The following is a 53048-nucleotide window of genomic DNA, read 5'->3' as shown; positions in this document are numbered from 1 at the left end:
ATGAGATTCTGCATTTCTCGGAGCTGGGCGTGGTTTTCCTGATGTTCATTATTGGCCTGGAGCTGAACCCGGCAAAGCTGTGGGCGCTGCGCCGCTCCATTTTTGGTGTCGGTGCGGCGCAGGTCATCTTCTCTGCGGCGATTCTGGGCGGCCTGCTGTGGCTGACCGACTTTAGCTGGCAGGCGGCGGTCATCGGCGGCATCGGTCTGGCGATGTCCTCAACCGCGATGGCGCTGCAGCTGATGATGGATAAAGGCATGAACCGCAGCGAGGCGGGGCAGCTGGGCTTTTCGGTGCTGCTGTTTCAGGATATCGCGGTGATCCCGGCCCTGGCGCTGATTCCGCTGCTGGCGGGCACCGACAGCGGCCATATTGACTGGATGAAAGTCGGCATGAAGGTGCTGGCGTTCGCAGGCATGCTGGTGGGGGGACGCTATCTGCTGCGGCCTATCTTCCGCTATATCGCCGCATCAGGTGTCCGTGAGGTCTTTACCGCCGCCTCGCTGCTGCTGGTGCTGGGCTCCGCGCTGTTTATGGATGCGCTGGGTCTGTCGATGGCGCTGGGCACCTTTATCGCGGGGATCCTGCTGGCAGAGAGTGAATACCAGCATGAGCTGGAGGTGGCGATTGACCCTTTCAAAGGGTTGCTGCTGGGCCTGTTCTTTATTTCCGTTGGCATGGCGCTCAACCTCGGTGTGCTCTATACCCATATTGTGACCATCCTGCTGGGCGTGGTGACGCTGGTGGCGGTGAAAACGCTGGTGCTCTATCTGCTGGCGCGTATTTATGGCTTACGCAGTTCCGAGCGGCAGCAGTTTGCCGGCGTGCTGAGTCAGGGGGGCGAGTTCGCCTTTGTGCTCTTCTCCGCGGCCTCTTCGGCGAAGCTCTTCTCCGGCGATCAGCTGCCGATGCTGCTGGTGACCGTCACCCTGTCGATGATGACCACGCCTCTGCTGATGCAGGGCATTGATCGTCTGCTGGCGCATCGCTTCAATGAGTCCGATGAAGAAGCAGAGAAGCACTTTGTTGAGGACGATCAGCCACAGGTGATTGTGGTGGGCTTTGGTCGCTTCGGCCAGGTGGTCGGCCGCTTGCTGATGGCGAACAACAAACGCATCACCGTGCTGGAGCGCGACATCAGTGCGGTAAGCCTGATGCGCAAATATGGCTACAAGGTCTATTACGGCGACGCCACCGAGCTGGAGTTATTGCGCGCGGCGGGCGCAGCCAGCGCGCAGGCGATTGTGATCACCTGTAATGAACCGGAAGATGTGATGACCATCGTGCACTTATGTCAGCAGCACTTCCCGCAATTACAGATTCAGGCGCGCGCCCGGGGCCGTGTCGAGGCACACGAACTGCTGCAGGCTGGCGTGACGCAGTTCTCACGTGAAACCTTCTCCAGTGCGCTGGAGCTGGGACGCAAGACGCTGATGTCACTGGGGATGCATCCGCATCAGGCGCATCGCGCCCAGCAGCATTTCCGCCGGCTCGATATGCGGATGCTGCGTGAACTGATGCCCAGCCTCTCTGAAAGTGCGCAGGCGTCGCGCGTGCGTGAAGCACGGCGGGAACTGGAAGATATCTTCCAGCGCGAAATGCAGCGCGAAAAGCGGCAGATCGATGGCTGGGACGACGATCAATAACCTTTTAAAACAGGCTGAAGCTCATGCGTAAACGTTTTATTGCTGGTGCGACATGCCCGCACTGCCAGGAGAAGGACACGCTGGCGATGTGGCGTGAAAATAGTGTCGATGTCGTGGAGTGCGTGAAGTGTGGACATCAGATGCGCGAGGCGGATAAACAGGCGCGCGATCAGGTTCGCACTAACGAGCAGGTTATCGGGATTTTCCATCCCGAGTAGCGAAGTGACGCAGCTTTTTTTACGCTTAAACTTACAGCGGGATTGAATTCCGTTACAATTGACGCCATTAACGCTGTGGTCGCAAGAGAAAGTGAAACCCCTCTTGCACTCAGCCCCGAACCTTTCTGGTTGGTGTTATTGCACGCAAGAATAGACCAATGAGACGGGATCTTAGTTCTCAACGGTTAGGAGATATCATGAAAGTAGCAAAAGACCTGGTGGTAAGCCTGGCCTATCAGGTACGTACAGAAGACGGCGTGTTAGTTGACGAGTCACCGGTGAGCGCACCGTTAGACTATCTGCACGGTCATGGTTCCCTGATTTCTGGTCTGGAAAATGCGCTGGAAAACCACGTTGCCGGCGACAAATTTGACGTGCATATCCCGGCAAACGACGCTTACGGTCAGTATGACGATAACCTGGTGCAGCGTGTTCCTAAAGATGTCTTCATGGGCGTCGACGAACTGCAGGTTGGCATGCGCTTCCTGGCAGAAACCGATCAGGGTCCGGTTCCGGTTGAAATCACCGAAGTGGAAGACGATCACGTCGTGGTTGATGGTAACCACATGCTGGCGGGTCAGAACCTGAACTTTAACGTTGAAGTGGTTGCGATTCGTGAAGCGACGCCGGAAGAACTGGCTCACGGCCATGTTCACGGTGCAGACGGTCATCATCATGACCACGATCACGGCCATGATCACGACCACGATCACGGTAAAGGCGGTTGTGGCACTGGCGGTTGCGGCTGCAGCCACTAAGTCTGACAATCGGTTAAGGCCACCTTCGGGTGGCCTTTCTTTTGGCGGCTATCCGGCGCTGGCCCGGACGGACAGCGCGCGATCAGTAGTGTGGCGGCGGCGTCTCTTCAGACTGTGAGGCCACCAGTGAGGTTGCGTTCGCTTTGAGCTTGTCGGTTAAGAGGCGTATCTGCTCACGCATTTTACTCATCTCCAGCTCGTGCTGAACAACGGCGCTGTTCAGCTGCTCAATGGTCATCTCCTGAAAGGCCAGTTTGCTCTCTAACGTCTCCAGACGCTGTTCCCACTCAGATTGTTGCATGACCTGTTCCTCTGTTAAGGTGCGACTCAGGGCGTGATTCTACGACCTGAACGCCAGGAATCACCTGTTTTTTTCATGCCCGAAGGCGTTGCGCTTGAAAAAAGGTGGCGCGGCATCATCTCTGATGAAACTTCCCGCTGTTATAAAGGTCGGAGGTTAACCGGGTAATTACATTGTGGGAGTGTTCGACACTGCCACGTAAAGTTATAGTGTGGACCCTGAAGTCCGCAATGTTTCCCGAGGTTAGACGCTTCGGTTTTGGAGAATGGATGAAATCACTGTTTAAAGTCACATTGTTAGCTACCACCATGGCTGTTGCGCTGAATGCTCCGCTGGCTATGGCGGCTGAAACCGCTGCGGCTCCTCAGGCTGCCCCGGCTACTGCGCCACAGTCTGCGCCTCAGGCACCGAAAAATGCGGCTTTCAAAGATGAAGACCAGCAGTCAGCCTATGCACTGGGTGCTTCACTGGGTCGCTACATGGACAACTCCCTGAAGGAGCAGGAAAAACTGGGCATCAAACTGGATAAGCAGCAGCTGATCGCGGGCGTCCAGGATGCATTCGGTGGCAAGAGCAAACTCTCTGATGAAGAGATTGAGCAGACACTGCAGGCGTTCGAAGGCCGCGTAAAAGGCGCTGCCTCTGCGAAAATGGAAAAAGATGCGAAAGAGAATGCTGAAAAGGGCACGGCTTACGCGACCAAATTCGCCAAAGAGAGCGGCGTGAAGAAAACGGAAACCGGCCTGCTCTATAAAGTTGAGAAAGAGGGCAGCGGCGACGCACCAAAAGATAGCGACACTGTGGTGGTTAACTACAAAGGTACCCTGATTGATGGTACTGAGTTTGACAACTCTTACACCCGTGGCGAGCCTCTCTCTTTCCGTCTGGATGGCGTCATCCCGGGCTGGACCGAAGGTCTGAAGCACGTGAAGAAAGGGGGCAAGATCAAGCTGGTCATCCCACCACAGCTGGCTTACGGTAAAAACGGCGTTCCGGGTATTCCGGCTAACTCCACGCTGGTGTTTGATGTTGAGCTGCTTGACATCAAACCGGCCCCAAAAGCCGATGAAAAAGCACAGGCGCCTGCGCCTGCAGCCGCAGAAAAAGCGCAGTAATCTGCTGACCGCCGCCTCCGGGCGGCGGTTTCATTTCGCCTTCACGACAAACCTCTGGCATAAGCCGACGACATTTGCCAGACTAATGCCTGCCTAATTATCCCAACATTGAGTCTGCCCATAAGCCGCTGTGACAGGCTCCAGCCATTCAGGGTGATACTCTTCAATGTCTAATCCATTCAATCCGGGTGAACTGAGCGACTTCGATCTTCTGGAGCAGCGCCCGTTCGAACAAACTGATTACGATATTCTGAAATCGTACGAGGCTGTCGTGGATGGCCTGGCGATGTTGATCGGTTCGCATTGTGAAATCGTCCTGCATTCACTGGAAGATCTTAAGTGTTCAGCCGTTCGCATCGCCAATGGAGAGCACACGGGCCGTAAGGTCGGTTCGCCTATCACCGATCTGGCGCTGCGGATGCTGCATGATATGCATGGCGCGGACAGTAATGTTTCCCGTGCCTACTTCACGCGCGCCAAAAGCGGCGTGCTGATGAAGTCCGTGACCATCGCGATTCGTAACCGTCAGCAGCGGGTTATCGGCCTGCTCTGTATCAACATGAATCTTGATGTGCCGTTCTCGCAGATTATGTCGACCTTTATGCCGCCCGAGATGCAGCAGGTTGACTCCAGCGTTAACTTCGCCAGTTCGGTCGATGACCTGGTTATGCAGACCCTGGAGTTTACGATTGAAGAGGTCAGCGCTGACCGCAATGTCTCTAATAACGCCAAGAACCGTCAGATTGTGCTCAACCTGTATGAGAAGGGGATCTTCGACATTAAGGATGCCATCAACCAGGTCGCTGACCGGCTGAACATCTCGAAGCACACCGTCTATCTCTACATCCGCCAGTTTAAAAATGGCGATTTTCAGGGACAGGATCGCTGATGCGTTACACCCTGCTGGTGACCGGCCCGGCCTACGGCACGCAACAGGCAACCAGTGCCTGGCTGTTTGCCCGGGCACTGCTGGCGGCGGGTCATCAGCTTGAAAGCGTTTTCTTCTATCGTGAAGGGGTGCTCAACGCTAACCAGCTGACGGCACCAGCCAGCGACGAGTTTGATCTGGTGCGGGCATGGCAGGCATTGCATCAGGAGCAGGGGGTCGTATTGAATATTTGTGTGGCGGCCGCACTGCGGCGTGGAATCAGCGACCCGCAGGAGGCCGCTCGTCTGCACCTGGCGGCCAGTAACCTGCAGCCGGGATTTACCCTGAGCGGACTGGGTGCGCTGGCAGAAGCGGCGCTGAGCTGTGAACGCATGGTGCAGTTCTGATGAATCGGGTTGCCTTTGTCTTTACCCGTGCGCCCCATGGCAGCAGCGCAGGGCGTGAGGGGCTGGATGCCGCACTGGCAACGGGCGCACTCAGTGACGATATCGGCCTGTTCTTTATCGGCGATGGAGTGCTGCAGCTTAATCTGCATCAGCAACCTGAACGCATAAAAAGCCGTCACTATGCCGCGACGTTTGGCGTGCTGGCACTCTATGACATTGAGCAGTGCTATCTCTGCCGGACATCACTGATTGCGCGCGGACTGGACGCTGACGCCGGGCGGCTGCTGGACGTGACGCTACTGGACGCGCCGGAACTGCGCCAGCAGCTGGCCAGCTTCGATCGCATTCTGACTTTTTAAGAGGCGCAAATGCTGCATACTCTGATGCACTCTCCGTCGCACAGCGACCTCGACACGCTGTTATTAATGGCGGAAGCCGGTGATGATCTGCTGCTGCTACAGGATGGTGTGCTGGCTGCCGTGGCTGGCAGTCGGGCATGGGTTCAGCTGTCAGCCTGCAAAGCGACGCTGTGGGTTCTGGACGAAGATGTCCAGGCGCGCGGGCTGGCTGGACAAATTTCGACCACTGTGCGGTCCGTAGACTATAATGGCTTTGTCACGCTAACGATCAGGCATCCGCAACAAATGGTCTGGTAATCGGCTAAAACCTGGTTATTTCTTGACACCCTTTTGACGCAGCCCTAAAATTCTGCCTCCTCGTAATTCTACGAGGCGATTTATTACGTGTTTACGAAGCAAAAGCAAATCCAGGAGCTATTTAATGGCAACAGTTAACCAGCTGGTTCGCAAACCACGCGTCCGCAAAGTTGCAAAGAGCAACGTGCCGGCGCTGGAAGCTTGCCCGCAAAAACGTGGCGTTTGTACTCGTGTGTACACCACCACTCCTAAAAAACCTAACTCCGCACTGCGTAAAGTTTGCCGTGTGCGTCTGACCAACGGTTTTGAAGTGACTTCCTACATCGGTGGTGAAGGTCACAACCTGCAGGAGCACTCCGTGATCCTGATCCGTGGCGGTCGTGTAAAAGACCTGCCAGGTGTGCGTTACCACACCGTTCGTGGCGCGCTGGACTGCTCAGGTGTTAAAGACCGTAAGCAGGCTCGCTCCAAGTACGGCGTGAAGAAGCCAAAGGCTTAATGGTTCTCCGTTAAGTAAGGCCAAACGTTTTAAATTAAATGTCAAAATAAACTCATAGAGTTTTGGACAATCCTGAATTAACAACGGAGTATTTCCATGCCACGTCGTCGCGTCATTGGTCAGCGTAAAATTCTGCCAGATCCTAAGTTCGGATCAGAGCTGCTGGCCAAATTTGTAAATATCCTGATGGTAGATGGTAAAAAATCTACTGCAGAATCTATCGTTTATACCGCGCTTGAGACCCTGGCTCAGCGTTCAGGTAAAAACTCCCTGGAAGCCTTTGAAGTAGCACTGGAAAACGTGCGCCCGACTGTCGAAGTTAAGTCACGTCGCGTTGGTGGTTCTACCTATCAGGTACCAGTTGAAGTCCGTCCGGTTCGTCGTAATGCCCTGGCAATGCGCTGGATCGTAGATGCTGCTCGTAAACGTGGTGATAAATCAATGGCTCTTCGCCTGGCGAACGAACTTTCTGATGCTGCAGAGAACAAAGGTACTGCAGTTAAGAAACGTGAAGACGTTCACCGCATGGCAGAAGCCAACAAGGCGTTCGCACACTACCGCTGGTAACAGTCGCGTAGTTATTGTTAAACCAGCGGGCGCCCAAACGGCCAACCCGCTGGGGTTGACTAATTTTGAACGTCCGAAAAACCGAGGAATAAAATGGCTCGTAAAACACCCATTGCTCGCTACCGTAACATCGGTATCAGTGCGCACATCGACGCCGGTAAAACTACCACTACCGAACGTGTTCTGTTCTACACCGGTGTAAACCACAAAATCGGTGAAGTACACGACGGCGCAGCAACCATGGACTGGATGGAGCAGGAACAGGAACGTGGTATTACTATCACCTCCGCTGCGACCACCTGTTACTGGTCTGGTATGGCTAAGCAGTTCGAACCACACCACATCAATATCATCGACACCCCAGGACACGTTGACTTCACCATCGAAGTAGAACGTTCTATGCGTGTTCTTGATGGCGCGGTAATGGTTTACTGTGCAGTTGGTGGCGTTCAGCCACAGTCTGAGACCGTATGGCGTCAGGCTAACAAATACAAAGTTCCACGCATTGCGTTCGTTAACAAAATGGACCGCATGGGTGCAAACTTCCTGAAAGTTGTTAACCAGATGGAAGTTCGTCTGGGTGCAACTCCAGTTCCTCTGCAGCTGGCTATCGGCGCAGAAGAGAAATTCACCGGTGTTGTTGACCTGGTGAAAATGAAAGCAATCAACTGGAACGACGAAGACCAGGGTGTAACCTTTGTTTACGAAGATATCCCGGCTGATATGCAGGAACTGGCTGAAGAATGGCGCGGCAAGCTGATCGAAGCAGCAGCAGAAGCCTCTGAAGAGCTGATGGAGAAATTCTTCAGCGGTGAAGAGCTGAGCGAAGAAGAGATCAAAACTGCTCTGCGTAAGCGCGTTCTGAACAACGAAATTATCCTGGTAACCTGTGGTTCTGCATTTAAGAACAAAGGTGTTCAGGCGATGCTGGATGCCGTTGTTGAATATCTGCCAGCACCGACTGACGTTACCGCGATCAACGGTATGCTGGACGACGGTAAAGACACGCCGGCTGTTCGTCACTCAGATGACAACGAGCCGTTTGCTGCACTGGCGTTCAAAATCGCTACCGACCCGTTTGTAGGTAACCTGACCTTCTTCCGCGTTTACTCTGGTGTTGTTAACACTGGTGACACCGTGTTCAACCCGGTTAAGTCAAACCGTGAGCGTCTGGGCCGTATCGTCCAGATGCACGCTAACAAGCGTGAAGAAATCAAAGAAGTCCGTGCGGGTGATATCGCCGCTGCGATCGGCCTGAAAGATGTGACCACTGGTGATACCCTGTGTGACCCGGATAACGTCATCATCCTTGAGCGCATGGAGTTCCCAGAGCCAGTAATCTCAATCGCTGTTGAGCCGAAAACCAAAGCTGACCAGGAAAAAATGGGTCTGGCTCTGGGCCGTCTGGCGAAAGAAGACCCATCATTCCGCGTATGGACTGATGAAGAATCTAACCAGACCATCATCGCCGGTATGGGTGAGCTGCACCTCGACATCATCGTTGACCGTATGAAGCGTGAATTCAACGTGGAAGCAAACGTGGGTAAACCACAGGTTGCTTACCGTGAAGCGATCCGCACTAAAGTTACCGACGTTGAAGGTAAACACGCCAAGCAGTCTGGTGGTCGTGGTCAGTACGGTCATGTTGTTATCGACATGTACCCACTGGAGCCAGGTTCGAACCCGAAAGGCTACGAATTTGTCAACGACATCAAAGGTGGTGTGATTCCTGGTGAATACATCCCTGCGGTTGATAAAGGTATCCAGGAGCAGCTGAAATCAGGCCCACTGGCTGGTTATCCGGTTGTGGATCTGGGCGTGCGTCTGCACTTCGGTTCTTACCATGATGTCGACTCCTCTGAGCTGGCGTTTAAACTGGCCGCGTCTATCGCCTTCAAACAAGGCTTTAAACAAGCGCAGCCGGTTCTGCTTGAGCCTATCATGAAGGTTGAAGTAGAGACTCCGGAAGAGAACACGGGTGATGTCATCGGTGACCTTAGCCGTCGTCGTGGTATGCTTAAAGGGCAGGAATCTAACGCTACTGGCGTTCAGATTCACGCTGAAGTTCCGCTGTCTGAAATGTTCGGATACGCAACTCAGCTGCGTTCTCTGACCAAAGGTCGTGCTTCTTACTCCATGGAGTTCCTGAAGTATGACGATGCGCCGAACAACGTAGCGCAGGCCGTTATTGAAGCTCGTAGCAAATAAGCTACGGTTTAAATTTGAACTGATGCCTTCACCCACGTGGTGAAGGCACAACGTAAGGAATTATCGCCATGGCGAAAGAGCAATTTCAGCGTAACAAACTGCACGTAAACGTGGGCACCATCGGTCACGTCGACCACGGTAAAACCACCCTGACCGCAGCTATCACCACCGTACTGTCTAAGACTTACGGCGGCCAGGCGCGTGCATTCGATCAGATCGATAACGCACCAGAAGAGAAAGCACGTGGTATCACCATCAACACTTCACACGTTGAGTATGAAACCCCGACTCGTCACTATGCACACGTTGACTGCCCAGGCCACGCCGACTATGTGAAAAACATGATCACCGGTGCTGCGCAGATGGACGGCGCGATCCTGGTTGTTGCTGCGACTGATGGCCCGATGCCACAGACCCGTGAGCACATCCTGCTGGGTCGTCAGGTTGGCGTTCCTTACATCATCGTGTTCCTGAACAAGTGTGACATGGTTGATGATGAAGAGCTGCTGGAACTGGTTGAGATGGAAGTGCGTGACCTGCTGTCAGCCTATGACTTCCCAGGCGACGACACTCCAATCGTTCGTGGTTCTGCTCTGAAAGCGCTGGAAGGCGACGCTGAGTGGGAAGCGAAAATCATCGAGCTGGCTGAGCACCTGGACAACTACATCCCAGAGCCACAGCGTGCGATCGACATGCCGTTCCTGCTGCCAATCGAAGACGTATTCTCAATCTCTGGCCGTGGTACCGTTGTTACCGGTCGTGTTGAGCGCGGCATCGTTAAAGTCGGCGACGAAGTTGAAATCGTAGGTATCAAAGATACTGCGAAATCAACCTGTACCGGTGTTGAGATGTTCCGTAAGCTGCTGGACCAGGGTCAGGCAGGCGAAAACTGTGGTGTTCTGCTGCGCGGTATCAAGCGTGAAGACATCCAGCGTGGTCAGGTTCTGGCTAAGCCAGGCACCATCAAGCCACACACCCAGTTCGAGTCAGAAGTTTACGTTCTGTCTAAAGACGAAGGTGGCCGCCATACTCCGTTCTTCAAGGGCTACCGTCCACAGTTCTACTTCCGTACCACTGACGTGACCGGTTCAGTAGAGCTGCCAGAAGGCGTTGAAATGGTAATGCCAGGCGACAACATCAAAATGGTTGTTACCCTGATCCACCCAATCGCAATGGACGAAGGTCTGCGCTTCGCAATCCGCGAAGGCGGCCGTACCGTTGGCGCGGGTGTTGTTGCTAAAGTTATCGCTTAATTGTGATATCTGCTGTGGTCGTGCAAACGGCCACTGCAACACAAAGAAAAGAGCACTTCGGTGCTCTTTTTTTTTTGCCTGAAGAGCGTCATAACCCTGCAAAGGGTAGGTTTGTAATAAAAACGATTCGCATTTACACTGTGTACAGAAAATGGTCTTGAGTGATGAAAGAATGTACGTCTGCCTGTGTAATGCCATCAGTGATAAAACCCTTCGTGAAGTAGTACGGCGCTATCAGCCCAAATCTATCCAGCAACTGCGTCATTTTGTACCGGTCGGCAAACAGTGCGGCAAATGTCTGCGCGCCGCGCGGGAAATCATGGATGAAGAGATGCAGCATCCGCCACTCTATAAAGAGATCGCCTGACACACCGCGTGTGCGAATACCCACAATATCTGTCGCGTTTTTTTGACTTCTTTTTAATCACATCTACGATCTGATAAAGCAGACGTGGAGGGTTAACAATGAAGGGCGATATCAAAATTATCAGTCATCTCAATAAACTGCTTGGAAATGAACTGGTTGCTATAAACCAGTATTTTTTGCATGCGCGGATGTTTAAAAACTGGGGGCTGATGCGCCTCAATGATGTGGAGTATCACGAATCGATCGATGAGATGAAGCATGCCGACAAGTACATTGAGCGCATTCTTTTTCTGGAAGGGATCCCGAATCTGCAGGATCTGGGCCGGCTGCGCATCGGTGAGGACGTTGAGGAAATGCTGAGTTCAGATCTCAATCTGGAGCTGGAAGGGGCCAAAGATCTTCGTGAAGCGATCGCCTATGCGGACAAAGTTCATGACTATGTCAGCCGTGACATGATGATTGAAATCCTGGCAGATGAGGAGCATCACATCGACTGGATCGAGACGGAGCTTGAGCTCATCCGGATGATGGGGATCCAGAACTACCTGCATGCTCAGATCAAAGAAGCGTGAACCGCGTCTGCAGGACGAGAGTGACCCAGCCCGCAATGGCCAGGAAAGGGCCAAAAGGCAGCGGGCTGACGCCCTGCGTCCGGCCACGCAATTTCAGCATCAACACGCCTGCCAGCGCCAGCAGAGTGGCACCCAGTGCAATCCAGGGCAATCCCTGCCAGCCACAGCAGGCCCCCAGCGCGGCGAAAAGCTTCATATCACCATATCCCAATCCCTCATACCCCCTGACCAGTCGATAGCCCTGGGCAAGCAGCCACAGGGCAACGTAGCCCGACAGTACACCCCATATCGCCGGGGTTTCGGTACCTGCCAGTGTCGCATGAATTAACCCTAGCCAGAGCAACAGATAATTGAGCGGGTCAGGTATGCAGAGATGGCGACGGTCAATCAGGGCCACCATCATCAACAGAGAGGCCGCCGTAAGAATAAACAGCGCATCAGTCAGGCTGTCGAAGCTTAGCAGTACAAGCAGGCTCAGGCTGGCAACCAGCCATTCCATGACCACACTCTCTGCGCTAAATGAGTAAGAGCAGAAGCGACAACGGCCTTTTAAGGCAGCCCAGCTGATCAGCGGCAGCGTATCGCGCCATAACAGAGGCTGGCGGCAGTGGGGACAGTGCGAGCCGGGAAAACAGAGCGCGGCACACCATCGGGTGGGAGAAAGGGCAGGGGTGAAGCGCGCGCAGGCCAGCGAAAGAAAGCTGCCCAGCGCACCTCCCCCAGCCAGGGCAGCTAACTGAATCAGGATTAAGGTCATCTTCGGGCTCCGGCTAAATGGTCGGCCATACTTTCACCGCTTTTACACGCTGTGTCGCCCGTGCATGCCAGCATGCGGAACCCTGTTCACAACCTGATTCACCCCCTGTCAGTCATAAGGCAGGTCTGTGCGATGTCTGCCTCAGGACCCGGCCACTAATTAACAGCGAAAATGCCAGCACGGGTTGCTTCCTGAACAGAATTACGTATAATGCGCGGGCCTGCAGATATTGCAGGCGCGATTCGAGCAGAATCGCAGACGGCTGACCGTTAGGCCGCCTGACAATACTCCCAATTGGGGAGTTATATGCTGAACGATTACACTCTCCCATCAATCGTAATGGGTTCGAGTAGTAATTTTTTTCGTCTATAAAAAGTTTGGAGCTCTGGTCTCATGCAGAACCAAAGAATCCGTATCCGTCTTAAAGCGTTTGATCATCGTCTGATCGATCAATCAACCGCGGAAATCGTTGAGACTGCCAAGCGCACTGGTGCGCAGGTTCGTGGTCCAATCCCGCTGCCAACCCGCAAAGAGCGTTTTACCGTTCTGATCTCTCCGCACGTCAACAAAGATGCGCGTGATCAGTACGAAATCCGCACTCACAAGCGTCTGGTAGACATCGTTGAGCCAACCGAAAAAACGGTTGATGCTCTGATGCGTCTGGATCTGGCTGCCGGTGTTGACGTGCAGATCAGCCTGGGTTAATCAGGTCATCGAGCGATTGAGAGGTTGAAACAATGATTGGTTTAGTCGGTAAAAAAGTGGGTATGACCCGCATCTTCACTGAAGATGGCGTTTCTATCCCAGTAACCGTAATCGAAGTTGAAGCGAACCGCGTTACTCAGGTCAAAGGCCTGGAGAACGATGGTTACCAGGCAATTCAGGTTACCACCGGTGCTAAAAAAGCAAACCGTGTGACCAAACCTGAAGCTGGTCATTTTGCTAAAGCTGGCGTTGAAGCTGGCCGTGGCCTGTGGGAATTCCGCACCGCTGAAGGTGACGAGTATTCTGTAGGTCAGAGCATCAGCGTTGAAATTTTCGCTGACGTTAAAAAAGTAGACGTAACTGGCACCTCTAAAGGTAAAGGTTTCGCCGGTACCGTTAAGCGCTGGAACTTCCGTACCCAGGACGCTACTCACGGTAACTCCTTGTCTCACCGCGTTCCGGGTTCTATCGGTCAGAACCAGACTCCGGGCAAAGTGTTCAAAGGCAAGAAAATGGCAGGTCAGCTGGGTAATGAGCGCGTAACAGTTCAGAGCCTGGACGTAGTACGTGTTGACGCTGAGCGCAACCTGCTGCTGGTTAAAGGTGCAGTTCCCGGTGCTACCGGTAGCGACCTGATCGTTAAACCAGCTGTGAAGGCGTAAGGGGATAGCAATGGAATTAGTATTGAAAGACGCGCAGAGCGCGCTGACTGTTTCCGAAACTACCTTCGGTCGTGATTTCAACGAAGCGCTGGTTCACCAGGTTGTTGTTGCTTACGCATCAGGCGCCCGCCAGGGAACTCGCGCGCAGAAAACTCGCGCTGAAGTAACCGGTTCAGGCAAAAAGCCATGGCGTCAGAAAGGCACCGGCCGTGCGCGTTCAGGTTCTGTAAAGAGCCCGATCTGGCGTTCAGGTGGCGTGACCTTTGCTGCTAAGCCACAAGACCACAGTCAAAAAGTTAACAAAAAGATGTACCGCGGCGCGCTGAAAAGCATCCTGTCCGAACTGGTACGTCAGGACCGTCTGATCGTTGTCGAATCATTTGCTGTAGAAGCGCCGAAAACCAAGCTGCTGGTACAGAAACTGAAAGACATGGCGCTGGAAGACGTGCTGATCATCACCGGTGAACTGGATGAGAATCTGTTCCTGGCTGCGCGTAACCTGTACAAGGTTGACGTGCGTGATGCATCTGGTATCGATCCAGTTAGCCTGATCGCCTTCGACAAAGTCGTTATGACTGCTGATGCAGTTAAGCAAGTTGAGGAGATGCTGGCATGATCCGTGAAGAACGTCTGCTGAAAGTACTGCGCGCGCCGCACGTATCTGAAAAAGCATCTAGCGCGATGGAAAAAACCAATACCATCGTTCTCAAAGTTGCTAATGACGCGACCAAAGCAGAGATCGTTGCTGCTGTTGAGAAACTGTTCGAAGTAGAAGTTAAAGACGTAAACACCCTGGTTGTTAAGGGCAAAGTTAAGCGTCAAGGACAGCGTATCGGTCGTCGTAGCGACTGGAAAAAAGCTTACGTCACCCTGAAAGAAGGCCAGAATCTGGACTTCGCTGGCGGCGCTGAGTAAGTCGGAGGAGAAAGACAATGGCAGTTGTTAAATGTAAACCGACATCTCCGGGTCGTCGCCATGTAGTTAAAGTGGTAAACGCGGAGCTGCACAAGGGCAAACCATTTGCCCCGCTGGTAGAAAAAAACAGCAAATCCGGTGGCCGTAACAACAATGGTCGTATCACTACCCGTCATATCGGTGGTGGTCACAAGCAGGCTTATCGTATTGTTGACTTCAAACGCAACAAAGACGGTATCCCGGCAGTTGTTGAACGTCTTGAGTACGATCCGAACCGCTCTGCGAACATCGCACTGGTTCTGTACAAAGACGGCGAACGCCGTTACATCCTGGCCCCTAAAGGCCTGAAAGCCGGCGACCAGATTCAGTCTGGCGTTGATGCTGCGATCAAAGCAGGTAACACACTGCCGATGCGTAACATCCCGGTGGGTTCAACCGTGCATAACGTAGAAATGAAACCAGGCAAAGGCGGTCAGATTGCTCGCTCAGCCGGTGCTTACGTGCAGATCGTTGCGCGTGAAGGTTCTTACGTTACCCTGCGTCTGCGTTCAGGTGAAATGCGTAAAGTCGAGTCTGACTGCCGCGCAACACTGGGCGAAGTCGGCAACGCTGAGCATATGCTGCGCGTTCTGGGTAAAGCTGGTGCAGCCCGTTGGCGTGGTGTTCGTCCGACCGTTCGTGGTACCGCGATGAACCCAGTTGATCACCCGCACGGTGGTGGTGAAGGTCGTAACTTTGGTAAGCACCCGGTTTCTCCGTGGGGCGTTCAGACCAAAGGTAAGAAGACCCGTAGCAACAAGCGTACTGATAAATTTATCGTACGTCGCCGTAGCAAATAATATTAGAGGATAAGCCATGCCACGTTCTCTCAAGAAAGGTCCTTTTATTGACCTGCACTTGCTGAAGAAGGTAGAGAAAGCGGTGGAAAGCGGTGACAAGAAGCCTTTGCGCACTTGGTCCCGTCGTTCAACGATCTTTCCTAACATGATCGGTTTGACCATCGCTGTCCATAATGGTCGTCAGCACGTTCCTGTCTTTGTTTCCGACGAAATGGTTGGTCACAAACTGGGTGAATTCGCGCCGACACGTACTTATCGCGGTCACGCGGCTGATAAAAAAGCCAAGAAGAAATAAGTAGGAGGAAGAGATGGAAACTTTAGCTCAACATCGCCACGCTCGTTCTTCTGCTCAGAAGGTTCGCCTTGTTGCTGACCTGATTCGCGGTAAGAAAGTGTCGCAGGCACTGGACATTTTGACCTACACCAACAAGAAAGCGGCTGTACTGGTCAAGAAAGTTCTGGAATCTGCCATTGCTAACGCCGAACACAACGATGGCGCTGATATCGACGATCTGAAAATCACGAAAATTTTCGTTGATGAAGGTCCGACCATGAAACGCATTATGCCGCGTGCCAAAGGTCGTGCAGATCGCATCCTGAAGCGCACCAGCCACATTACTGTGGTTGTGTCCGATCGCTGAGACTCTGGAGACTAGCAATGGGTCAGAAAGTACATCCTAATGGTATTCGCCTGGGTATTGTAAAACCATGGAACTCTACCTGGTTTGCGAACACCAAAGAATTCGCTGACAACCTGGACAGCGATTTTAAAGTCCGTCAGTTTTTGACTAAAGAACTGGCTAAAGCGTCTGTCTCTCGTATCGTTATCGAGCGTCCAGCTAAGAGCATCCGTGTGACTATTCACACCGCTCGTCCTGGCATCGTTATCGGTAAGAAAGGCGAAGACGTAGAAAAACTGCGCACGGTCGTCGCGAACATCGCTGGCGTTCCTGCACAGATCAATATCGCCGAAGTCCGCAAGCCGGAACTGGACGCAAAACTGGTTGCTGACAGCATCACTTCACAGCTGGAGCGTCGTGTGATGTTCCGTCGTGCTATGAAGCGTGCGGTTCAGAACGCCATGCGTCTTGGCGCGAAGGGTATTAAAGTCGAAGTTAGCGGCCGTCTGGGCGGCGCCGAGATCGCACGTACCGAATGGTATCGTGAAGGTCGCGTACCGTTGCACACACTGCGTGCTGACATTGACTACAACACCTCTGAAGCGCACACCACTTATGGTGTAATCGGCGTTAAGGTATGGATCTTCAAAGGTGAGATCCTGGGTGGTATGGCTGCTGTTGAACAACCGGAACCGGCTGCTCAACCTAAAAAGCAGCAGCGTAAAGGCCGTAAGTAAGGAGAGTCGCTGATGTTACAACCAAAGCGTACAAAATTCCGTAAGGTGCACAAAGGCCGCAACCGCGGTCTGGCGCAGGGTACGGATGTTAGCTTCGGTACTTTCGGTCTGAAAGCTGTTGGCCGTGGTCGTCTGACTGCTCGTCAGATCGAAGCAGCACGTCGTGCTATGACCCGTGCAGTTAAGCGTCAAGGTAAGATCTGGATCCGAGTATTCCCGGACAAACCGATCACCGAGAAGCCGCTGGAAGTGCGTATGGGTAAAGGTAAGGGTAACGTTGAGTATTGGGTTGCCCTGATCCAGCCTGGTAAAGTCCTGTATGAAATGGACGGCGTACCAGAAGAGCTGGCCCGTGAAGCATTCAAGCTGGCAGCAGCAAAACTGCCTATCAAAACCACCTTTGTAACTAAGACGGTGATGTAATGAAAGCAACTGAGCTGCGTGAAAAAAGCGTTGAAGAGCTGAACACTGAGCTGCTTAATCTGCTGCGTGAGCAATTTAACCTGCGCATGCAGGCAGCATCTGGCCAACTGCAGCAGACTCATCTGCTGAAACAGGTTCGCCGTGATGTTGCACGCGTTAAGACTTTACTGACTGAGAAGGCGGGTTCGTAATGACCGATAAAATCCGTACTCTGCAGGGTCGTGTAGTAAGTGACAAAATGCAGAAATCTGCAGTTGTTGCTATCGAACGTTTCGTGAAACACCCGATCTACGGCAAATTCATTAAGCGTACGACCAAGCTGCACATCCATGACGAGAACAATGAATGTGGAATCGGCGACGTGGTAGAAATCCGCGAATGCCGTCCACTGTCCAAGACTAAATCCTGGACCCTGGTTCGCGTAATTGAGAAAGCCGTTCTGTAATAAGAACCGTTTTTTCTGAGGAAACCCTCTGCTTCGGCAGGGGGTTTTTTTTTGCCTCTGCCCCGGTATTGATCCATTTGTGTCCCCGGCCATGCAGATTTGATAGTGCGCACAAATTCGACAGTTTCCCGGCGGTAAGCTGCGACTCTTCAGGCGGTCTGGCCTGAATGCACCGTGCTGAACAGGCCGGTGTCGTCATAACTGTACAAGGAAATGTGCCGTGAAAATGGAGAGTCCCGATCGCTTACGGCGGTCACTGCTGAAATTACCTTTGTTTGCTGCGTTGCCTGCTATTAGCTCTGCCAAAAGCTTGCCGCTATTATCGGCAAGCACACAACATCAACCTACAGGCAATAGCATGGAACGAACTCTGTTATTGAAGAACGCCGACTGTGTAGTTTGCATGGATGCTGACCGTCGGGAAATTCGCAACGCCTCTGTTCTGATCAAAGGAAATCAGATCGTGGCGGTCGGAGAAGCTGGAACACTACCCGATAGCGCGGATGAGGTTATCGACCTGCGTGGGCACATTGTGATTCCGGGTCTGATCAATACGCATCACCATATGTATCAGAGCCTGACCCGCGCCATTCCGGCTGTACAGAATGGTGAACTCTTTAACTGGCTGACTCACCTCTATCCTCTCTGGCAGAACCTGACACCTGAGATGATTCGTATCTCAACGCAGGTGTCGATGGCTGAACTGATACTCTCTGGCTGTACGACCACCAGTGATCATCTCTATGTCTATCCCAATGGCTGTCAGCTTGATGACAGCATTGAGGCTGCTGCCGTCATGGGAATGCGTTTCCATGCAAGCCGGGGCAGTATGAGCGTGGGGAAATCACGGGGCGGCTTACCGCCCGATAGCCTGGTGGAGAATGAAGCGGCAATTCTGAAAGATACGCAGCGAGTCATTGAACGCTATCACGATGACAGCCATGGTTCGATGCTACGCATCGTGGTGGCTCCCTGTTCGCCATTCTCCGTCAGCCGTGAGCTGATGAAGCAGTCCGCCGCACTGGCCCGCAGTTACAGCGTCTCGATGCACACGCATCTGGCAGAGAACGACAGCGACATCCGCTACAGTCGCGAAAAGTTTAATATGACTCCTGCGCAGTATGTGGAGGACCTCGGCTGGGTTGGCCCGGATGTCTGGCATGCTCACTGCGTCAAACTCGATCCACAGGGTATTGAACTCTTTGCCCGCACCGGAACCGGCATTGCCCATTGTCCCTGCTCGAATATGCGGCTCGGCTCAGGCATTGCCCCGATACGCCATATGTGCGATGCCGGTGTGCATGTCGGTCTTGGCGTAGATGGCTCCGCCTCCAATGACAGCTCAGACATGATGGCCGAGGTTCGTCAGGCGATGCTGCTGCAGCGTGTCGGGTTTGGCCCGGATGCCATGACCGCACGGCAGGCCCTGGAGCTGGCAACGCTGGGCAGTGCAAAAGTGCTTAACCGTAATGATGTGGGGGCTATCGCGCCTGGCATGATGGCTGACCTGGCGGTGTTTGACCTGAATCGGCCAGGCCTGGCTGGGGCAGGGCACGATCCGGTTGCCGCCCTGGTGTTCTGTAATCCGGGACAGGTTGCTTACAGCATCATTAACGGACAAGTCCGGGTACGTAAAGGAGAACTGGCCGGAATTGAACTGCCAGCGCTGCTGCGTCAGCACAACCAGCTGGCCACAAAACTGGCAGGCTGAGACAGAAGGGGACTTTATTTAGGGAACGACGAAAAATAAGGCAGATTACATTTGCTACTGTTCGCACTATTCCCTAGAATACGCCCTCCCTGTCATCAGGGAAAATCAGCGGCTCGATTGAGAGCCGTTTATTTTTTCTACCCATCTGTGAGAACCGGTGTTACAATGCCGCGCCCTCAATTATGGGGCTTTCTAACGACCTGAGGTTTAGGTCCCGAAGTAGTAGTTGACATTAGCGGAGCACTAAAATGATCCAAGAACAGACTATGCTGAACGTCGCCGACAACTCCGGTGCACGTCGCGTAATGTGTATCAAGGTTCTGGGTGGCTCGCACCGTCGCTACGCAGGCGTCGGTGACATCATCAAAGTTACCATCAAGGAAGCAATTCCTCGTGGTAAAGTCAAAAAAGGTGATGTCCTGAAGGCGGTAGTGGTGCGCACCAGGAAGGGTGTTCGTCGCCCGGACGGTTCTGTCATTCGCTTCGATGGTAATGCATGCGTTATTCTGAACAATAACAGTGAGCAGCCTATCGGTACGCGTATTTTTGGGCCGGTAACTCGTGAACTTCGTACTGAAAAGTTCATGAAAATTATCTCTCTGGCACCAGAAGTACTCTAAGGAGCGAACAATGGCAGCTAAAATCCGTCGTAACGACGAAGTTATCGTGTTGACCGGTAAAGATAAAGGTAAGCGCGGTAAGGTAAAGAATGTCCTGTCTTCTGGTAAGGTCATCGTTGAAGGTATCAACCTGGTGAAGAAACATCAGAAGCCGGTTCCGGCTCTGAACCAGCCAGGTGGCATCGTTGAAAAAGAAGCTGCTATTCAGGTTTCTAACGTTGCACTGTTCAACGCGGCAACTGGTAAGGCTGACCGTGTAGGCTTTAGATTCGAAGACGGCAAAAAAGTCCGTTTCTTCAAGTCTAACAGCGAAACTATCAAGTAATTTGGAGTAGTACGATGGCGAAACTGCATGATTACTACAAAGACGAAGTAGTCCAGAAACTCATGACAGAGTTTGGCTACAATTCTGTCATGCAAGTCCCTCGGGTCGAGAAGATCACCCTGAACATGGGTGTTGGTGAAGCGATCGCTGACAAGAAACTGCTGGATAACGCAGCAGCTGACCTGGCAGCAATCTCCGGTCAAAAACCGCTGGTCACCAAAGCACGCAAATCAGTTGCAGGCTTCAAAATCCGTCAGGGCTATCCGATCGGCTGTAAAGTAACTCTGCGTGGCGAGCGCATGTGGGAGTTCTTTGAGCGTCTGGTCACCATTGCTGTTCCACGTATCCGTGACTTCCGTGGCTTGTCCGCTAAGTCATTCGATGGTCGTGGCAACTACAGCATGGGTGTACGTGAGCAGATCATCTTCCCAGAAATCGACTACGACAAAGTCGATCGCGTTCGTGGTTTGGATATCACCATTACCACTACTGCGAAATCTGATGATGAAGGCCGTGCTCTGCTGGCTGCCTTTGACTTCCCGTTCCGTAAGTAAGGTAGGGTTACTTAATGGCTAAGCAATCTATGAAAGCACGTGAAGTTAAACGTGCAAAATTAGCAGACAAATTCTTCGCTAAACGCGCTGAACTGAAAGCGATCATCTCTGATGTGAACGCTTCCGACGAAGACCGTTGGGATGCTGTTCTGAAGCTGCAGAGTCTGCCGCGTGATTCCAGCCCTTCACGTCAGCGTAACCGCTGCCGTCAAACAGGTCGTCCGCACGGTTTCCTGCGGAAGTTTGGGTTGAGCCGTATCAAGGTCCGCGAAGCCGCCATGCGCGGTGAAATCCCGGGCCTGAAAAAGGCTAGCTGGTAATTGTCACCAATTGAATCACGGGAGTAACACAGATGAGCATGCAAGATCCGATCGCGGATATGCTGACCCGTATCCGTAACGGTCAGGCCGCGAACAAAGTTGCGGTCACCATGCCTTCCTCCAAGCTGAAATTGGCAATTGCCAACGTTCTGAAGGAAGAAGGTTATATTGAAGATTTCAAAATCGAAGGCGACATCAAGCTGGAACTGGAACTGACTCTTAAGTATTTCCAGGGTAAAGCTGTTGTAGAAAGCATTCAGCGAGTAAGCCGTCCTGGCCTGCGCATCTATAAGAAAAAAGATGAGCTGCCAAAGGTAATGGCTGGTATGGGCATCGCTGTAGTTTCTACATCCAAAGGTGTCATGACTGATCGTGCAGCGCGCCAGGCTGGTCTTGGTGGCGAAATTATCTGCTACGTAGCGTAATCGGAGGATACATATGTCTCGTGTTGCTAAAGCACCTGTCGTTGTTCCTGCCGGCGTAGAGGTAAAACTCGACGGTCAGGTAATTTCGATTAAAGGTAAAAACGGCGAGCTGACTCGTACTATCAATGATGCTGTTGAAGTTAAGCATGCTGACAACGCTCTGACTTTCGCTCCGCGCGAAGGTTTCGTTGACGGCTGGGCGCAGGCGGGTACTTCTCGCGCGCTGCTGAACGCAATGGTTATCGGTGTTACCGAAGGCTTCACTAAGAAGCTGCAGCTGGTTGGTGTAGGTTATCGTGCTGCCGTTAAAGGCGATATGGTTAACCTGTCACTGGGCTTTTCTCATCCAGTCGATCACCAGCTGCCCGCGGGTATCACTGCAGAATGCCCAACTCAGACTGAGATCGTGCTGAAAGGCGCTGATAAGCAGCTGATTGGTCAGGTTGCAGCAGACCTGCGCGCCTACCGTCGTCCTGAGCCTTACAAAGGCAAGGGTGTCCGTTACGCCGACGAAGTCGTGCGTACCAAAGAGGCTAAGAAGAAGTAAGGTAACACTATGGATAAGAAATCTGCTCGTATCCGTCGTGCGACCCGTGCACGTCGCAAGCTCAAAGAGCTGGGTGCTACTCGCCTGGTGGTACATCGTACCCCGCGTCATATTTACGCACAGGTAATCGCCCCGAACGGTTCCGAAGTTCTGGTCGCTGCTTCTACTGTAGAAAAAGCTATCACTGAACAACTGAAGTATACCGGTAATAAAGAAGCCGCAGCTGCAGTAGGTAAAGCTATCGCAGAACGCGCAATCGAAAAAGGCATCACAGGTGTTTCTTTCGACCGTTCCGGTTTCCAATATCATGGTCGCGTCCAGGCACTGGCAGATGCTGCCCGTGAAGCTGGCCTTCAGTTCTAAGGTAGAGGTCTAAGATGGCACACATCGAGAAACAAGCTGGCGAACTGCAGGAAAAACTGATCGCGGTAAACCGTGTTTCTAAAACTGTTAAAGGTGGTCGTATTTTCTCCTTCACAGCACTGACTGTGGTAGGCGATGGTAACGGTCGCGTAGGTTTTGGTTACGGTAAAGCGCGTGAAGTTCCAGCAGCGATCCAGAAAGCGATGGAGAAAGCCCGTCGCAACATGGTTAACGTCGCGCTGACCAACGGCACCCTGCAGCACCCTGTTAAAGGTGCACACACGGGTTCCCGCGTGTTCATGCAGCCGGCTTCAGAAGGTACCGGTATCATCGCCGGTGGTGCAATGCGCGCCGTTCTGGAAGTCGCTGGAGTTCATAACGTACTGGCAAAAGCCTATGGTTCTACTAACCCGATCAACGTGGTTCGTGCAACTATCGACGGCCTGGGCAATATGAAATCTCCGGAAATGGTCGCTGCTAAGCGTGGTAAATCCGTTGAAGAAATTCTGGGGTAATCACGATGGCTAAGACTATTAAAATCACTCAAACCCGTAGTTCAATCGGCCGCTTGCCTAAGCATAAAGCCACTCTGGTTGGCCTGGGTCTGCGTCGTATTGGTCATACCGTAGAGCGTGAAGACACGCCAGCTGTACGCGGCATGGTCAACGCGGTTTCCTACATGGTTAAAGTGGAGGAGTAAGAGATGCGTTTAAATACTCTGTCTCCGGCCGAAGGGTCTAAGCACGCTACTAAGCGTCTGGGTCGTGGTATCGGTTCTGGCCTCGGAAAAACCGGTGGTCGTGGTCACAAAGGTCAGAACTCACGTTCTGGCGGTGGCGTACGTCGCGGTTTCGAAGGTGGTCAGATGCCTCTGTACCGTCGTCTGCCGAAGTTCGGTTTCACCTCTCGCAAAGCAATGATCACCACAGAGATTCGTCTGTCTGATCTGGCGAAAGTTGAAGGCGGTATCGTCGACCTGAACGCGCTGAAAGCAGCCAACATTGTCGGTGTTCAGATTGAATTCGTTAAAGTAATTCTGTCTGGTGAAGTTTCTGCACCGGTAACGGTTCGCGGCCTGCGTGTCACCAAAGGTGCTCGTGCTGCAATCGAAGCTGCTGGCGGTAAAATCGAGGAATAAGTAGCAGATGGCTAAACAACCGGGATTAGATTTTCAAAGCGCCAAAGGCGGCTTTGGTGAGCTGAAACGCAGACTTCTGTTTGTCATCGGCGCACTGATTGTCTTCCGTATTGGCTCTTTTATTCCAATCCCTGGTATTGATGCCACTGTACTTGCCAAACTGCTTGAGCAACAGCGTGGCACCATCATTGAAATGTTTAACATGTTCTCTGGTGGTGCTCTCAGCCGTGCTTCTATTTTCGCACTGGGCATCATGCCGTATATCTCGGCATCGATCATTATCCAGTTATTAACGGTGGTTCATCCAGCGTTAGCGGAAATTAAGAAAGAAGGGGAGGCTGGCCGTCGTAAGATTAGCCAGTACACCCGATACGGTACGTTGGTATTGGCCATATTCCAGTCGATCGGTATTGCTACCGGTCTGCCGAATATGCCAGGGATGCAGGGTCTGGTGATGAATCCGGGCTTTGCGTTCTACTTTACCGCTGTTGTGAGTCTGGTCTCAGGGACAATGTTCCTGATGTGGCTGGGCGAACAGATTACTGAGCGGGGTATCGGTAACGGTATTTCGATCATTATCTTCGCAGGTATTGTTGCGGGTCTTCCGCCGGCCATTGGCCATACCATCGAGCAAGCGCGGCAAGGCGACCTGCACTTCCTTCTGTTGCTGTTGGTTGCAGTACTCGTATTCGCAGTGACCTACTTTGTTATTTTCGTTGAACGTGGACAGCGCCGCATTGTGGTGAACTACGCAAAACGTCAGCAGGGTCGTCGCGTTTACGCTGCACAGAGCACACATTTACCGTTGAAAGTGAATATGGCGGGTGTTATCCCGGCTATTTTTGCTTCCAGCATTATTCTGTTCCCGGCAACGATTGCATCGTGGTTTGGGGGCGGTACCGGTTGGAACTGGCTGACAACAATTTCGCTGTATTTGCAGCCAGGACAGCCGCTTTATGTGCTACTCTATGCGACTGCAATCATCTTCTTCTGTTTCTTCTATACGGCGTTGGTTTTCAACCCACGTGAAACAGCAGATAACCTGAAGAAGTCTGGTGCATTCGTACCGGGAATTCGTCCGGGAGAGCAAACGGCGAAGTATATTGATAAAGTAATGACGCGTTTGACCTTAATCGGCGCCCTGTACATTACCTTTATCTGCCTTATCCCGGAGTTCATGCGTGATGCGATGAAGGTTCCCTTCTACTTTGGCGGTACATCACTGCTTATCGTAGTTGTCGTCATCATGGACTTTATGGCTCAAGTGCAAACTCTGATGATGTCCAGTCAGTACGAGTCGGCACTGAAGAAAGCTAACCTGAAAGGCTACGGCCGTTAATTCAGTTGGTTGAGAAGTTACGGAGAGTAAAAATGAAAGTTCGTGCTTCCGTCAAGAGATTATGTCGTAACTGCAAAATCATTCGTCGCGACGGTGTCGTACGTGTGATCTGCAGCGCCGAGCCAAAGCATAAACAGCGCCAAGGCTGATTTTGTCACATATTTTTCTTGCAAAGTCGGGTTGAGCTGGCTAGATTAGCCAGCCAATCTTTTGTATGTCAGTACGTTTCCATTTGAGTATCCTGAAAACGGGCTTTTCAGCATGGGACGTGCTTGTTTAATTATAGGAGTGCATAGTGGCCCGTATAGCAGGCATTAACATTCCTGATCAAAAACATACCGTTATCGCATTAACTTCGATCTTCGGTATCGGTAAAACCCGTTCAAAAGCCATCTGCGCTTCAACGGGCATTGCTGAAAATGTTAAGATCAGTGAGCTGTCTGAAGAACAAATTGATCAGCTGCGTGATGCAGTTGCTAAATTCGTTGTTGAAGGTGATCTGCGCCGTGAAATCACCCTGAGCATCAAGCGTCTTATGGACCTTGGTTGCTACCGTGGTTTGCGCCATCGTCGTGGTCTTCCGGTTCGCGGTCAGCGTACCAAGACCAACGCACGTACCCGTAAGGGTCCGCGTAAACCGATCAAGAAATAATCGGGGTGAGTAAATAATGGCAAAGGCACCAGTTCGTGCACGCAAGCGTGTAAGAAAACAAGTCTCAGATGGCGTGGCTCATGTCCATGCTTCTTTTAACAACACCATCGTTACCATTACTGATCGTCAGGGTAACGCACTGGGTTGGGCAACCGCCGGTGGTTCCGGTTTCCGCGGTTCACGTAAATCCACTCCGTTTGCTGCTCAGGTCGCTGCAGAGCGCTGTGCAGAAGCGGTAAAAGATTACGGAATTAAGAATCTGGAAGTTATGGTAAAGGGTCCGGGTCCGGGTCGCGAATCTACGATTCGTGCTTTGAACGCCGCTGGTTTCCGCATCACGAATATTACTGATGTGACTCCGATCCCTCATAACGGTTGTCGTCCGCCGAAAAAACGTCGCGTATAACGCCCGTTTTTTTAGGATAGTTGGAGAAAGAAAATGGCAAGATATTTGGGTCCTAAGCTCAAGCTGAGCCGTCGTGAGGGCACTGACTTATTCCTTAAGTCTGGCGTTCGCGCGATTGATTCCAAGTGTAAAATTGAACAAGCCCCTGGTCAGCATGGTGCGCGTAAACCGCGTCTGTCTGATTACGGCGGTCAGTTACGTGAGAAGCAGAAAGTTCGTCGTATCTACGGCGTGCTGGAGCGTCAGTTCCGTAACTATTACAAAGAAGCAGCTCGTCTGAAAGGCAACACCGGTGAAAACCTGTTGGCTCTGCTGGAAGGTCGTCTGGACAACGTAGTTTATCGTATGGGCTTCGGTGCCACGCGTGCAGAAGCACGTCAGCTGGTTAGCCACAAGTCTGTTCTGGTAAACGGCCGCGTTGTTAACATCGCTTCTTATCAGGTATCTCCGAATGATGTCGTTAGCATCCGTGAGAAAGCCAAAAAGCAATCTCGCGTGAAGGCCGCTCTGGAGCTGGCTGAGCAGCGTGAAAAGCCAACCTGGCTGGAAGTTGATGCGACTAAGATGGAAGGTGTGTTCAAGCGTATTCCTGAACGTACTGATCTGTCTGCGGACATTAACGAACACCTGATCGTCGAGCTTTACTCCAAGTAAAGCTTAGTACCAAAGAGAGGACACAATGCAGGGTTCTGTGACAGAGTTTCTAAAACCGCGCCTGGTAGATATCGAGCAAGTGAGTTCGACGCACGCCAAGGTGACCCTTGAGCCTTTAGAGCGTGGCTTTGGCCATACTCTTGGTAACGCACTGCGCCGTATTCTGCTTTCATCCATGCCGGGTTGCGCGGTGACCGAGGTTGAAATTGATGGTGTACTTCATGAGTACAGCACCAAAGAGGGCGTACAGGAAGATATCCTGGAAATCCTGCTCAACCTGAAAGGGCTGGCGGTAAGAGTTCAGGGTAAAGATGAAGTTATTCTGACCCTGAATAAATCTGGCATTGGCCCTGTGACTGCAGCCGACATTACCCATGATGGTGATGTCGAAATCGTCAAGCCTCAGCATGTCATCTGCCATCTGACCGATGAGAACGCGGCTATCAGCATGCGTATCAAAGTTCAGCGTGGTCGTGGCTATGTGCCGGCTTCTGCCCGAATTCATTCGGAAGAAGATGAGCGCCCAATCGGCCGCCTGTTAGTTGACGCTTGCTACAGCCCTGTAGACCGTATCGCCTACAATGTTGAAGCAGCGCGTGTAGAGCAGCGCACCGACCTGGACAAGCTGGTCATCGAAATGGAAACCAACGGCACAATCGATCCTGAAGAGGCGATTCGTCGTGCGGCGACCATTCTGGCTGAACAACTTGAAGCTTTCGTTGACTTACGTGATGTACGTCAGCCGGAAGTTAAAGAAGAGAAACCAGAATTCGATCCGATCCTGCTGCGCCCTGTTGACGATCTGGAATTGACTGTCCGCTCTGCTAACTGCCTTAAGGCAGAAGCTATCCACTACATCGGTGATCTGGTACAGCGTACCGAGGTTGAGCTGCTTAAAACGCCTAACCTAGGTAAAAAATCTCTTACTGAGATTAAAGATGTGCTCGCTTCACGTGGTCTGTCTCTGGGCATGCGCCTTGAGAACTGGCCACCGGCAAGCATTGCTGATGAATAAACCGATCACAGGTTAAGGTTTCACTGAGAAGGATAAGGTCATGCGCCATCGTAAGAGTGGTCGTCAACTGAACCGCAACAGCAGCCATCGTCAGGCTATGTTCCGCAACATGGCCGGTTCTCTGGTTCGTCATGAGATCATCAAAACGACTCTGCCGAAAGCCAAAGAACTGCGTCGCGTAGTTGAGCCGCTGATTACTCTTGCCAAGACCGACAACGTAGCTAATCGTCGTCTGGCATTCGCCCGTACTCGTGATAACGAGATCGTGGCAAAACTGTTTAATGAGCTGGGCCCGCGTTTTGCGAGCCGTGCTGGTGGTTACACTCGTATTCTGAAGTGTGGCTTCCGTGCTGGTGACAACGCTCCGATGGCTTACATCGAGCTGGTTGATCGTCCAGAAGCTCAAGCAGAAGCAGCCGCAGAGTAATCTGCAGCAACGTAAAAAACCCGCTTCGGCGGGTTTTTTATTGCCTGAAATTCGCTACCTTAGAATGACGCTTCTATTTTTGAGGGCATCTGTTATGTGGCTGGTAGACGAACTTGCTGAACAGCACATCAAAGCGGCACTGGAAAAAGGTGAACTCAGTAACCTTCCTGGCTCTGGCAAACCGCTACAGCTGGATGATGACAGTCATGTCCCTCCGGAGTTAAGGGCAGGGTATCGACTACTGAAAAATTCTGGCTTTCTGCCCCCCGAGCTGGAGTTAAGGCGTGAGGCGATGGAAGTCAACGATCTGATTCGCCAGCTGGATCCTGCGGATCGTGACTATCAGGATCACTGTCACCGGCTTCAGGTGCTGGAGCTGCGCTTGCGACAGGCGGGCATGAGTACCGATTTTCTTCATGGAAACTATGCTACCGCGATACGCCACCATTTCCGCGAGGAGGAGTAGATGTTCCGCATAGGTCAGTTAGCAAAGCTTGCTGAGGTAACGCCTGACACCATCCGTTTTTATGAAAAGCAGCAGATGATGGATCATGGTGAGCGTACCGAAGGTGGTTTTCGCCTCTACAGCGAAGGCGATCTGCAGCGTCTGAAATTTATTCGCCACGGTCGTAAGCTCGGCTTCAGTCTGGAAGCGATCCGGGAACTTCTGTCAATCCGGGTCGATCCGGCACATCACACCTGCCAGGAGTCAAAAGCGATCGTTGAGAAACGGCTGGATGAAGTGGCGCAGATGATAGCGGAACTTGAGTCGATGCAGCGCTCTCTGCGTATTCTTTCGGACGCCTGTTGTGGTCACAGCCACAGTAGCATTTCGTGCTCAATTCTTGAGGCACTGGAGCGGGGAGAGGCTTCAGACAAACAAGGGTCTTGTGATTTTACCGTAAAGGAATAGAGTATCAGACCACCTCAACAGGAGGCGTTATGAGTAAATATCAGCATACCAGGGGGCAAATCCGCGATAACGCGATTGAGGCTCTGTTACACGACCCGCTTTTCCGTCAGCGCATTGAGCAGAAACAAAAGGGTAAGGGCAGCTTCAGACGGAAGGAAAAACACACCAAGGGGCAGGGATGGGAGGGCAGTGATAAGAAAGCGTCTTATCACTGCCCTTCTTCTTTACCATTAAAAAACCGCCTCAGAGGCGGTTTGTTCACTATACGCGGGTATTCTGCTGTTTAAGCAGGTCGCGAATTTCAGTCAGCAGCACTTCTTCGTTTGAAGGTTTAGGTGCAGGCTTCTCAACTTCTTTTTTCTTGTAGAGACGGTTCATCAGTTTGATCGCCATAAAGATGGCAAAGGCAATGATGACAAAGTCGAAGATACTCTGCAGGAAGATACCATACTGCATAACGACGGCAGGCGTGTCGCCAACAGCAGGCTTGAGCACCCAGGCAAACGATTTGAAATCGACACCACCGATCAATAAGCCCAACGGTGGCATAATGATGTTAGCCACTAATGATGAGACGATCTTACCAAACGCAGCGCCGATGATGACACCGACGGCCAGATCCATCACATTCCCGCGCATTGCAAAATCACGAAACTCTTTGATTAAACTCATACTTAACTCCTTTCCTTGCCAGTGTCATAAAGTCTAACAAACCTTGCTGTTTTTTCCATAAGCGCAGCCAAACAGGTGGCTGTTTTGCCTGACTCCCCCCGACTGAAAATCAATACAGGATTTACAGGAAGAAAGGACTTGGCTGGAAGAGCCGCTCAACATCCGACACGAATTTCTTATCGGTCAGGAACATGATCACATGGTCACCCTGCTCGATACGCAGGTTGTCATTGGCAATCATCACATCATCGCCGCGCACCACCGCACCAATGATGGTACCCGGGGGCAGTTTGATATCATCTATTGCGCGGCCCACCACCCGTGATGTCGATTCGTCACCGTGCGCTATCGCTTCGATCGCCTCAGCGATGCCGCGACGCAGCGAGGAGACACCCACGATGTCCGCTTTACGGACATGGCCCAGCAGGGCAGAGATGGTGGCCTGCTGAGGGGAAATCGCGATATCGATAACACTGCCCTGCACCAGATCCACATAAGCGCGACGCTGAATCAGCACCATGACTTTTTTGGCGCCCATCTTTTTCGCCAGCATGGCTGACATGATGTTGGCTTCATCATCATTGGTGACCGCAATGAACAGGTCAACCTGCTCGACATGCTCCTCTGCAAGCAACTCCTGGTCTGACGCATCGCCATAAAAGACGACGGTATCATGAAGATGTTCAGCCAGTTCGGCGGCCCGCTGAGGATTACGCTCGATCAGCTTGACGCTGTAGTGCTTCTCCAGCTGCTGTGCCAGACCGAAACCGATATTGCCGCCTCCCACTAACATGATGCGCTTGTAAGGCTTTTCCAGCCGCTGCATTTCGCTCATTACTGCACGAATATTCTGGCTGGCCGCGATGAAAAACACTTCATCACCTGCCTCGACGATGGTCGAACCCTGGGGACGAATGGGACGGTCCTGACGGAAGATAGCGGCGACACGGGTATCAATGTGCGGCATATGCTCACGCAGGATCGAAAGCGGATTCCCGACCAGAGGCCCGCCATAATACGCTTTGACTACGGCCAGGCTGACTTTGCCTTCGGCAAAATTCACCACCTGCAGTGCGCCAGGATACTGGATCAAACGGTAGATATTATCGATGACCAGCTGCTCTGGTGAGATCAGATGGTCGATAGGAACGGCTTCCGGCATAAAAAGCTTATCTGCATCGCGCAGATAGTCCGCCGCACGAATACGGGCGATTCGGTTCGGCGTATTGAAAAGCGAATAAGCAATCTGACAGGCAATCATGTTGGTTTCATCCGAACTGGTAACGGCAACCAGCATGTCGGCGTCTTCAGCGCCCGCTTCACGCAGGATGCGCGGATGTGAACCGTGTCCCTGCACTACACGCAGATCGAACTTATCCTGCAGATGACGCAGGCGTGCCGAATCGGTATCAACGACTGTGATATCGTTGTTTTCACCCACCAGATTCTCTGCCAGCGTTCCGCCTACCTGACCTGCGCCCAGAATGATTATTTTCATCGCTTATCAATACTCATATCAGTGTGAACCCGAATTTTTTATCAGCTTAGCGTAGAAGAAACCATCTCCGCCTTCAGCATCCGGAAAGACCTGTAACCCGCTCGCCGGTGCATCCCTGAGCGGCTCCGCCTGCGCATCGTGCTGTCGCTGCAGGAAAGCCTCAATCTGCTGGTGGTTCTCTTCAGGCAGGATGGAGCAGGTGGCATAAATAAGCGTGCCGCCAGGTTTCAGGTGCGGCCAGATAGCGTCCAGGATCTCACGCTGCAGCTTTGCCAGCTCAGCGATATCGCGATCGCGGCGCAGCCACTTAATATCGGGATGTCGGCGGATAACGCCGGTTGCAGAGCAGGGCGCATCCAGCAGGATACGGTCAAACTGCCGATCGCCACACCACTGCTGCGGTGTCCGTCCGTCCCCCTGTTTGACCTCCGCTTTCATGCCCAGTCGCTGCAGATTCTCATCAACGCGTTTAAGACGCTGCGCATCCACATCGACAGCCAGCACGTCGGCGTCCGGCGCAATCTCAAGGATATGGGTCGTTTTGCCGCCGGGGGCCGCACATAAATCCAGAATCTGCTCGCCATTCTGAGGTTCGAGCAGCAGAGCGCAGCGCTGGGCTGATAAATCCTGAACGGTCACCCAGCCCTGATCAAAGCCGGGCAACTGGCTGACCGGGGCGGGGGCATCAAGCCGCAACGCATCCGGAACATCGGCAGCCGACTGTGCATTTCTGCCGCTTTCAGTCAGCATGGTCAGCCAGGCGTCACGTGAATGATGCTGACGGTTAACCCGCAGCCACATCGGCGGACGCAGATTATTTGCTTCGACGATATGCTCCCACTGTTCCGGCCAGGCGTGCTGCAATCGCTTAAGCAGCCAGCCCGGATGGAGATAACGTTGTGGGCCATCCTGAATGCTGGCGAGTAACGTTTCACGCTGGCGCTGAAACTGGCGTAATACCCCGTTTAATAATCCTTTCAGGCTGGTGCGCTTCAGCACCTCTGCGCCCGCGACGGTTTCAGCCAGTGCAGCGTGGGCTGGCACCCGGGTATATTCCAGCTGATAAAGTCCGACCATGATCAGATAGTGAAGAACCCGCTGTTTACCGGTCAGTGGACGTTCCATCAGTTTGCCAATCAGCGCTTCCAGCTGCGGCAGTGTGCGCAGAACACCAAAACAGATCTCCTGCACTAATGCGCTATCTTTGTCGGTGAGTTTTTTCTGGGCGGCAGGCAGAACCGTATTCAGGGATTCGCCTTTGTCCACAACACGCTCAATCAGTTGAGCGGAGAGGCTACGCAGGTTGGTTGATTTAGTCATAGGGTTTTTCATCAAACAAAAAGCCCGGTAAGTCACCGGGCCGGAGAGTCAGTCCAGAAGGGTTCCAGGTTCAAACCATTCCCGACGCGAGTTGAGAAGATCCTGAGCCGACATCGGTTTTTTACCGGCGGGCTGCAACTGCACCAGATTCAATACGCCCTCGGCGGTCGCGACCTGGATGCCCTGCTTATCTGCAGCGATAATTTCACCCGGTGCATGGTCGCGGTGAGGCAGTACGGTAGCCTGCCAGACTTTCACCGGCTGATCGCCAATCGTGAAAAAGCTCATCGGCCAGGGATTAAAGGCGCGGATACAGCGCTCAAGCTGTTCTGCGGGCAGTCTCCAGTCAAGACGCGCCTCCTCTTTGCTCAGCTTCTCAGCGTAGCTGGCGAGTGCTTCATCCTGTTTTTCGGGTGAGGCCTGCTGCGTGTTGAGTAACGTCAGCGTATCCAGCAGCCCCTGCGGGCCGAGCTGGGCCAGTCTGTCATACAGAGTGGCACTGGTGTCCTGGGAGGTAATCGGGCAGGCCAGTTTATGCAGCATATCGCCGGTATCTAAACCCACATCCATCTGCATGATGGTGACGCCCGTTTCACTGTCGCCAGCCCAGAGCGCACGCTGAATCGGCGCGGCACCACGCCAGCGGGGGAGCAGCGAACCGTGGACATTGATGCAGCCCAGACGCGGCATATCCAGCACTGCCCTGGGCAGAATTAATCCATACGCCACGACAACCATCACATCGGCCTGCAGGTCAGCAACCAGCTGCTGATTCTCTTCTGGTCGCAGTGACTTTGGCTGAAACACCGGAATGTCATGAGCCAGCGCCAGCGTTTTGACCGGGCCAGGAGTGAGTTTGTTGCCGCGACCCGCAGGGCGGTCGGGCTGAGTAAAGACGCCGATAACCTGATGCTCAGAAGCAAGCAGCGCGTCAAGATGACGCGCTGCAAAGTCAGGAGTGCCGGCAAAAATGATTTTTAGCGGGGCAGACACGTTTATCCCTTTTTAAGATCTCAGGAAGCCTGGGCGTTCTGACGCGCCAGTTTCTCTAATCTGGTTTTGATCCGCTGACGCTTCAGAGGCGACAGATAATCAATAAACAGTTTGCCTTCCAGATGATCGATCTCATGCTGGATACAGATGGCGAGTAAGTCGCTGGCTTCCAGTTCGAAACTGTTACCGTCGCGATCCAGCGCGCGAACTTTTACGCGCTCAGCACGCGGGACAAATGCACGCTGTTCCGGAATCGACAGGCAGCCCTCTTCAATACCGGTTTCACCGCTTTTTTCCAGCAGCTCAGGGTTGATCAGGACTAAACGCTCTTCACGACTTTCAGAGACATCAATCACGATGATGCGCTGATGAATATCGACCTGCGTCGCCGCAAGACCGATGCCCTCTTCGGCATACATCGTCTCGAACATATCATCAACGATACGCTGAATGTCTGCGTTAACTTCTTTAACGGGCGCGGCGACTTTGCGAAGGCGCTCGTCAGGAAAATGTAATACCTGCAAAACTGACATAAATATCCAGATCTGTATTCGGTTAGGAAAAGATTACTGCCTCATATTGTAGACTTTCTGAGACTTGATTGACAGCATTGTGCGGCAGGAAGCCGGGGCAATCAGGGAGCAGCAAATGGACAAAATAGCGCAGTATCTGCGGCTGGCCGCGGTGTGTGGAATGACAGGAAAGCGCTGGCTGACCGTGGCGCAGCAGCTGGGCGATGCACCGGCAGACAGCGGGAAACTTATGCGGCTGGGGTTAGACGCTGTGCAGTGTCAGCAATACGCTGATCTGCCTGAAAAAACGATCACTGATGTGCAGCACTGGTTAGCGCGCAGTCCTGCCCATCATCTGATCACTGCGCTGGACGCCGCCTATCCTGCCCGCCTCAGGGAAACCAGTCGCTTTCCGCCGCTGCTTTACATCCACGGCGATCCGGCCGTCATCACTACCCCACAGCTGGCAGTCGTGGGCAGCCGGAACGGCTCACCCAATGGCCGTTACTGGGGCGAATGGTTTACCCGGCACCTGAGCCTCAGCGGGCTGACCATCACCAGCGGACTGGCGAGGGGGATTGATGGCGTTGCGCATCAGGCGGCACTGAGTACCGGCGGCAAAACGGTAGCCATATTAGGCAGCGGGCTGCAGCGGCTCTATCCCCGACAGCATGTCCGCCTTGCCGCAGAGATTGTTGAGCAGGGCGGTGCCGTGGTGTCTGAGTTTCCGCTGAACACCATTCCTCATCCGCTCAACTTTCCGCGTCGCAATCGGATCATCAGCGGCCTGAGTCTGGGCGTGCTGGTGGTGGAAGCCTCGCTGAAGAGTGGTTCACTGGTGACCGCTCGCTATGCGCTGGAGCAAAACCGCAATGTTTATGCACTACCTGGCGCGCTCGGCAACCCGTTAAGCGAAGGGGTCAACTGGCTGATTCAGCAGGGCGCCCTGCTGGTGGCACATCCCAACAACATTCTGGAGGATCTGGCTGGGGCACTGAACTGGCTGCCTGTGACACAGGATGACGAAATTTATTCTGAACCAGGTGACGATGCTCCATTGCCATTTGCTGATGTGTTGGCTAACGTAGGTGATGAGGTTACACCTGTTGACGTTGTCGCTGAACGTGCCGGCCAATCTGTGCCAGTTATCTCAGCTCAATTGCTGGAACTGGAGTTAGCAGGATGGATCGCAGCTGTACCCGGCGGCTATGTCCGATTGAGGAGGGCATGCCATGTTCGACGTACTCATGTACTTGTTTGAGACCTATATCCACAACGAAGCAGAAATGGGTGTTGATCAGGACAGATTGACAGATGACCTGACGGATGCCGGGTTCCATCGTGAAGATATTTACAGTGCGCTTAACTGGCTGGAAAGACTGGCGGATTATCAGGAAGGACTGGTTGCGCCAATTTTACTGACCAACGATCCGCTCTCTATGCGTATTTATACCGACGAAGAGAGTAAACGTTTAGATGCCGAAAGCCGCGGTTTCCTGCTCTTCCTGGAGCAGATTCAGGTGCTGAATCTGGAAACCCGTGAGATGGTCATCGAACGTGTCATGGCGCTGGATACCTCTGAGTTTGATCTGGAGGACCTCAAATGGGTGGTGCTGATGGTGTTGTTCAACATCCCGGGATGTGAAAATGCCTATCAGCAGATGGAAGAACTGCTATTCGACGTCAATGAAGGTATGCTGCATTAAATTTCCTTTCATGCATTTATCGCTATGAGTAAAGCTGCACTCTTCACCGTGCGTAAACAGGATCCCTGCCCCGCTTGCGGGGCAGAACTGGTTATCCGCTCGGGTAAACATGGCCCTTTTCTGGGATGCGCCAACTATCCGGCATGTGACTACATCCGGCCCTTGAAAGGGCAGGCCGATGGCCATGTGGTTAAAGTGCTGGAGGGTCACGCCTGTCCTGAATGCGGAGCCGATAAAGTGTTGCGGCAGGGCCGGTATGGCATGTTTATTGGCTGTAGCCACTATCCTGAATGCGGCTACAGTGAAACCATCGACAAACCGGATGAAACGACGCTGGCGTGTCCACAGTGCCATGAAGGCCGGCTGGTTCAGCGGCGTTCCCGTTATGGCAAAACGTTCCACTCCTGTGATCGTTATCCCGCCTGCCAGTTTGTCGTCAACCTGACGCCCGTGGCCGGGGTCTGTGCCTGGTGTCAGTTTCCGTTGCTGGTTGAAAAAAAGACAGCGCAGGGGGTTAAACGCTTCTGCGCCAGTAAAAGTTGTGGCAAAGCCATTGCTGAAGAGAATGAATAGATCATGGAAAATCAACACCTCGCCGATTCACTTGAGCGCTGCGTAGCAGAGCTGAATCGTCAGGCGGTCATCGCCTATCCCACTGAAGCCGTATTTGGTCTGGGCTGCGACCCTGACAGTGAATCTGCCGTCATGGCGCTGCTGGCGCTGAAACAGCGTCCGGTAGAAAAGGGACTCATTCTGATCGCAGCTGATTATTCCCAGCTAGAACCCTATATCTCCGATCGCGAACTCTCTGTGATCCAGCGTGAGCGCATGTTCGCCTGCTGGCCCGGCCCGGTGACCTTTGTCGTCCCGGTTCCTCCCCAGACGCCCCGCTGGCTGACCGGACAGTTCGACTCGCTGGCGATACGGGTCAGTGACCATCCGGATGTGCAGGCGCTTTGCCGCGCATTTGGTAAACCGCTGGTTTCAACCAGCGCCAATCTGTCAGGACAGCCTCCCTGCCGTACGGCAGAAGAAGTGTATAAGCAGTTTGGTGAGGACTTTCCGGTTCTGTCCGGGAAAACGGGGGGACGTCTCAATCCTTCAGAAATCCGCGATGTAATCAGCGGCGAACTTATACGTCAGGGTTAACTCATGGATCAATTCGCCGTTTTCGGTAATCCGATCAGCCACAGTAAATCTCCGCTGATCCATCAGGCTTTTGCTGAACAGACTGGGATCGAGCATCGATATGGCCGGATCTGTGCACCGGTTGACGGATTTCGCGATGCGCTGACAACCTTTTTTGCACAGGGCGGTCGTGGTGCCAACGTGACCCTGCCTTTTAAACAGCAGGCCTGGGAGTTTGCCGATCAACTCAGTGAACGCGCGGCCCTGTCCGGCGCCGTTAATACGGTAAAAAAGCTCAGCGACGGGCAGATCCTGGGTGACAACACGGATGGTATCGGCCTGTTAAGCGATCTTGAACGGCTGAAGATGATCAATGCGGGCGACAATGTTCTGCTGGTGGGCGCAGGTGGGGCGGCGCGCGGTGTGATTCATCCTTTGCTTTCGTCAGGGGTGACGCTCACCGTGGTAAACCGCACCGCCGAACGGGCAGGGGAGCTGGCTGGCCTGTTCGCAAAGAGCGGCACTATCCGTGCAGCTGCGTTTGATCAACTGGCGGACCAGCGTTTCGACCTTATCATCAATGCGACTTCAAGCGGTGTAGAGGGGAAAACACCCCCTCTACCTGCGGAGCTGATCCATCCCGGCGTACGCTGCTATGACATGTTCTATCAAAGCGGGCTGACGCCTTTCCTGCTCTGGTGTCAGACGCAGGGAGCGCACGCTCTGGCGGATGGTGTGGGAATGCTGGTGGGGCAGGCGGCGCATGCCTTCTATATATGGCATGGTGTGATGCCGGACGTTGCGCCGGTCATTGCTCAGCTGAAACAGGCTATGCAGCCATGAATCAGGCGATTCAGTTTCCTGACGATGAAACCTATGACGCTGAACGGGATGCCGTCTGCTTCCCGGTACTGGTTAACGGTATGCGGTTGATCTGTGCGATCAGCCGTATGTCGCTGACGTCACGCTTTGGCGAAGGGGAGGCGATGGCGCTGTTTCAGCACCATCGCTGGGATCTCGAAGATGAAGCCGAAGCGGCCATTCGTCAGGAGCGTGTTGATGCTCAGGGCTGGGTCTGGTTATCTCCCGCCAGGTAATCATTTTTCCAGCCGACATAGTTATTCGCCGAATAGCGTAATCCTTCCTTCTCCTGGTCGTTCAGCGGCCTGATCTGTCTGACCGGACTGCCCAGATAGAGATAGCCGCTCTCCAGCCGTTTACCTGGAGGGACCAGACTGCCTGCCCCAATCATGACCTCTTCTTCTACTATTACGCCATCAAGCAGAATCGAGCCCATCCCGACAAGCACACGATCGCCGATAGTGCAGCCATGCAGCATCGCTTTGTGCCCGACCGTGACATCCTCGCCAATAATCAGCGGGAAGCCTTCCGGGTTAGCGGCAGATTTATGCGTGACATGCAGAACACTGCCATCCTGCACATTAGTACGGGCACCGATGCGAACCTGATTCACGTCTCCCCGGATGACGACCAGCGGCCAGATGCTCACGTCATCGGCCATGATGACATCACCCACCACAACACTGGCTGGATCGACCATGACGCGCTGGCCAGTTTGTGGAAAGCGATCTTTATAAGGACGTAAGGCGGAAGTCATTGTGTTCTCCTTTATTCTGTTTTCTCAGCAGCCTGATGTGATTTTAGCCAGCTGACAAGCCTATTCTGGCCTGGATCGCTGGCGATCTCATCAATCTGGATCATTTATAACCGTTCAGAAAAAAGATCCAAAAAAAGGGTTGTGCTCTGAAACGGGATCCCTATAATGCGCCTCCATCGACACGGCACACCGGCAACGGGAAACGGGTTGAAGGTTCAGGAGACTGAGCCGCCGGAGAAAAACTTCTGAAAAAGAGGTTGACTCTGAAGGAGGAAAGCGTAATATACGCCACCTCGCGACAGGACGCTAACGCACTGTTCGCACTGCTCTTTAACAATTTATCAGACAATCTGTGTGGGCACTCGCAGGATTGATATCAGCGTCTTTGGGCGCACAAAAATATCAAAGCCTCACGAGTGAACACATAATGAAATTCATTATGACGTTTTACAGATGAGCACCGCTGAACCCGTTTCAGCAAATCAAACTTTAAATTGAAGAGTTTGATCATGGCTCAGATTGAACGCTGGCGGCAGGCCTAACACATGCAAGTCGGACGGTAGCACAGAGGAGCTTGCTCCTCGGGTGACGAGTGGCGGACGGGTGAGTAATGTCTGGGGATCTGCCCGATAGAGGGGGATAACCACTGGAAACGGTGGCTAATACCGCATAACGTCGCAAGACCAAAGAGGGGGACCTTCGGGCCTCTCACTATCGGATGAACCCAGATGGGATTAGCTAGTAGGCGGGGTAATGGCCCACCTAGGCGACGATCCCTAGCTGGTCTGAGAGGATGACCAGCCACACTGGAACTGAGACACGGTCCAGACTCCTACGGGAGGCAGCAGTGGGGAATATTGCACAATGGGCGCAAGCCTGATGCAGCCATGCCGCGTGTATGAAGAAGGCCTTCGGGTTGTAAAGTACTTTCAGCGGGGAGGAAGGCGGTGAGGTTAATAACCTCGCCGATTGACGTTACCCGCAGAAGAAGCACCGGCTAACTCCGTGCCAGCAGCCGCGGTAATACGGAGGGTGCAAGCGTTAATCGGAATTACTGGGCGTAAAGCGCACGCAGGCGGTCTGTTAAGTCAGATGTGAAATCCCCGGGCTTAACCTGGGAACTGCATTTGAAACTGGCAGGCTTGAGTCTCGTAGAGGGGGGTAGAATTCCAGGTGTAGCGGTGAAATGCGTAGAGATCTGGAGGAATACCGGTGGCGAAGGCGGCCCCCTGGACGAAGACTGACGCTCAGGTGCGAAAGCGTGGGGAGCAAACAGGATTAGATACCCTGGTAGTCCACGCCGTAAACGATGTCGACTTGGAGGTTGTTCCCTTGAGGAGTGGCTTCCGGAGCTAACGCGTTAAGTCGACCGCCTGGGGAGTACGGCCGCAAGGTTAAAACTCAAATGAATTGACGGGGGCCCGCACAAGCGGTGGAGCATGTGGTTTAATTCGATGCAACGCGAAGAACCTTACCTACTCTTGACATCCAGAGAACTTTCCAGAGATGGATTGGTGCCTTCGGGAACTCTGAGACAGGTGCTGCATGGCTGTCGTCAGCTCGTGTTGTGAAATGTTGGGTTAAGTCCCGCAACGAGCGCAACCCTTATCCTTTGTTGCCAGCGATTCGGTCGGGAACTCAAAGGAGACTGCCGGTGATAAACCGGAGGAAGGTGGGGATGACGTCAAGTCATCATGGCCCTTACGAGTAGGGCTACACACGTGCTACAATGGCGCATACAAAGAGAAGCGACCTCGCGAGAGCAAGCGGACCTCACAAAGTGCGTCGTAGTCCGGATCGGAGTCTGCAACTCGACTCCGTGAAGTCGGAATCGCTAGTAATCGTGGATCAGAATGCCACGGTGAATACGTTCCCGGGCCTTGTACACACCGCCCGTCACACCATGGGAGTGGGTTGCAAAAGAAGTAGGTAGCTTAACCTTCGGGAGGGCGCTTACCACTTTGTGATTCATGACTGGGGTGAAGTCGTAACAAGGTAACCGTAGGGGAACCTGCGGTTGGATCACCTCCTTACCTGAAGATACTTTCCCGCGAAGTGCTCACACAGATTGTCTGATAAAAAGTAATGAGCAGGACGGCTGCGAAGTCGTGACACTATCGTGTCCCCTTCGTCTAGCGGTTAGGACTCCGCCCTTTCACGGCGGCAACAGGGGTTCGAATCCCCTAGGGGACGCCACCTGCTTGGTGACAGGTGAAAGGTGTCTCCATACAGTATCTCAAAACCGTTTCCGCTGCGCGAGCAGGGAGACGCGTCTGAGATATTTGCTCTTTAACAATCCGGAACAAGCTGAAAATTGAAACGACATGACGCGTTCATTCTCCGTAATAAGAATGAAATGGCGACATGTTCGAGTCTCTCAAATGCTTACAGTCTGCAGCGTGAAAACGCCTGTGGGTTGTGAGGTTAAGCGACTAAGCGTACACGGTGGATGCCCTGGCAGTCAGAGGCGATGAAGGACGTGCTAATCTGCGTAAAGCGACGGTAAGGTGATATGAACCGCTACAGCCGTCGATGTCCGAATGGGGAAACCCGGTGCACTCAGTGCATCATTGCAGCATGAATACATAGTGCTGCAAGGCGAACCGGGGGAACTGAAACATCTAAGTACCCCGAGGAAAAGAAATCAACCGAGATTCCCCCAGTAGCGGCGAGCGAACGGGGAGCAGCCCAGAGCCTGAATCAGCATGTGTGTTAGTGGAAGCGTCTGGAAAGTCGCAGGGTACAGGGTGATACTCCCGTACACAAAAGCACACACGCTGTGAGCTCGATGAGTAAGGCGGGACACGTGGTATCCTGTCTGAATATGGGGGGACCATCCTCCAAGGCTAAATACTCCTGACTGACCGATAGTGAACCAGTACCGTGAGGGAAAGGCGAAAAGAACCCCGGCGAGGGGAGTGAAACAGAACCTGAAACCGTGTACGTACAAGCAGTGGGAGCACCCTTGTGGTGTGACTGCGTACCTTTTGTATAATGGGTCAGCGACTTATATTCTGTAGCAAGGTTAACCGTATAGGGGAGCCGCAGGGAAACCGAGTCTTAACTGGGCGTTAAGTTGCAGGGTATAGACCCGAAACCCGGTGATCTAGCCATGGGCAGGTTGAAGGTTGGGTAACACTAACTGGAGGACCGAACCGACTAATGTTGAAAAATTAGCGGATGACCTGTGGCTGGGGGTGAAAGGCCAATCAAACCGGGAGATAGCTGGTTCTCCCCGAAAGCTATTTAGGTAGCGCCTCGTGAACTCATCTCCGGGGGTAGAGCACTGTTTCGGCTAGGGGGCCATCCCGGCTTACCAACCCGATGCAAACTGCGAATACCGGAGAATGTTATCACGGGAGACACACGGCGGGTGCTAACGTCCGTCGTGAAGAGGGAAACAACCCAGACCGCCAGCTAAGGTCCCAAAGTCATGGTTAAGTGGGAAACGATGTGGGAAGGCACAGACAGCCAGGATGTTGGCTTAGAAGCAGCCATCATTTAAAGAAAGCGTAATAGCTCACTGGTCGAGTCGGCCTGCGCGGAAGATGTAACGGGGCTAAACCATGCACCGAAGCTGCGGCAGCGACACTATGTGTTGTTGGGTAGGGGAGCGTTCTGTAAGCCGTCGAAGGTGTGCTGTGAGGCATGCTGGAGGTATCAGAAGTGCGAATGCTGACATAAGTAACGATAAAGCGGGTGAAAAGCCCGCTCGCCGGAAGACCAAGGGTTCCTGTTCAACGTTAATCGGAGCAGGGTGAGTCGACCCCTAAGGCGAGGCCGAAAGGCGTAGTCGATGGGAAACAGGTTAATATTCCTGTACTCGGTGTTACTGCGAAGGGGGGACGGAGAAGGCTATATCAGCCGGGCGACGGTTGTCCCGGTTTAAGCGTGTAGGCGGAGGGTCCAGGTAAATCCGGACTCTTTTAACGCTGAGGCGTGACGACGAGGCACTACGGTGCTGAAGTGATAAATGCCCTGCTTCCAGGAAAAGCCTCTAAGCATCAGGTAACACAGAATCGTACCCCAAACCGACACAGGTGGTCAGGTAGAGAATACCAAGGCGCTTGAGAGAACTCGGGTGAAGGAACTAGGCAAAATGGTGCCGTAACTTCGGGAGAAGGCACGCTGGCGCGTAGGTGAAGGGACTTGCTCCCGGAGCTGAAGCCAGTCGAAGATACCAGCTGGCTGCAACTGTTTATTAAAAACACAGCACTGTGCAAACACGAAAGTGGACGTATACGGTGTGACGCCTGCCCGGTGCCGGAAGGTTAATTGATGGGGTTATCCGCAAGGAGAAGCTCTTGATCGAAGCCCCGGTAAACGGCGGCCGTAACTATAACGGTCCTAAGGTAGCGAAATTCCTTGTCGGGTAAGTTCCGACCTGCACGAATGGCGTAATGATGGCCAGGCTGTCTCCACCCGAGACTCAGTGAAATTGAACTCGCTGTGAAGATGCAGTGTACCCGCGGCAAGACGGAAAGACCCCGTGAACCTTTACTACAGCTTGACACTGAACATTGAGCCTTGATGTGTAGGATAGGTGGGAGGCTTTGAAGCGCGGACGCCAGTCTGCGTGGAGCCATCCTTGAAATACCACCCTTTAATGTTTGATGTTCTAACGTGGCCCCGTGATCCGGGGTGCGGACAGTGTCTGGTGGGTAGTTTGACTGGGGCGGTCTCCTCCCAAAGAGTAACGGAGGAGCACGAAGGTCAGCTAATCACGGTCGGACATCGTGAGGTTAGTGCAATGGCATAAGCTGGCTTGACTGCGAGAGTGACGGCTCGAGCAGGTGCGAAAGCAGGTCATAGTGATCCGGTGGTTCTGAATGGAAGGGCCATCGCTCAACGGATAAAAGGTACTCCGGGGATAACAGGCTGATACCGCCCAAGAGTTCATATCGACGGCGGTGTTTGGCACCTCGATGTCGGCTCATCACATCCTGGGGCTGAAGTAGGTCCCAAGGGTACGGCTGTTCGCCGTTTAAAGTGGTACGCGAGCTGGGTTTAGAACGTCGTGAGACAGTTCGGTCCCTATCTGCCGTGGGCGCTGGAGAATTGAGGGGGGTTGCTCCTAGTACGAGAGGACCGGAGTGAACGCACCACTGGTGTTCGGGTTGTCATGCCAATGGCACTGCCCGGTAGCTAAGTGCGGAAAAGATAAGTGCTGAAAGCATCTAAGCACGAAACTTGCCCCGAGATGAGTTCTCCCTGACCCCTTGAGGGTCCTGAAGGGACGTTGAAGACGACGACGTTGATAGGCCGGGTGTGTAAGCGCAGCGATGCGTTGAGCTAACCGGTACTAATGACCCGTGAGGCTTAACCTTACAACGCCAGAGGCGTTTTTTGAGAGACAGATTTTCAGTTTGTGACGGATAAAGAATTAGCAGAAGCGAAGATTTTTTCGTTTCGTGCACCAAGATTTGCCTGGCGGCTTTAGCGCGGTGGTCCCACCTGACCCCATGCCGAACTCAGAAGTGAAACGCCGTAGCGCCGATGGTAGTGTGGGGTCTCCCCATGCGAGAGTAGGGAACTGCCAGGCATCAAATTTAGTGTGCTGATATGGCTCAGTTGGTAGAGCGCACCCTTGGTAAGGGTGAGGTCCCCAGTTCGACTCTGGGTATCAGCACCAGTTAAGACACGAGTTCGGTAAAGAAAAGAATTTGCCTGGCGGCTGTAGCGCGGTGGTCCCACCTGACCCCATGCCGAACTCAGAAGTGAAACGCCGTAGCGCCGATGGTAGTGTGGGGTCTCCCCATGCGAGAGTAGGGAACTGCCAGGCATCAAATAAGAGAGAGCCCTTCGCGTATGCGAAGGGCTTTTTTCGTTGTGGCTGCAGAAAGTGGAGCAGCGCCTTTTCCGGTTATCAATAGTGATAGAAAAGCGTAGTCGCCTCAGCCTGTGCTACCCAGCCCAGCCCAGCCCAGCCCAGCCCAGCCCAGCCCAGCCCAGCCCAGCCCAGCCCAGCCCAGCCCAGCCCAGCCCAGCCCAGCCCAGCCCAGCCCGAACCCCCTTTACTGACCTTTATTCGGGCCATAAAAAACCCGGCACCATGCCGGGTTGGAAACAACGAGCAGTAGTGCCGATCAGTGAATAACCTGAGACAGGAACGCCCGGGTCCGCTCCGATTTAGGATTCGCAAAGAACTCCTGCGGCGGAGCCATTTCAACGATCTCACCGCGATCCATAAAGATCACCCGGTCCGCAACGGTGCGGGCAAAGCCCATCTCATGCGTCACGCACAGCATGGTCATCCCATCCTCTGCCAGACCAATCATGGTATCCAGTACCTCTTTTACCATCTCCGGATCCAGCGCCGAGGTTGGCTCATCAAACAGCATAATTTTTGGCTTCATACAGAGTGAACGGGCAATAGCAACGCGCTGCTGCTGACCACCCGAAAGCTGACCGGGGAATTTATGGGCATGTTCCGCAATGCGCACGCGTTGCAGATAGTGCATGGCCAGCTCATCGGCTTCTTTTTTAGGTATCTTTCTCACCCACGTCGGGGCCAGTGTGCAGTTCTGCAGGACCGTCAGATGCGGAAACAGATTAAAGTGCTGAAAGACCATTCCTACTTCGGTGCGCACGCGTTCAATGTTACGGATATCATCGTTAAGGTGAATACCGTCAACAACAATACGTCCCTGCTGATGCTCTTCCAGATGGTTAATGCAGCGGATCGTGGTCGATTTGCCGGAACCAGAAGGTCCGCAAAGCACAATGCGTTCACGCGGCTTAACCTGCAGGTTAATGTCTTTCAGTACATGGAATTGCCCGTACCATTTATTCACGTTCTCAAGCGAAATCATCAACGCGTCGGAAGAGTGTGTCATAGAGTCAGTCATGTAAAACCTCAGTGCGATGTACGCCCGGTGTGAAAGCGCTTTTCCAGATACTGGCTGTAGCGCGACATGCTAAAACAGAAGATCCAATAGACCAGTGCAGCGAAGACGTAGCCTTCGGTCGACATGCCCAGCCAGGTGGGGTCCACCGTGGCCTGCTGAACGCTGCTGAACAGATCGAAAAGACCAATGATGATGACCAGGCTGGTATCTTTAAACAGAGCGATGATGGTATTTACCAGCCCGGGGATGGTGAGTTTCAGTGCCTGTGGCAGGATCACCAGCATCTGGGTTTTCCAGTAACCCAGCGCCAGAGACTCAGCCGCTTCATACTGACCTTTCGGCAACGCCTGCAATCCCCCGCGTACCACTTCCGCTACATAGGCGGACTGAAACAGAATGACGCCAACCAGGGCGCGCACCAGCTTATCGATGGTGGTGCCTTCAGACATAAACAGCGGCAGCATCACCGACGACATAAACAGCACGGTAATCAGCGGCACGCCGCGCCAGAACTCAATAAAGATAACCGACAGCGTGCGCACCACAGGCATACGGGAGCGACGGCCAAGAGCCAGCAGAATCCCCAGCGGCAGTGCGCCCGCAATCCCAACCGATGCAATAATCAGCGTCAGCGTTAATCCACCCCACTGGCGTGTCTCAACGCGCTCCAGTCCCAGATAGCCGCCATACAGCAGAAACCAGACAATCACCGGATAGATGACGGCCCAGGCAGCAATATAGCGCCCGCGGAAGGGCAGGCTTTTCAGGAACATCGGCACAATCGACACCAGGCCAATGATCAGCGCCAGGTTGATACGCCAGCGCAACTCATGCGGATAGAGGCCATACATGAACTGACCGAAACGGGCATGGATAAAGACCCAGCAGGCGCCCTCTTTCGTACAATCGGCGCGGGTAGAGCCGATCCAGTTAGCCTGAAAGACCAGCCAGTTCAGCGCAGGCGGGATCACATGCCAGATTATCCAGATGCACAACAGCGTCAGTAACGTGTTAAACCAGCTGGAAAAGAGATTTTTACGCGCCCAAAGCCAGGCGCGACTGACCGGCGTCGTCGGGACGGGGGTCGTTTCATGCGTAGTTACAGACATAGTCATCCCGTTCTCTTAACGCTCAACCAGCGCAATTTTGCGGTTGTAGACATTCATAAGCAGTGATATCAGCAGGCTGATGATCAGGTACACGCCCATCGTAATAGCAATCGTTTCGATGGCCTGGCCGGTCTGGTTCAGGACCGAGCCGGCAAACAGCGACACCATATCGGGATATCCGATAGCCGCGGCCAGTGAGGAGTTCTTCACGATGTTCAGGTACTGACTGGTCAGCGGGGGAATAATCACGCGCATGGCCTGAGGAATGATCACCTGACGCAGCGTCACCGGATTCGGCAGACCCAGCGAACGTGCGGCTTCGTGCTGACCGTGCGGTACCGACTGGATCCCGGAACGAATCACTTCCGCAATAAACGACGAGGTATAGATCGACAGGGCCAGCGTCAGTGCCGCCAGCTCCGGTATCATTACCGAGCCTCCACGGAAATTGAATCCGCGCAGCTGCGGCACATCCCAGTGCGTTGCGGCGCCAAACCCAAGATGCGCCAGAACCGGAAAAAGAATCAGCATCGCAACGGCGGCAGGCCAGGTGCGACGTAACTCGCCGGTTTTCAGCTGATGCTGACGGTTGAAGCGGTAGAGACCATAGCTGATGGCTACGGCCAGAAGCAGCGCGATAAAAAACGGCCAGCTCCCCGGAGCATAGGTCGGCCACGGTACATAGAGCCCGCGATTACTGACATAGGCCAGGTCAAACGCATTCAGCGCCTGTCGTGGGCCAGGCAGATTGCGCAATACCGCAAAGTACCAGAAGAAGATCTGCAGCAGTGGCGGGATATTACGGAAGGTTTCGATATAGATGGTCGAGAGTTTCCGCAGCAGCCAGTTGTCAGAAAGGCGGGATAATCCCACCGCGAATCCGAGAATGGAGGCGAAAACGATACAGAGTGCCGAGACCAGCAGTGTGTTGGTTAAGCCAACCAGAAACACGCGCGCGTAGGTATCGTCCTCGGTGTACTCAATCAGATGCTGAACGATACCGAAACCGGCAGTGCGCTCGAGAAAGCCAAATCCTGATGTAATGCCTCGATTGGCAAGGTTGATAATGGTGTTATGCACCAGATAACCCACCACACCAAGCACTGCGATAACGGCAATGAACTGATAAATCCAGGCGCGAACCGTGGGATTACCAAATGAAAAATCCCTTTTCACGGTTGGGCGTTGTGACATGTTGAAACCTCAGTAACGAAAGCTGTGGCAGGGCACCGCAGAAGGCGGTGCCCGATTGGCGAGGTCTGTTAACGTACCGGCGGAGCGTACTGAATACCGCCCTGGTTCCACAGCGCGTTCTGACCGCGTGCGATCTTCAGAGCACTGTCTTTACCGACGTTACGATCAAAGCTTTCCTGATAGTTGCCCACCTGCTTGATGATGTTGTAGGCCCACTTATTATCCAGCTTCAGATCTTTACCAAAGTCACCCTCAGCACCCAGCAGATGCGCCATATCTGGCGTGGTCGGCTTGGCTGTCATCTGATCAACATTCTTCGAGTTGATACCCATCTCTTCCGCATTCAGCATAGCGAAGAGCGACCATTTCACGATGGTGAACCAGTCATCATCACCACGACGCACCAGTGGCCCCAGGGGTTCTTTGGAGATCACTTCTGGCAGCACAATGAATTCGTCCGGTTTGCCCAGCTTAATGCGCAGTGCGTAAAGCTGAGACTGGTCAGAAGCCAAGGTATCACAGCGGCCGCTGTCCAGCGCTTTGGCTGATTCATCTGAACGGTCGAAGGTGACCGGCGTGTACTGCATTTTGTTGGCTTTAAAGAAGTCCGCGACGTTCAGCTCGGTATCGGTGCCTGCCTGAATACAGACGGTCGCGCCATCCAGCTCTTTCGCACTTTTCAGGCCCGCTTTCTGGTGAGTCAGGAAGCCGATGCCGTCGTAGTAGTTCACGCCCGCAAACAGGAAGCCCATGCCGCCATCACGCGAGGAGGTCCAGGTGGTATTACGAGAAAGCACATCCACTTCGCCTGACTGCAGCGCGGTGAAACGCTCTTTCGCGGTCAGTGGGGTGTATTTCACTTTGGTTGCATCGCCAAACACAGCAGCAGCCGTTGCCCGACACACATCCACATCGATACCGGTGAACTTGCCGCTGGCATCCGCATAGGAGAAGCCCGGCAAGCCGTCACTGATCCCACATTGAACAAAACCTTTTTTCTTAATTGCATCCAGTGTGGCGCCGGCGTGTGCTTGCTGAGTAACGGCAACCAGCGAGGCGGCAGCGATCAGCGTAGAGAGCATCATCTTTTTCATAAAGCATCCTGTGTGGCGGGATCGTATTGTTATGTTTGCGCACTTTAGTGTGCGTTTTCCTGTCTGTGGCGGTCAGCCATTCACGACTCTGCAAAGCTGATGCCAGGTTTGCAGGAGCCTGAATTTGTATGAAAGAACGGTTAATAATCGGAAGCACTTAGAAAGTTCCGCTAATATGGCGCACCAAAAGGAAGCAAAGCGAGTCGACCCGATCACATTTAGTGCAAATAGTTTCACTATATGGAAGCAATGTGAGCCTTCGCGCAGGCAGGCATGTATGAAGGAGACACGTTACCTTTTTAATGCGCTGAAAGTCACACACCCGGAGCGGAAGGGCGCTGTCAGGTGGCAGGGCATTCAGATCAGCCTGTAATCCCGGCTGGGAGGAGGAAGAAGAGAGGGCGAAATATCACGTCTGCGATTGCAACTATAGTTACCATATGAGAGGCAACTGTTTCATCCCTGAGGTCACGGCTTTGTGCCATACCGCACAAATAAAAACGCCAGCCCGAAGGCTGGCGTGATTAACAGACAGAACTCAGAATCAGTTCATGCCGTATTTTTTCAATTTCTTACGCAGCGTACCGCGGTTGATACCCATCATCAGGGCAGCGCGGGTCTGGTTGCCACGGGTATACTGCATCACCATGTCCAACAGAGGCTGCTCGACTTCAGCCAAAACCAGCTCATACAGGTCGCTCACATCCTGACCATTCAGTTGAGCAAAATAGTTCTTCAGTGCCTGTTTAACCGAATCACGCAAAGGTTTTTGAGTTACCTGATCCTGTGAGTTAACGGTAGAAACGGTCAGTACGTCAGAATTTACGCGTTGTTCGAACATAGTTCTTTCAGCTCTTTATTTCGTTACGCAAGATTTTCGAAGTATGCCTCCAACGCCTCCAGCTGTTCGCTGGCATCCTCAATGGCGTTGAATGTGCGCCGAAACTGGTCATTCGGGGCGTGCTCCTGCAGATACCAGGAGACGTGCTTTCGCGCTATACGGTATCCCTTGCCTGAACCGTAAAAGTCGTGCAGCTCACGTATATGCGAAACAAGCAAGCGCTTGACCTCTGCCAGTGGCAGCGGAGCAAGCAGCTCCCCAGTGTCCAGATAATGCTGGATTTCCCGGAAGATCCACGGTCTTCCCTGAGCAGCGCGTCCTATCATCAGAGCATCGGCCCCTGTATAGTCGAGCACCGCTCTGGCTTTATGCGGGTCAGTTATGTCTCCATTCGCGATAATCGGAATGGAAACACTCTGCTTAACTGTCCGAATGCTGTCATATTCAGCTTCTCCGTTGAACAGGCAGGCACGAGTGCGGCCATGTATCGTCAGAGCCTGTATACCGCAGCGTTCAGCCAATTGGGCAATCGCGACACAGTTCCTGTTTTCAGGATCCCAGCCAGTACGAATTTTCAGCGTAACCGGCACGTTCACTGCATTAACCACTGCGGAGAGAATGGACTCCACCACGGCGGGATATTGCAGTAAGGCTGACCCCGCCATTTTACGGTTAACCTTCTTGGCAGGGCATCCCATATTAATGTCGATAACCTGTGCACCAGCCTCGACATTAATGCGTGCAGCTTGCGCCATTTCGCTGGGATCGCAACCGGCAATCTGCACGGCGCGAATGCCTGGCTCATCACTGTGAACCATGCGCAAACGAGATTTGTCACTGGCCCAGACTTCGGGGTTCGAAGACAACATCTCAGAAACTGCCATACCTGCGCCCATTTCGTGACACAGCGTCCTGAATGGCCTGTCGGTAATACCGGCCATAGGTGCCGCAATCAGTCGATTTCTCAGCTGGAGGTTTCCAATACGCATGAAGTCAGAATGGCCATACTGTGTCTGCAAGGCGGCGTATATTACGCATTTTTGCAGGAAGATGAAAGGCCAAACTTTGAACAATCAGCAAGAAAGATCAATGAAATCCGGGTGATGATCGGGTGTGTTTTTAATTACACTTTAATATCAATGATTTACTGATTTATGCTGAAATTGTGAACAAAAATTTTTCCAGAAAAGTACGGCAATTCGCCAGATAAAAAACGTCACATGCCGTGATTAACGGTACAACTCTCCATCCCTGCCAGGAAAAGCCCGCAACTTACGCTGCGGGCTGGCTGATTGTGCTGTTTAGCCGCGTTGTGCCGGCTAGCGGCATCGCCGTGAGCTACGGCGGAGGCGGACTTCAGGATTTGATGCCGGTAATCCGGCACCACTCCTCTTTCACCGCAACCGGGTCAAGCGTGAACTGACTTTCATAGGCTTCGCAGACACCTTCCGCCTGACTCTCCAGCACGCCTGACAGGCCGAGGTGACCGCCAGACTTAGGCAGTACGCTGATCAGCGGTGCCAGCTCACGCAGCGGACCGGCCAGGATGTTGGCGACCACCACATCCGCCTGCAGGTTTTCAGGCTGCTGGTGGGGGAGATAGAGTGACAGACGATCGGACACGCCGTTGCGCTCAGCGTTGTCGCGGCTGGCCTGAATCGCCTGCGGATCGATATCAATACCGATTGCCTGAGCCGCGCCGAGCTTAAGCGCCGCGATCGCCAGGATCCCCGAACCACAGCCAAAATCGATCACCGTTTTGCCCGCCAGATCCAGCCCGTCAAGCCAGGTAAGGCAGAGGGAGGTTGTTGGATGCGTGCCGGTGCCAAACGCCAGGCCCGGATCGAGCATGACGTTGACCGCGTCCGGATCCGGCACATCGCGCCAGCTCGGACAGATCCAGAGGCGCTCACCGAAGCGCATCGGATGGAAGTTTTCCATCCATTCGCGCTCCCAGTCTTTATCTTCGATCTGCTCGATCCGGTGACGAAAATCGGCGCCTAACAGCGGATGCTGCGCCAGCTCGGCGGTAATCAGGCTCATATCGGTTTCAGCATCGAACAGGCCGATAACATCGGTGTCGCCCCACAGGCGGGTCTCACCCGGCAGCGGCTCATAAACCGGGGTATCGTGTGTATCCTGGAAGGTCACTGAGACCGCACCGATATCCATCAGGGCATCGCTCAGCGTTTCCGCGTGTTCACCTGAGCTGTTAATTTTGATTTGAATCCACGGCATAACGTTTCTCTTTCCGTCAATGTTGCGGCGCGTCGACCGGTTGCGGCGCGCGTCCAAACAGGTTGCCCACTAAAAATGCCAGCAGGCTCAGAAGCAGGGAGGGCACGATGGGGTGAAAGCCCAGAATCTGCAGTTTCAGGCTCGCCAGAAACGCATAGCAGCCACCACCCACCACCATGCCGGTGATGGCACCTGCGGCATTGGCGCGTTCCCAGTAGAGACCGAGAACCAGCGGCCAGAGGAAGACCGCTTCAAGACCACCAAAGGCCAGCAGGTTAAGCCAGATAATCATATCGGGGGGATTCCATGCCGCGATCAGCAGCAGGAGACCCAGGGCGAAAGTAATGGTGCCAGATAACAGTCGCAGCCGCGCCTCATTTTCCATCTGGTGCGGGGCGACCCGCAGATAGAGGTCTTTGATTAGCGTCGCCGACGCCTGAAGCAGCTGGGCATTAATCGTCGACATAATGGCAGCCATGGGCGCGGCCAGAAACAGTCCGGCCGCTAACGGCGGCAGCACGGTAATCATCAGGGTCGGAATGACGCTGTCCGGCACGGTCAGATTCGGCAGTACCGCCCGGCCAAGCGCACCGGCCAGATGCATGCCCAGCATCAGCACCACCACCACAATGGTGCCCAGAATGATCGCCCGATGGACAGCCTTACTGTCCCTGTAGGAGATACAGCGCACCGCCGTGTGCGGCAACCCGATAACGCCAAAGCAGACCAGCACGATAAATGAGCTGAGGAAGGTTGGGGTGATAACCTCTCCCGGTCCCTGCGGTGACAGCAGTGCGGGGTCGATGTCATGCAGTTTCTGAACCGCCGAGCTCAGGCCGCCCGCCTGATGAATCACCGCAAACAGCAGCAGGAAGGTACCAATCAGCATCACAACGCCCTGCATGGCGTCATTAAGCACGCTGGCGCGAAAGCCGCCAAACGCGGTGTAGAGGGCGATCGTGCCGCCAAAAATCAGCAGGCCGGTGTCATACGGGATACCGGCAGCGGTTTCGAGCAGCCGCGCACCGCCAATAAACTGTACCGTCATGGCGCCGATAAACGCGATCAGCAGGCTCAGACTCGCCAGCCAGATCAGCAGCGGGCTACGATAGCGCGCATAGAGCATGTCATTCAGCGTGACCGCATTGTGCTGACGCGCCAGGATGGCGAACTTTTTCCCCAGCACCCCCAGCGAAAGCCAGACAGCGGGTACCTGCACCATCGCCAGCAGCACCCAGCCCAGCCCATATTTATAGGCGGCACCGGGCCCGCCTATAAATGAGCTGGCGCTGATATAGGTCGTGGTGATGGTCATTGCCAGCACAAATCC

At 53.4% G+C, this 53048-nt stretch carries 69 protein-coding genes, 2 tRNA genes and 4 rRNA genes (2 of these 75 only partly in view); 58 read left to right on the top strand and 17 right to left on the bottom strand.

All coding sequences use genetic code 11. The features are described 5' to 3' along the window. The 3 genes from kefB to slyD all read left to right on the top strand — a co-directional run. Positions 1-1646, top strand: partial view of a glutathione-regulated potassium-efflux system protein KefB gene (kefB, locus tag AC6I7A_RS17695; protein ID WP_058957834.1) — the 3' portion only. The gene continues 160 nt to the left of window position 1, outside the view; 1646 of the gene's 1806 nt are visible here — the last part of the coding sequence; the start codon falls outside the window, past its left edge; its stop codon occupies positions 1644-1646. 23 nt (positions 1647-1669) lie between these two features. Further along, positions 1670-1864 (top strand): YheV family putative zinc ribbon protein, encoded by a 195-nt coding sequence (locus tag AC6I7A_RS17690; RefSeq protein WP_046100701.1) that lies wholly within the window; start codon positions 1670-1672, stop codon positions 1862-1864. A 197-nt stretch (positions 1865-2061) separates the two neighbouring features. Further along, on the top strand, positions 2062-2622 hold the full coding sequence (gene slyD, locus AC6I7A_RS17685; RefSeq protein WP_009087618.1) for a peptidylprolyl isomerase: 561 nt from the start codon (positions 2062-2064) through the stop codon (positions 2620-2622). A gap of 82 nt (positions 2623-2704) precedes the next feature. Here slyD and AC6I7A_RS17680 read toward each other — a convergent pair whose 3' ends face one another. After that, positions 2705-2923 (bottom strand): SlyX family protein, encoded by a 219-nt coding sequence (locus AC6I7A_RS17680; protein ID WP_009087615.1) that lies wholly within the window; start codon positions 2921-2923, stop codon positions 2705-2707. A 269-nt stretch (positions 2924-3192) separates the two neighbouring features. Here AC6I7A_RS17680 and fkpA point away from each other — a divergent pair, with 269 nt between their 5' ends. The 11 genes from fkpA to bfr all read left to right on the top strand — a co-directional run bounded on the left by fkpA (position 3193) and on the right by bfr (position 11435). Beyond that, positions 3193-4038 (top strand): FKBP-type peptidyl-prolyl cis-trans isomerase, encoded by an 846-nt coding sequence (gene fkpA / locus AC6I7A_RS17675; RefSeq protein ID WP_058957856.1) that lies wholly within the window; start codon positions 3193-3195, stop codon positions 4036-4038. Between the two features lie 166 nt (positions 4039-4204). Continuing rightward, on the top strand, positions 4205-4927 hold the full coding sequence (locus AC6I7A_RS17670) for a helix-turn-helix transcriptional regulator (protein ID WP_009087612.1): 723 nt from the start codon (positions 4205-4207) through the stop codon (positions 4925-4927). Then, the gene (gene tusD, locus AC6I7A_RS17665; RefSeq protein ID WP_058957833.1) at positions 4927-5313 is read left to right on the top strand and encodes a sulfurtransferase complex subunit TusD; all 387 of its coding nucleotides are present in this window, start codon (positions 4927-4929) and stop codon (positions 5311-5313) included. Before AC6I7A_RS17670 ends, tusD begins: the two co-directional genes overlap by 1 nt. Then, positions 5313-5672 (top strand): sulfurtransferase complex subunit TusC, encoded by a 360-nt coding sequence (gene tusC, locus AC6I7A_RS17660; RefSeq protein ID WP_009087608.1) that lies wholly within the window; start codon positions 5313-5315, stop codon positions 5670-5672. The genes tusD and tusC overlap by 1 nt, the downstream gene beginning before the upstream one ends. Before the next feature lie 9 nt (positions 5673-5681). Continuing rightward, positions 5682-5969 (top strand): sulfurtransferase complex subunit TusB, encoded by a 288-nt coding sequence (gene tusB, locus AC6I7A_RS17655; protein WP_009087606.1) that lies wholly within the window; start codon positions 5682-5684, stop codon positions 5967-5969. A gap of 124 nt (positions 5970-6093) precedes the next feature. After that, positions 6094-6468: a 30S ribosomal protein S12 gene (gene rpsL, locus AC6I7A_RS17650; RefSeq protein WP_003852912.1), complete on the top strand. Its 375-nt coding sequence runs from the start codon at positions 6094-6096 to the stop codon at positions 6466-6468. 96 nt (positions 6469-6564) lie between these two features. Then, entirely contained in the window at positions 6565-7035 is a 471-nt protein-coding gene (rpsG, locus tag AC6I7A_RS17645) for a 30S ribosomal protein S7 (RefSeq protein ID WP_009087603.1), read from the top strand. Positions 7036-7128: 93 nt separating this feature from the next. Further along, positions 7129-9243, top strand: coding sequence for an elongation factor G (fusA, locus tag AC6I7A_RS17640; RefSeq protein ID WP_009087601.1), 2115 nt, complete (start codon positions 7129-7131; stop codon positions 9241-9243). Between the two features lie 68 nt (positions 9244-9311). Then, positions 9312-10496 carry an elongation factor Tu gene (tuf, locus tag AC6I7A_RS17635; RefSeq protein WP_009087599.1) on the top strand — a complete coding sequence of 395 codons (1185 nt, stop codon included), beginning with the start codon at positions 9312-9314 and terminating at the stop codon, positions 10494-10496. Positions 10497-10668: 172 nt separating this feature from the next. After that, entirely contained in the window at positions 10669-10863 is a 195-nt protein-coding gene (gene bfd, locus AC6I7A_RS17630; protein WP_009087597.1) for a bacterioferritin-associated ferredoxin, read from the top strand. Positions 10864-10961: 98 nt separating this feature from the next. After that, positions 10962-11435 (top strand): bacterioferritin, encoded by a 474-nt coding sequence (gene bfr / locus AC6I7A_RS17625; protein WP_058958291.1) that lies wholly within the window; start codon positions 10962-10964, stop codon positions 11433-11435. On the opposite strand, the gene AC6I7A_RS17620 is transcribed toward bfr, so the two are convergent. Beyond that, the gene (locus AC6I7A_RS17620; protein ID WP_058958290.1) at positions 11422-12192 is read right to left on the bottom strand and encodes a prepilin peptidase; all 771 of its coding nucleotides are present in this window, start codon (positions 12190-12192) and stop codon (positions 11422-11424) included. The genes bfr and AC6I7A_RS17620 overlap by 14 nt on opposite strands. A 393-nt stretch (positions 12193-12585) precedes the next feature. Between AC6I7A_RS17620 and rpsJ the strand changes: the two genes are divergently transcribed. The 32 genes from rpsJ (at position 12586) to AC6I7A_RS17460 (ending at position 29234) form a co-directional block, all read left to right on the top strand. Next, positions 12586-12897 (top strand): 30S ribosomal protein S10, encoded by a 312-nt coding sequence (rpsJ, locus tag AC6I7A_RS17615; RefSeq protein ID WP_001181005.1) that lies wholly within the window; start codon positions 12586-12588, stop codon positions 12895-12897. Positions 12898-12929: 32 nt separating this feature from the next. Then, on the top strand, positions 12930-13559 hold the full coding sequence (gene rplC / locus AC6I7A_RS17610; protein WP_006120583.1) for a 50S ribosomal protein L3: 630 nt from the start codon (positions 12930-12932) through the stop codon (positions 13557-13559). Between the two features lie 10 nt (positions 13560-13569). After that, entirely contained in the window at positions 13570-14175 is a 606-nt protein-coding gene (gene rplD / locus AC6I7A_RS17605; protein ID WP_009087590.1) for a 50S ribosomal protein L4, read from the top strand. Beyond that, positions 14172-14474, top strand: a complete 303-nt coding sequence (gene rplW, locus AC6I7A_RS17600) for a 50S ribosomal protein L23 (RefSeq protein WP_003850708.1) — start codon at positions 14172-14174, stop codon at positions 14472-14474. The genes rplD and rplW overlap by 4 nt, the downstream gene beginning before the upstream one ends. A gap of 17 nt (positions 14475-14491) precedes the next feature. Continuing rightward, entirely contained in the window at positions 14492-15313 is an 822-nt protein-coding gene (gene rplB, locus AC6I7A_RS17595) for a 50S ribosomal protein L2 (RefSeq protein WP_009087588.1), read from the top strand. Positions 15314-15329: 16 nt separating this feature from the next. Continuing rightward, a complete protein-coding gene (gene rpsS, locus AC6I7A_RS17590; RefSeq protein ID WP_001138115.1) occupies positions 15330-15608 on the top strand; it encodes a 30S ribosomal protein S19 in 279 nt (92 codons plus the stop codon). A gap of 13 nt (positions 15609-15621) precedes the next feature. Further along, entirely contained in the window at positions 15622-15954 is a 333-nt protein-coding gene (gene rplV / locus AC6I7A_RS17585) for a 50S ribosomal protein L22 (protein WP_008927136.1), read from the top strand. 17 nt (positions 15955-15971) lie between these two features. Beyond that, positions 15972-16670, top strand: a complete 699-nt coding sequence (gene rpsC / locus AC6I7A_RS17580; protein WP_009087585.1) for a 30S ribosomal protein S3 — start codon at positions 15972-15974, stop codon at positions 16668-16670. A 12-nt stretch (positions 16671-16682) separates the two neighbouring features. Then, entirely contained in the window at positions 16683-17093 is a 411-nt protein-coding gene (gene rplP, locus AC6I7A_RS17575; RefSeq protein ID WP_002438716.1) for a 50S ribosomal protein L16, read from the top strand. After that, a complete protein-coding gene (gene rpmC, locus AC6I7A_RS17570; protein ID WP_003850146.1) occupies positions 17093-17284 on the top strand; it encodes a 50S ribosomal protein L29 in 192 nt (63 codons plus the stop codon). The genes rplP and rpmC overlap by 1 nt, the downstream gene beginning before the upstream one ends. Next, complete coding sequence (gene rpsQ, locus AC6I7A_RS17565; protein WP_003850147.1) at positions 17284-17538, top strand: 30S ribosomal protein S17; 255 nt, start codon at positions 17284-17286, stop codon at positions 17536-17538. The genes rpmC and rpsQ overlap by 1 nt, the downstream gene beginning before the upstream one ends. A 358-nt stretch (positions 17539-17896) precedes the next feature. Next, positions 17897-19249 (top strand): 8-oxoguanine deaminase, encoded by a 1353-nt coding sequence (locus AC6I7A_RS17560; protein ID WP_058958289.1) that lies wholly within the window; start codon positions 17897-17899, stop codon positions 19247-19249. Between the two features lie 248 nt (positions 19250-19497). Further along, the gene (gene rplN, locus AC6I7A_RS17555; protein ID WP_006120590.1) at positions 19498-19869 is read left to right on the top strand and encodes a 50S ribosomal protein L14; all 372 of its coding nucleotides are present in this window, start codon (positions 19498-19500) and stop codon (positions 19867-19869) included. Positions 19870-19879: 10 nt separating this feature from the next. Continuing rightward, on the top strand, positions 19880-20194 hold the full coding sequence (gene rplX, locus AC6I7A_RS17550) for a 50S ribosomal protein L24 (RefSeq protein ID WP_003850150.1): 315 nt from the start codon (positions 19880-19882) through the stop codon (positions 20192-20194). A 14-nt stretch (positions 20195-20208) separates the two neighbouring features. Further along, entirely contained in the window at positions 20209-20748 is a 540-nt protein-coding gene (gene rplE / locus AC6I7A_RS17545) for a 50S ribosomal protein L5 (RefSeq protein ID WP_003850155.1), read from the top strand. A 14-nt stretch (positions 20749-20762) separates the two neighbouring features. After that, positions 20763-21068: a 30S ribosomal protein S14 gene (gene rpsN / locus AC6I7A_RS17540; protein ID WP_008927132.1), complete on the top strand. Its 306-nt coding sequence runs from the start codon at positions 20763-20765 to the stop codon at positions 21066-21068. Between the two features lie 32 nt (positions 21069-21100). Continuing rightward, positions 21101-21493, top strand: coding sequence for a 30S ribosomal protein S8 (gene rpsH, locus AC6I7A_RS17535; protein ID WP_003850158.1), 393 nt, complete (start codon positions 21101-21103; stop codon positions 21491-21493). 13 nt (positions 21494-21506) lie between these two features. Then, positions 21507-22040, top strand: a complete 534-nt coding sequence (gene rplF / locus AC6I7A_RS17530; protein WP_009087581.1) for a 50S ribosomal protein L6 — start codon at positions 21507-21509, stop codon at positions 22038-22040. 9 nt (positions 22041-22049) lie between these two features. Further along, positions 22050-22403 (top strand): 50S ribosomal protein L18, encoded by a 354-nt coding sequence (gene rplR / locus AC6I7A_RS17525; RefSeq protein ID WP_003850163.1) that lies wholly within the window; start codon positions 22050-22052, stop codon positions 22401-22403. A gap of 14 nt (positions 22404-22417) precedes the next feature. Continuing rightward, entirely contained in the window at positions 22418-22918 is a 501-nt protein-coding gene (gene rpsE / locus AC6I7A_RS17520; protein WP_003850164.1) for a 30S ribosomal protein S5, read from the top strand. A gap of 5 nt (positions 22919-22923) precedes the next feature. Then, positions 22924-23103, top strand: a complete 180-nt coding sequence (gene rpmD / locus AC6I7A_RS17515) for a 50S ribosomal protein L30 (RefSeq protein ID WP_003850166.1) — start codon at positions 22924-22926, stop codon at positions 23101-23103. Positions 23104-23106: 3 nt separating this feature from the next. Then, a complete protein-coding gene (gene rplO / locus AC6I7A_RS17510; protein ID WP_009087579.1) occupies positions 23107-23541 on the top strand; it encodes a 50S ribosomal protein L15 in 435 nt (144 codons plus the stop codon). 7 nt (positions 23542-23548) lie between these two features. After that, positions 23549-24880: a preprotein translocase subunit SecY gene (secY, locus tag AC6I7A_RS17505; protein ID WP_009087577.1), complete on the top strand. Its 1332-nt coding sequence runs from the start codon at positions 23549-23551 to the stop codon at positions 24878-24880. 32 nt (positions 24881-24912) lie between these two features. Beyond that, entirely contained in the window at positions 24913-25029 is a 117-nt protein-coding gene (gene rpmJ / locus AC6I7A_RS17500) for a 50S ribosomal protein L36 (protein WP_010252805.1), read from the top strand. 146 nt (positions 25030-25175) lie between these two features. Continuing rightward, complete coding sequence (gene rpsM, locus AC6I7A_RS17495; RefSeq protein WP_003850176.1) at positions 25176-25532, top strand: 30S ribosomal protein S13; 357 nt, start codon at positions 25176-25178, stop codon at positions 25530-25532. A 16-nt stretch (positions 25533-25548) separates the two neighbouring features. Continuing rightward, on the top strand, positions 25549-25938 hold the full coding sequence (rpsK, locus tag AC6I7A_RS17490) for a 30S ribosomal protein S11 (protein ID WP_004160563.1): 390 nt from the start codon (positions 25549-25551) through the stop codon (positions 25936-25938). A 33-nt stretch (positions 25939-25971) separates the two neighbouring features. Next, the gene (gene rpsD, locus AC6I7A_RS17485) at positions 25972-26592 is read left to right on the top strand and encodes a 30S ribosomal protein S4 (RefSeq protein WP_008927131.1); all 621 of its coding nucleotides are present in this window, start codon (positions 25972-25974) and stop codon (positions 26590-26592) included. Positions 26593-26617: 25 nt separating this feature from the next. Beyond that, positions 26618-27607: a DNA-directed RNA polymerase subunit alpha gene (locus tag AC6I7A_RS17480; protein WP_003850179.1), complete on the top strand. Its 990-nt coding sequence runs from the start codon at positions 26618-26620 to the stop codon at positions 27605-27607. 40 nt (positions 27608-27647) lie between these two features. Further along, complete coding sequence (gene rplQ / locus AC6I7A_RS17475) at positions 27648-28034, top strand: 50S ribosomal protein L17 (protein WP_009087575.1); 387 nt, start codon at positions 27648-27650, stop codon at positions 28032-28034. A gap of 94 nt (positions 28035-28128) precedes the next feature. Beyond that, on the top strand, positions 28129-28500 hold the full coding sequence (locus AC6I7A_RS17470; RefSeq protein ID WP_058958288.1) for a DnaJ family domain-containing protein: 372 nt from the start codon (positions 28129-28131) through the stop codon (positions 28498-28500). After that, positions 28501-28947, top strand: a complete 447-nt coding sequence (gene zntR, locus AC6I7A_RS17465; protein ID WP_046100695.1) for a Zn(2+)-responsive transcriptional regulator — start codon at positions 28501-28503, stop codon at positions 28945-28947. Positions 28948-28976: 29 nt separating this feature from the next. Next, complete coding sequence (locus tag AC6I7A_RS17460) at positions 28977-29234, top strand: alternative ribosome-rescue factor A (protein ID WP_058958287.1); 258 nt, start codon at positions 28977-28979, stop codon at positions 29232-29234. Here AC6I7A_RS17460 and mscL read toward each other — a convergent pair. From mscL to def, 5 genes are all read right to left on the bottom strand, one after another. Further along, on the bottom strand, positions 29209-29619 hold the full coding sequence (gene mscL, locus AC6I7A_RS17455) for a large-conductance mechanosensitive channel protein MscL (RefSeq protein ID WP_009087564.1): 411 nt from the start codon (positions 29617-29619) through the stop codon (positions 29209-29211). The genes AC6I7A_RS17460 and mscL overlap by 26 nt on opposite strands. A gap of 121 nt (positions 29620-29740) precedes the next feature. Then, positions 29741-31117: a Trk system potassium transporter TrkA gene (gene trkA / locus AC6I7A_RS17450; protein WP_009087562.1), complete on the bottom strand. Its 1377-nt coding sequence runs from the start codon at positions 31115-31117 to the stop codon at positions 29741-29743. Positions 31118-31135: 18 nt separating this feature from the next. Then, positions 31136-32437, bottom strand: coding sequence for a 16S rRNA (cytosine(967)-C(5))-methyltransferase RsmB (gene rsmB, locus AC6I7A_RS17445; protein WP_058958286.1), 1302 nt, complete (start codon positions 32435-32437; stop codon positions 31136-31138). Positions 32438-32485: 48 nt separating this feature from the next. Beyond that, positions 32486-33430 carry a methionyl-tRNA formyltransferase gene (gene fmt, locus AC6I7A_RS17440; RefSeq protein WP_046100692.1) on the bottom strand — a complete coding sequence of 315 codons (945 nt, stop codon included), beginning with the start codon at positions 33428-33430 and terminating at the stop codon, positions 32486-32488. 20 nt (positions 33431-33450) lie between these two features. After that, the gene (gene def, locus AC6I7A_RS17435) at positions 33451-33963 is read right to left on the bottom strand and encodes a peptide deformylase (protein WP_009087556.1); all 513 of its coding nucleotides are present in this window, start codon (positions 33961-33963) and stop codon (positions 33451-33453) included. A gap of 115 nt (positions 33964-34078) precedes the next feature. Between def and dprA the strand changes: the two genes are divergently transcribed. The 6 genes from dprA to AC6I7A_RS17405 are packed head-to-tail and all read left to right on the top strand — an operon-like array spanning position 34079 to position 37873. After that, positions 34079-35203 carry a DNA-protecting protein DprA gene (dprA, locus tag AC6I7A_RS17430; RefSeq protein ID WP_058958285.1) on the top strand — a complete coding sequence of 375 codons (1125 nt, stop codon included), beginning with the start codon at positions 34079-34081 and terminating at the stop codon, positions 35201-35203. Next, on the top strand, positions 35175-35648 hold the full coding sequence (gene smg / locus AC6I7A_RS17425) for a DUF494 family protein Smg (protein ID WP_009087552.1): 474 nt from the start codon (positions 35175-35177) through the stop codon (positions 35646-35648). The genes dprA and smg overlap by 29 nt, the downstream gene beginning before the upstream one ends. Positions 35649-35672: 24 nt before the next feature. After that, a complete protein-coding gene (locus tag AC6I7A_RS17420; RefSeq protein WP_046100690.1) occupies positions 35673-36221 on the top strand; it encodes a DNA topoisomerase family protein in 549 nt (182 codons plus the stop codon). 3 nt (positions 36222-36224) lie between these two features. Next, positions 36225-36797, top strand: a complete 573-nt coding sequence (tsaC, locus tag AC6I7A_RS17415) for an L-threonylcarbamoyladenylate synthase type 1 TsaC (protein WP_009087549.1) — start codon at positions 36225-36227, stop codon at positions 36795-36797. Positions 36798-36800: 3 nt separating this feature from the next. After that, positions 36801-37619: a shikimate dehydrogenase gene (gene aroE, locus AC6I7A_RS17410; protein ID WP_058958284.1), complete on the top strand. Its 819-nt coding sequence runs from the start codon at positions 36801-36803 to the stop codon at positions 37617-37619. Next, positions 37616-37873 carry a DUF1488 family protein gene (locus AC6I7A_RS17405; RefSeq protein WP_009087545.1) on the top strand — a complete coding sequence of 86 codons (258 nt, stop codon included), beginning with the start codon at positions 37616-37618 and terminating at the stop codon, positions 37871-37873. The genes aroE and AC6I7A_RS17405 overlap by 4 nt, the downstream gene beginning before the upstream one ends. On the opposite strand, the gene AC6I7A_RS17400 is transcribed toward AC6I7A_RS17405, so the two are convergent. Beyond that, the gene (locus AC6I7A_RS17400) at positions 37840-38394 is read right to left on the bottom strand and encodes a gamma carbonic anhydrase family protein (protein ID WP_058958283.1); all 555 of its coding nucleotides are present in this window, start codon (positions 38392-38394) and stop codon (positions 37840-37842) included. The two genes, AC6I7A_RS17405 and AC6I7A_RS17400, sit on opposite strands and share 34 nt — an antisense overlap. A 491-nt stretch (positions 38395-38885) precedes the next feature. Here AC6I7A_RS17400 and AC6I7A_RS17395 point away from each other — a divergent pair. The 6 genes from AC6I7A_RS17395 to rrf (AC6I7A_RS17370) all read left to right on the top strand — a co-directional run bounded on the left by AC6I7A_RS17395 (position 38886) and on the right by rrf (AC6I7A_RS17370) (position 44176). Next, a 16S ribosomal RNA gene (locus tag AC6I7A_RS17395) occupies positions 38886-40427 on the top strand. An 88-nt stretch (positions 40428-40515) separates the two neighbouring features. Beyond that, positions 40516-40590 (top strand) — tRNA-Glu (locus tag AC6I7A_RS17390). Between the two features lie 226 nt (positions 40591-40816). Continuing rightward, a 23S ribosomal RNA gene (locus tag AC6I7A_RS17385) occupies positions 40817-43721 on the top strand. Positions 43722-43820: 99 nt separating this feature from the next. Then, a 5S ribosomal RNA gene (gene rrf / locus AC6I7A_RS17380) occupies positions 43821-43936 on the top strand. Between the two features lie 14 nt (positions 43937-43950). Beyond that, positions 43951-44026: transfer RNA gene (locus AC6I7A_RS17375), tRNA-Thr, on the top strand. Between the two features lie 34 nt (positions 44027-44060). Beyond that, a 5S ribosomal RNA gene (gene rrf / locus AC6I7A_RS17370) occupies positions 44061-44176 on the top strand. The 16S, 23S and 5S rRNA genes sit together here with 2 tRNA genes alongside, the layout of an rRNA operon. 84 nt (positions 44177-44260) lie before the next feature. Here rrf (AC6I7A_RS17370) and AC6I7A_RS17365 read toward each other — a convergent pair. From AC6I7A_RS17365 to panF, 9 genes are all read right to left on the bottom strand, one after another. Continuing rightward, positions 44261-44431, bottom strand: coding sequence for a hypothetical protein (locus AC6I7A_RS17365; RefSeq protein WP_072215458.1), 171 nt, complete (start codon positions 44429-44431; stop codon positions 44261-44263). Positions 44432-44480: 49 nt separating this feature from the next. Beyond that, complete coding sequence (locus AC6I7A_RS17360; RefSeq protein ID WP_009087542.1) at positions 44481-45242, bottom strand: amino acid ABC transporter ATP-binding protein; 762 nt, start codon at positions 45240-45242, stop codon at positions 44481-44483. Positions 45243-45250: 8 nt separating this feature from the next. Then, on the bottom strand, positions 45251-46351 hold the full coding sequence (locus AC6I7A_RS17355) for an amino acid ABC transporter permease (protein WP_009087540.1): 1101 nt from the start codon (positions 46349-46351) through the stop codon (positions 45251-45253). 15 nt (positions 46352-46366) lie between these two features. After that, positions 46367-47545, bottom strand: a complete 1179-nt coding sequence (locus AC6I7A_RS17350; protein ID WP_058956527.1) for an amino acid ABC transporter permease — start codon at positions 47543-47545, stop codon at positions 46367-46369. A 68-nt stretch (positions 47546-47613) separates the two neighbouring features. After that, positions 47614-48639, bottom strand: coding sequence for an amino acid ABC transporter substrate-binding protein (locus AC6I7A_RS17345; protein ID WP_009087536.1), 1026 nt, complete (start codon positions 48637-48639; stop codon positions 47614-47616). A 544-nt stretch (positions 48640-49183) separates the two neighbouring features. Continuing rightward, the gene (fis, locus tag AC6I7A_RS17340; RefSeq protein ID WP_003855228.1) at positions 49184-49480 is read right to left on the bottom strand and encodes a DNA-binding transcriptional regulator Fis; all 297 of its coding nucleotides are present in this window, start codon (positions 49478-49480) and stop codon (positions 49184-49186) included. Positions 49481-49503: 23 nt separating this feature from the next. Further along, positions 49504-50469: a tRNA dihydrouridine synthase DusB gene (gene dusB / locus AC6I7A_RS17335; protein WP_009087532.1), complete on the bottom strand. Its 966-nt coding sequence runs from the start codon at positions 50467-50469 to the stop codon at positions 49504-49506. Between the two features lie 367 nt (positions 50470-50836). Continuing rightward, positions 50837-51718, bottom strand: coding sequence for a 50S ribosomal protein L11 methyltransferase (prmA, locus tag AC6I7A_RS17330; protein WP_046102625.1), 882 nt, complete (start codon positions 51716-51718; stop codon positions 50837-50839). 16 nt (positions 51719-51734) lie between these two features. Beyond that, a protein-coding gene (gene panF / locus AC6I7A_RS17325) for a sodium/pantothenate symporter (RefSeq protein ID WP_058956525.1) crosses the window boundary here: on the bottom strand, positions 51735-53048 show its 3' portion. The gene runs 132 nt beyond the window's last position; 1314 of the gene's 1446 nt are visible here — the last part of the coding sequence; its start codon lies beyond the right edge, outside the window; it ends in the stop codon at positions 51735-51737.

The organism is Type-F symbiont of Plautia stali (genome assembly GCF_059731105.1).
The sequence above is the reverse complement of the archived record's forward strand: the minus strand, read 5'-3'. Positions and strand labels throughout refer to the sequence as shown.

What these genes read in the sequence shown, in the direction of transcription:
- AC6I7A_RS17690 (WP_046100701.1), top strand. Translation starts at nt 1,670, where the DNA reads ATGCGTAAACGTTTTATTGCTGGTGCGACATGCCCGCACTGCCAGGAG.
- slyD (WP_009087618.1), top strand. Translation starts at nt 2,062, where the DNA reads ATGAAAGTAGCAAAAGACCTGGTGGTAAGCCTGGCCTATCAGGTACGT.
- AC6I7A_RS17680 (WP_009087615.1), bottom strand. Translation starts at nt 2,923, where the DNA reads ATGCAACAATCTGAGTGGGAACAGCGTCTGGAGACGTTAGAGAGCAAA.
- fkpA (WP_058957856.1), top strand. Translation starts at nt 3,193, where the DNA reads ATGAAATCACTGTTTAAAGTCACATTGTTAGCTACCACCATGGCTGTT.
- AC6I7A_RS17670 (WP_009087612.1), top strand. Translation starts at nt 4,205, where the DNA reads ATGTCTAATCCATTCAATCCGGGTGAACTGAGCGACTTCGATCTTCTG.
- tusD (WP_058957833.1), top strand. Translation starts at nt 4,927, where the DNA reads ATGCGTTACACCCTGCTGGTGACCGGCCCGGCCTACGGCACGCAACAG.
- tusC (WP_009087608.1), top strand. Translation starts at nt 5,313, where the DNA reads ATGAATCGGGTTGCCTTTGTCTTTACCCGTGCGCCCCATGGCAGCAGC.
- tusB (WP_009087606.1), top strand. Translation starts at nt 5,682, where the DNA reads ATGCTGCATACTCTGATGCACTCTCCGTCGCACAGCGACCTCGACACG.
- rpsL (WP_003852912.1), top strand. Translation starts at nt 6,094, where the DNA reads ATGGCAACAGTTAACCAGCTGGTTCGCAAACCACGCGTCCGCAAAGTT.
- rpsG (WP_009087603.1), top strand. Translation starts at nt 6,565, where the DNA reads ATGCCACGTCGTCGCGTCATTGGTCAGCGTAAAATTCTGCCAGATCCT.
- fusA (WP_009087601.1), top strand. Translation starts at nt 7,129, where the DNA reads ATGGCTCGTAAAACACCCATTGCTCGCTACCGTAACATCGGTATCAGT.
- tuf (WP_009087599.1), top strand. Translation starts at nt 9,312, where the DNA reads ATGGCGAAAGAGCAATTTCAGCGTAACAAACTGCACGTAAACGTGGGC.
- bfd (WP_009087597.1), top strand. Translation starts at nt 10,669, where the DNA reads ATGTACGTCTGCCTGTGTAATGCCATCAGTGATAAAACCCTTCGTGAA.
- bfr (WP_058958291.1), top strand. Translation starts at nt 10,962, where the DNA reads ATGAAGGGCGATATCAAAATTATCAGTCATCTCAATAAACTGCTTGGA.
- AC6I7A_RS17620 (WP_058958290.1), bottom strand. Translation starts at nt 12,192, where the DNA reads ATGACCTTAATCCTGATTCAGTTAGCTGCCCTGGCTGGGGGAGGTGCG.
- rpsJ (WP_001181005.1), top strand. Translation starts at nt 12,586, where the DNA reads ATGCAGAACCAAAGAATCCGTATCCGTCTTAAAGCGTTTGATCATCGT.
- rplC (WP_006120583.1), top strand. Translation starts at nt 12,930, where the DNA reads ATGATTGGTTTAGTCGGTAAAAAAGTGGGTATGACCCGCATCTTCACT.
- rplD (WP_009087590.1), top strand. Translation starts at nt 13,570, where the DNA reads ATGGAATTAGTATTGAAAGACGCGCAGAGCGCGCTGACTGTTTCCGAA.
- rplW (WP_003850708.1), top strand. Translation starts at nt 14,172, where the DNA reads ATGATCCGTGAAGAACGTCTGCTGAAAGTACTGCGCGCGCCGCACGTA.
- rplB (WP_009087588.1), top strand. Translation starts at nt 14,492, where the DNA reads ATGGCAGTTGTTAAATGTAAACCGACATCTCCGGGTCGTCGCCATGTA.
- rpsS (WP_001138115.1), top strand. Translation starts at nt 15,330, where the DNA reads ATGCCACGTTCTCTCAAGAAAGGTCCTTTTATTGACCTGCACTTGCTG.
- rplV (WP_008927136.1), top strand. Translation starts at nt 15,622, where the DNA reads ATGGAAACTTTAGCTCAACATCGCCACGCTCGTTCTTCTGCTCAGAAG.
- rpsC (WP_009087585.1), top strand. Translation starts at nt 15,972, where the DNA reads ATGGGTCAGAAAGTACATCCTAATGGTATTCGCCTGGGTATTGTAAAA.
- rplP (WP_002438716.1), top strand. Translation starts at nt 16,683, where the DNA reads ATGTTACAACCAAAGCGTACAAAATTCCGTAAGGTGCACAAAGGCCGC.
- rpmC (WP_003850146.1), top strand. Translation starts at nt 17,093, where the DNA reads ATGAAAGCAACTGAGCTGCGTGAAAAAAGCGTTGAAGAGCTGAACACT.
- rpsQ (WP_003850147.1), top strand. Translation starts at nt 17,284, where the DNA reads ATGACCGATAAAATCCGTACTCTGCAGGGTCGTGTAGTAAGTGACAAA.
- AC6I7A_RS17560 (WP_058958289.1), top strand. Translation starts at nt 17,897, where the DNA reads ATGGAACGAACTCTGTTATTGAAGAACGCCGACTGTGTAGTTTGCATG.
- rplN (WP_006120590.1), top strand. Translation starts at nt 19,498, where the DNA reads ATGATCCAAGAACAGACTATGCTGAACGTCGCCGACAACTCCGGTGCA.
- rplX (WP_003850150.1), top strand. Translation starts at nt 19,880, where the DNA reads ATGGCAGCTAAAATCCGTCGTAACGACGAAGTTATCGTGTTGACCGGT.
- rplE (WP_003850155.1), top strand. Translation starts at nt 20,209, where the DNA reads ATGGCGAAACTGCATGATTACTACAAAGACGAAGTAGTCCAGAAACTC.
- rpsN (WP_008927132.1), top strand. Translation starts at nt 20,763, where the DNA reads ATGGCTAAGCAATCTATGAAAGCACGTGAAGTTAAACGTGCAAAATTA.
- rpsH (WP_003850158.1), top strand. Translation starts at nt 21,101, where the DNA reads ATGAGCATGCAAGATCCGATCGCGGATATGCTGACCCGTATCCGTAAC.
- rplF (WP_009087581.1), top strand. Translation starts at nt 21,507, where the DNA reads ATGTCTCGTGTTGCTAAAGCACCTGTCGTTGTTCCTGCCGGCGTAGAG.
- rplR (WP_003850163.1), top strand. Translation starts at nt 22,050, where the DNA reads ATGGATAAGAAATCTGCTCGTATCCGTCGTGCGACCCGTGCACGTCGC.
- rpsE (WP_003850164.1), top strand. Translation starts at nt 22,418, where the DNA reads ATGGCACACATCGAGAAACAAGCTGGCGAACTGCAGGAAAAACTGATC.
- rpmD (WP_003850166.1), top strand. Translation starts at nt 22,924, where the DNA reads ATGGCTAAGACTATTAAAATCACTCAAACCCGTAGTTCAATCGGCCGC.
- rplO (WP_009087579.1), top strand. Translation starts at nt 23,107, where the DNA reads ATGCGTTTAAATACTCTGTCTCCGGCCGAAGGGTCTAAGCACGCTACT.
- secY (WP_009087577.1), top strand. Translation starts at nt 23,549, where the DNA reads ATGGCTAAACAACCGGGATTAGATTTTCAAAGCGCCAAAGGCGGCTTT.
- rpmJ (WP_010252805.1), top strand. Translation starts at nt 24,913, where the DNA reads ATGAAAGTTCGTGCTTCCGTCAAGAGATTATGTCGTAACTGCAAAATC.
- rpsK (WP_004160563.1), top strand. Translation starts at nt 25,549, where the DNA reads ATGGCAAAGGCACCAGTTCGTGCACGCAAGCGTGTAAGAAAACAAGTC.
- rpsD (WP_008927131.1), top strand. Translation starts at nt 25,972, where the DNA reads ATGGCAAGATATTTGGGTCCTAAGCTCAAGCTGAGCCGTCGTGAGGGC.
- AC6I7A_RS17480 (WP_003850179.1), top strand. Translation starts at nt 26,618, where the DNA reads ATGCAGGGTTCTGTGACAGAGTTTCTAAAACCGCGCCTGGTAGATATC.
- rplQ (WP_009087575.1), top strand. Translation starts at nt 27,648, where the DNA reads ATGCGCCATCGTAAGAGTGGTCGTCAACTGAACCGCAACAGCAGCCAT.
- AC6I7A_RS17470 (WP_058958288.1), top strand. Translation starts at nt 28,129, where the DNA reads ATGTGGCTGGTAGACGAACTTGCTGAACAGCACATCAAAGCGGCACTG.
- zntR (WP_046100695.1), top strand. Translation starts at nt 28,501, where the DNA reads ATGTTCCGCATAGGTCAGTTAGCAAAGCTTGCTGAGGTAACGCCTGAC.
- AC6I7A_RS17460 (WP_058958287.1), top strand. Translation starts at nt 28,977, where the DNA reads ATGAGTAAATATCAGCATACCAGGGGGCAAATCCGCGATAACGCGATT.
- mscL (WP_009087564.1), bottom strand. Translation starts at nt 29,619, where the DNA reads ATGAGTTTAATCAAAGAGTTTCGTGATTTTGCAATGCGCGGGAATGTG.
- trkA (WP_009087562.1), bottom strand. Translation starts at nt 31,117, where the DNA reads ATGAAAATAATCATTCTGGGCGCAGGTCAGGTAGGCGGAACGCTGGCA.
- rsmB (WP_058958286.1), bottom strand. Translation starts at nt 32,437, where the DNA reads ATGACTAAATCAACCAACCTGCGTAGCCTCTCCGCTCAACTGATTGAG.
- def (WP_009087556.1), bottom strand. Translation starts at nt 33,963, where the DNA reads ATGTCAGTTTTGCAGGTATTACATTTTCCTGACGAGCGCCTTCGCAAA.
- dprA (WP_058958285.1), top strand. Translation starts at nt 34,079, where the DNA reads ATGGACAAAATAGCGCAGTATCTGCGGCTGGCCGCGGTGTGTGGAATG.
- smg (WP_009087552.1), top strand. Translation starts at nt 35,175, where the DNA reads ATGTTCGACGTACTCATGTACTTGTTTGAGACCTATATCCACAACGAA.
- AC6I7A_RS17420 (WP_046100690.1), top strand. Translation starts at nt 35,673, where the DNA reads ATGAGTAAAGCTGCACTCTTCACCGTGCGTAAACAGGATCCCTGCCCC.
- tsaC (WP_009087549.1), top strand. Translation starts at nt 36,225, where the DNA reads ATGGAAAATCAACACCTCGCCGATTCACTTGAGCGCTGCGTAGCAGAG.
- aroE (WP_058958284.1), top strand. Translation starts at nt 36,801, where the DNA reads ATGGATCAATTCGCCGTTTTCGGTAATCCGATCAGCCACAGTAAATCT.
- AC6I7A_RS17405 (WP_009087545.1), top strand. Translation starts at nt 37,616, where the DNA reads ATGAATCAGGCGATTCAGTTTCCTGACGATGAAACCTATGACGCTGAA.
- AC6I7A_RS17400 (WP_058958283.1), bottom strand. Translation starts at nt 38,394, where the DNA reads ATGACTTCCGCCTTACGTCCTTATAAAGATCGCTTTCCACAAACTGGC.
- AC6I7A_RS17365 (WP_072215458.1), bottom strand. Translation starts at nt 44,431, where the DNA reads ATGGCCCGAATAAAGGTCAGTAAAGGGGGTTCGGGCTGGGCTGGGCTG.
- AC6I7A_RS17360 (WP_009087542.1), bottom strand. Translation starts at nt 45,242, where the DNA reads ATGACTGACTCTATGACACACTCTTCCGACGCGTTGATGATTTCGCTT.
- AC6I7A_RS17355 (WP_009087540.1), bottom strand. Translation starts at nt 46,351, where the DNA reads ATGTCTGTAACTACGCATGAAACGACCCCCGTCCCGACGACGCCGGTC.
- AC6I7A_RS17350 (WP_058956527.1), bottom strand. Translation starts at nt 47,545, where the DNA reads ATGTCACAACGCCCAACCGTGAAAAGGGATTTTTCATTTGGTAATCCC.
- AC6I7A_RS17345 (WP_009087536.1), bottom strand. Translation starts at nt 48,639, where the DNA reads ATGAAAAAGATGATGCTCTCTACGCTGATCGCTGCCGCCTCGCTGGTT.
- fis (WP_003855228.1), bottom strand. Translation starts at nt 49,480, where the DNA reads ATGTTCGAACAACGCGTAAATTCTGACGTACTGACCGTTTCTACCGTT.
- dusB (WP_009087532.1), bottom strand. Translation starts at nt 50,469, where the DNA reads ATGCGTATTGGAAACCTCCAGCTGAGAAATCGACTGATTGCGGCACCT.
- prmA (WP_046102625.1), bottom strand. Translation starts at nt 51,718, where the DNA reads ATGCCGTGGATTCAAATCAAAATTAACAGCTCAGGTGAACACGCGGAA.